We start from the raw sequence: 57,163 nt of genomic DNA, 5'->3' as shown, positions 1-57,163 counted from the left end.
GCTGCATCGCCGCCGTCAGTTCAGCGTGCAACATCAGTTACTGGCGAAGGTATTGCACTGGCCCGGATTGCCGCTGTCAAAACCGCGTTTGAACCAGGTGTAGCGCTGCTGTGAGGTGCCGTGAGTGAAGCTGTCCGGCACTACGCGCCCCTGACTTTGCTGCTGCAGACGATCGTCGCCAATCGCCTCGGCGGCGTTCAGCGCTTCCTGCAAATCGCCCACCTCAAGAATGTTCTCCTGCTGCATATAGTGCCCCCAGACGCCAGCAAAGCAGTCCGCCTGCAGCTCCATCTTCACCGACAGCTGATTCACCTGCGCCTGCGTAGCGCCCTGCTGCATCTGGCGCACTTTAGGTTCGATACCCAGCAGTTTCTGCACGTGATGCCCCACTTCGTGGGCGATGACGTAACCCTGGGCAAAATCCCCCCCTGCTCCGAGTTTGGTTTTCATGTCGTCATAGAAGGAGAGATCGATATACACCGTCTGATCGGCCGGGCAGTAGAACGGCCCCATTGCCGACTGGCCGGTACCGCAGTTAGTGCGCGTTGCACCGCGATACATCACCAGCTTTGGCGGCGCGTATTGTTTGCCCATCTGCTGGAACAGTTTGCCCCAGGTATCTTCGGTGGTGGCGAGGATCACCGAGGTGAATTTGGCCGCCTCGTTATCCTGCGCCGAATTGACCTGACGCTGCTGCTGTTGCGACACCGGCGCGCCGCCTTCCAGCAGCGCGGTGAGGTCGTAGCCGTAATAGCCAGCGACCGCGACCACAATCAGCAGAATAATGCCGCCCTTGCCGCGCGGCAGACGAATCTGGCGTCCGCCAGAACTAAAACCCGGCGAATCGCCGCGACGATCTTCCACATTGTCGCTTTCACGACGCCCTTGCCAGCGCATGGCCTGCTCCTGTTATCAATGACTTTTGCATGATTTTAGTTGGCGGCAGAGGTTAGTACCAGCAATGCGATGCCAGCGGAACGAGATTGCGTGCAGGGCGCAGCGTGAAGGCCGTAAACAGACAATAAAAAAGGCCGCCAGCCAGGGCGACCTTCATGCGCTGAAAGGTTTGCGTCTGTTATACCGTGACGCACACCGGCAGAAGCTTAGTCCAGTTTGACACCCAGACGGTGTGCCACTTCTTCGTACGCTTCGATCAGGCCGCCGAGGCTCTGGCGGAAACGGTCTTTGTCCATCTTGTCCATGGTCTCTTTGTCCCACAGACGCGCGCCGTCTGGCGAGAATTCGTCGCCCAGCGTTACTTCACCTTTGAACAGACCGAACTCCAGCTTGAAGTCCACCAGAATCAGACCGGCATCATCAAACAGTTTGCTCAGCACTTCGTTGGCTTTGAAGGTCAGTTCCTGCATGCGCGCCAGGTTAGCTTTGCTCACCCAGCCAAAGGTTTCGCAGTACGATTCGTTGACCATCGGGTCGTGTTTGGCGTCATCTTTCAGGAAGAGATCAAACAGCGGTGGATTGAGCAGCATGCCCTCTTCCACGCCCAGACGTTTCACCAGCGATCCGGCCGCCCGGTTGCGCACCACGCACTCTACCGGCACCATCTCCAGCTTTTTCACCAGCGCTTCGTTATCAGAAAGCAGCGCTTCCATCTGGGTCGGAATGCCCGCTTCCTGCAGTTTGGTCATGATGAAATGGTTGAACTTGTTGTTCACCATGCCTTTACGATCAAACTGCTCGATTCGTGCACCGTCTCCTGCTGACGTATCGTTGCGGAATTCAAGTACCAGCAGATCCGGATTGTCGGTGCTGTATACGGTTTTCGCTTTACCGCGATACAACTCAGCTCGCTTTTGCATCTTGTTAACTCCAAACATGAAAGAACCCGTGTTCAGCGGTGTTTCACCGCGCGATGACTGCCTGACGCAATCGTTTACCTCGCCGGGCGCTATTATGCCAAAACCAAAACAAAAAGGCCGGAGAATCTCCGGCCTTTATTGCATTTATTTGTTCAGTGCGCCCTGCAGGACCGCCACCAGCGCATCATTCTGCGCCTGGGTGAGTACGTGTCCTTTCGGATCGATGAACTGCAGGCTGCTGCGGTTATCGAGATCGCCCACCTGCAACTTGTAGTCGCCGTTTGGCAGTTCCGGATCTTTCGCGCCGATGGCGTCAAACGCGCTGCTGCCCGGCTGCTTGTAGGTCACTTTCAGACTGCCCTGCGAGCGGTTGTCATCGGTAACTTCCATGCCCATACGCTTCAGCGCCGCCGGCAGACGCTGCCAGGTGACGTTAAACGGTGAGCGCAGCACCAGCAGTGGCAGGCCGGTGTCGTCCGCGCCGCTCTGGACATCAATCTGTCCGCTGGCACGTCCGGCAGCCGCATCCTGGCTGGCGGTATCGATCTTATCCAGACCGGTGCTGATGTCATTCAGCATCTGACCGGTATAGCGCTGAACCTGGACCGGCGTGGTAACCGTCTGGCCCTGCTGCTGCAGTTCCAGCAGACGTACGGTCAGCACCTGCTGATAGCCCTGGTTCTGCACGCTGATCTGGTAACGGCCGCGATACTGGTTATCTTCGTCAGCACGGTTCCACTGCACCCAGTCGGTGGTGAGCTGCTGCGCCGCATCATCACGCTGGGCAACCGGGAATTTGTACGACTGCACCACGTTCACCACCTGCGACCAGATGGAGCCACGGCTGCTGTCAACCGCCAGCACGCCGGTGTTACCGGTGAACTGCGCGCGGGTGCCGTTCATCAGCGCCAGCGGCTGCGCCGGTGGACGGATGTCGAGCTCTTTACCCAGCGCGCCTTTCGCCACGCTGTGCGGCACATCGTAATCACCATTCTGCAGCGGCAGAATCATGCCCGCCGGGGCTTTTAAATCATGCAGTTCAGGCGCCTGCAGGTAAGATTCATCACCGCTGACCTGGCGCTTATAACGCTGATCGCTGGAACAAGCTGTTAGCAGCATCAGGGTGGAGAGGCCCACCACGGTTGCCAGCGTCGAGCGCTTAACTGAATAACTCATTGATTCTCCCTAAATTATCGCAGACCCGCCTGGATCAGCGCCTGCGCGGTTTTCGCCTGACCGGCTTCGGTCAGCGGCGTCATCGGCAAGCGCAGCGTGTCATCGGCGATTAATCCTAGCTGTTTCGCGGCCCATTTCACCGGGATAGGATTCGGTTCACAGAAAAGCGTCTGGTGCAGGTGCATCAGACGCTGATTCAGGCGACGCGCTTCGGCAAATTTGCCCTCTTGTGCCAGCGCACAGAGTTCAACCATTTCACGTGCTGCAATGTTAGCCGTGACCGAAATAACGCCTTTGCCGCCCAGTTGCATGGAGTCCAGCGCTGTCGCGTCATCACCGCTGACAATAATGAACTCATCTCCAACCAGCTGTTGGATCTGCGAAATACGCGATAAGTTCCCGGTGGCCTCTTTGATTCCGATAATATTTTTGATTTCAGCCAGGCGGGCAACGGTTTCCGGCAGCATGTCACAGCCGGTACGTGACGGGACGTTATACAGCATCTGTGGCAGATCGGTGCTTTCGGCGATCGCTTTGAAGTGCTGGTAGAGACCTTCCTGCGTCGGACGGTTGTAGTACGGGGTCACGGTGAGGCAGCCGACTACGCCGGTGCCGGTAAAGCGTTTTGTCAGAGAGATCCCTTCGGCGGTGGCATTCGCGCCGGTCCCGGCAATCACGGGAATGCGGCCATCGGCCAGCTCCAGGGTTTGCATCACCACATCGCCATGCTCTTCATGGCTTAGGGTCGCGGATTCGCCGGTGGTGCCAACAGAAACAATCGCCGCCGTACCGCTGGCGACATGATAATCAATCAGTTTTTTCAGACTTGCGCGGCAGACATCACCTTTTTCATTCAAAGGCGTAATGAGCGCAACAATACTTCCGGTGAACATGGGCTATCCCCTCGACAAACAAGTGCCTCATGTTACGTTTTCCGCCGAAAGAAAAGCAAGCGAGCCACGCCATTACCGCGCTTGTCAGCAGTTTTTTTTATGTTTACCTTATGGTTATTAGCGAACGTACAGGAAACGCCATTTTGCCGCAGTCACAGCCGCACCATCTGGTGATCACCGCTCTGGGCGTTGATCGTCCGGGTATCGTCAATACCATTACCCGCCACGTCAGCAGCTGCGGTTGCAATATTGAAGACAGCCGCCTGGCGATGCTGGGCGACGAGTTCACCTTTATTATGCTGCTCTCCGGCAGCTGGAACGCCATTACCCTGATTGAATCGACCCTGCCGATGAAGGGTGCCGAGCTGGAGCTGCTGATCGTGATGAAGCGCACCAATGCGCGCGTCACGCCGCCGATGCCCGCCACCGTCTGGGTACAGGTAGAAGTGCCGGACTCACCGCATATCATCGAACGCTTCACCGATCTGTTCGATAAACATCAGATGAACATCGCCGAGCTGGTGTCGCGCATTACGCCCGCCCAGGACGACGCGCCGCCGGTGCTCTATATTCAGATGACCGCGCACAGCCCGGCGAATCATGCCAGCGCACCGTTTGAGCAGGCTTTCCATCGGCTGTGCGAAGAACTGCATGCACAAGGTTCAATTCGCCTCTATAGTGTCACCGACGACGCGCACAGCGCCGTCTGAATCAGGCTCCGGGTTATTCCGCCACACACTCTGCCGCGCTGGCATACCGTGTAGTGAAATAACCCTGAGGTAAACTCCACCTGGCGCTTTTGCCGCTGATGGTGTATTACCCACAGCATGAAGAAAAAAATGGAGAGTTGTGATGAATCCACTGAAAGCCGGTGACACCGCACCGAAATTTAGCTTGCCCGATCAGGATGGCGAACAAGTAAATTTGGCCGACTTCCAGGGACAGCGCGTTCTGGTCTATTTCTACCCGAAAGCCATGACGCCGGGCTGCACCACGCAGGCCTGTGGTCTGCGCGATAACATGGATGATTTAAAGAAGGCGGGCGTGGAAGTGCTGGGCATCAGCACCGACAAGCCGGAAAAACTGTCTCGCTTTGTCGAGAAAGAATTGCTCAACTTCACCCTGCTGTCGGATGAAGATCATCAGGTTTGCGAGCAGTTTGGCGTCTGGGGTGAGAAAACCTTTATGGGGAAAACCTACGACGGCATTCACCGCATCAGCTTCCTGATTGGCGGCGATGGCAAAGTGGAGAAGGTGTTCGACGATTTTAAAACCTCGAACCACCACGATATCGTGCTCGATTACCTGAAATCAGCCTGATTACCAACGGGTGCCAGCCAGGCACCCGTTTTTTTATCCTGCTGTGACGCTGCGCGATTAATAACGCGAAACCGTGCTGGCCAGCGCCTCCTGCCCGGCGATCACCACGCAGTTACGTCCGGCGTTTTTCGCCTGATACAGCGCATCATCGGCCTGCTTCAGAATCTGTTCCTGACTGCCGTGCGTCGGCTGCCAGCTGGCGATACCAATCGAAATCGTGATCTGCCCGACCGGATCAATCCAGCCGCCGGCAATGCTGGTGCGCACGCGCTCGGCAATCACCCGCGCTTCATCAGGGGCGGTGGCGGGAAGCAGCATCAGAAACTCTTCGCCGCCGTTGCGGCACACCACGTCGGTCTGACGCGCGCTCTGGCGCAACGTGCGCGCCACCTGTTTGATCACCTCGTCGCCAACATCATGCCCGAAGTTATCATTCACCCGCTTGAAGTGGTCAATATCCAGCGCCAGCACGGCAAACGGCTGCTGCATGGTATCGAAATAGTCGAGCACCGCGCTCAGGCCGCGGCGATTGAGCAGGCTGGTCATGGGATCGCTCTGCACCTCTGACTTGAGCCGGCCGATTTTATCCTGCACCAGACCAATACCGGTGAGCAGCGCGCGCTTCACCTGTGCCGCTTCAAAGTACCAGGCGCGGATCACGCCAATTTCACCGGAAACGCCCTGGGTATCCATCTGGCTGGCTTTACGCGCCAGCTGCCACAGCGGCAAGGCAATCAGCCGGGCCAGAATCACCGCCACCAGCAGCGTCAGCAGCGCAAACGGCACCGAATTCTTCAGCACCTGGAGCAGCAGCCCGGAGAGCGGCGCCAGCGTGACATTTGTCGGCTTGAGCGCCACCACCATCCAGCCGGTGGTGGGCACCACAGCGTAGCCCGCCAGCTTCGCCGTGCCCTCTTCCGTCAGCTGAACTTCGCCATTGCTGTGCTCCTGGCGCTGACGATCGCTGACGATGCCCGGCACGTTTTTGCCAATCAGCTGATTGTTCTGGTGATACAGCACGCGGTTTTCGCGATCCAGCACATAAACATGGGTGCCGTCACGATAGTACTGCTCGCCGAGCAGCACGTTGAGAATGCTCTTTTTCTTCAGATAAATAGTGCCACCGACGTAGCCAAGATAGCGCCCATCGGTGCTCCACACCGGCCAGGAAACAAACACCAGCAGGTTATTGGTGGCAGAAATGGTGGGCCGGCTGACCATCGGCTGGCGCTGCGCCAGCGCTTCGCGCGAAGACTGGCTGGTGAGCTGCATGCCTTTCAGCATCAGCGATTCCGGCGAAATGGCTTTAATCACGCCGTTGCTGTCGACAATCGCCACCGAGTTGAAGCTGCTGGTCTGTTCGCGCAGTCGGTTCACTTCCTGCTGCAGCAGTTCGGGATTATCGAAATCTTTACCCAGCTGATTGGCGCTGTAGTGCAGCTGCGACTGCGCCAGCTGGAAAAACACTTCGGTGGTGGCCGCCAGTTTGGTGGCGTAAGCGCGATTGGCTTCGAGGGTGCTTTCGATCAGCACCATGCGCTGTACGCGCCAGGTGGCGTACAGCGTATTAGCCAGTGTGATGACGATACTGGTGATCGCCAGCAGCGCAATCAGCGTGCGCAGATCAGTTTTTGGCCGGATGCGCGTTAACATGGCGCAACCGCCCTGGTGAGTAGCTTCATAAGTTAGCGTGCCTGACTATCTTGTTATAATTGGAGGTGTTTACCCTGGTGAGGTAACAGACAATTGTACACCTCTGAGCCAAATTGACTACGACGCAGACCCTCAGGAACGCTTTTTTATTGTGCTATTACTGGTGCTAATCAATTAAACCCTGCGCATCGTAAAACGGCCACGGTCCTGGATAATCGCCGATCGCGCACAGATGCGTAGTCATCCCCTGCTGCGGCTGCCAGCGATGCAGCAGAAAACCGGGCGGTTCCAGCACAAAGTTCGCCGGACCGTGGTCACGCAAATCCAGTGCCACCTGATGCGACACACCGGGCGCCACGCAGGCCAGCGTGCCGGCAAAACGCGCCTGCACCGAGCGGTGCAGGTGACCGCTCAACACCCGTTCCACCTGGGGATGCTGACCAACGATGGCAGCCAGCGCCGCCGGATTGCGCAGCGGCTGCCGATCCATATGGCCAATGCCGCTCAGGAACGGCGGATGATGCAATAGCACCAGCGTCGGCAAATCCGGTTCACGCGCCAGCTGCTCTGCCAGCCATTGCAGCTGTGCGTCATCGACGTAGCCCCACGGCTGATGCGGTACGCTGGAGTCGAGCGCCAGCAGCTGCAGATGATTCACACGCATCTGCCAGTTGAGCGTTTCGCCGTGCTGCAGGTAGTGATGCTCCGGAAACGCGGCGCGCAGCTGCTGGCGATCGTCGTGATTGCCCGGCATCAGCAGGAACGGCAGCTGCAGATGGCGCAGCGCCTCGCGCAGCGTCTGGTACTCTTCCGCAGTGCCAAAATCCACCAGGTCGCCGGTAATCACCACCGTATCCGGTCGCGGCACCAGCTGATTCAGCGTGTCAATCACCCGCAGCAGCGCAGCGTGCGTATCCACTTTTTTATAGGAGAGACGGCCATGGGCCTTGATGTGTAAATCGCTGATTTGCGCAATCAGCGTCATTGCGTCAGTCACAACAGCTCCTTATCAGGCAGAAAAGTGCAGCGCGGCATCCTGCGCCAGCGTCCAGCTTACCGGCTGGCCGGCGTGCCAGGCTTCGCGCGCGTGGCGATCAACCTGGATCGGCGCCGCCAGCCCGATATCAATACTCAGCCGCTGCGCAGCGCCGAGAAAGGTGGTGCCGAGGATGAAACCGGGGCGTGCGTAGCGCTGGTCCGCCGCCAGCAGCACATCCTCCGGGCGGCAGAAATGCTGCGGATTGCCACGCGCATCGACCCCGACACAGTTAATCGCGCCGACAAAATCCGCGACAAACTGTGACGCCGGGCGCTGGTAAATATTTTGCGGCGTATCGATCTGCACCAGACGTCCCTGCTCCATCACCGCAATGCGATCGCCCAGCGCCATCGCTTCCTGCTGATCGTGCGTGACGTAGACGGCGGTGATCGCCAGCTGTTTCAGCAGCGCGCCAATCTCCAGCCGCAGCCGGTCGCGCAGGCGCGCATCCAGCGCCGCCAGCGGCTCATCAAACAGCAGCACCTTCGGACGCGCCGCTAGCGCACGAGCCAGCGCTACGCGCTGCTTTTGACCGCCCGACAGCTTGTCGATGCTGCGCTGCGCCAGCGCGCTGAGATCCACCAGGGCCAGCATCTCCTGCACGCGCGCGTCGCGTTCGGCGCGCCCCACGCCCTGCACTTTCAGGCCGTAAGCGACGTTCTGCGCCACGTTGAGATGGGGAAACAGCGCGTAGTTCTGGAACACCATGCCCACGTTGCGTTTCTCAATCGGCAGCGCTGTCACGTTACGATCGTCGAACCACACTTCGCCGCCGTCGTCACAGCGCTCCAGGCCACTGATGATGCGCAGCGTGGTGGTTTTGCCACAGCCGGACGGACCGAGCAGCACCAGGGTTTCGCCAGGCTGCACCGTCAGATCGAGCGGCTGCAGCGCCAGCTGGTGATTAAAGTGCCGAGCACAGTGGCGCAGCGTAACGGTTACGGCCGCAGGGTTCATGCCGCCTCCTTATTAGCACGCGTGAGCGTACGGTTGAGCCAGTGATTGACCGCGTTGAGCATCAGCAGCAGCGGCAGAATCAGCAGAATAAAGATCAGCGTGTAGGCCGATCCCACTTCCAGTCGCATTGAGGCATAGCTGTCTGCCAGCCCCACCGGCAGCGTCTTTGTCAGCGGCGTATGCAGCATCCAGGTGATGTTGAACTCACCCACCGACAGGGTGATCACCATAAACGCCCCGGCGAGGATGCCGTTGCGACAGTTGGGCACCACCACGGTAAAAAAGCGCTGCCACAGGCTGGCACCGAGACTAGCTGCCGCCTCTTCCAGCCGCGGCATCTCCACCGCCTGCATTACCGCCAGCACCGGGCGCAGCATAAACGGCAAGGTAAACAGCACGTGACCGATCAGAATGAACAGCCAGCTATCGCGCAGGCCGGAGAACTGGCCGTACAGCAGGATGATGCCCAGCGCGGTGGCGAGGCCCGGCAGCGCGACCGGCAGCATCAGGCACTCTTCGATGCGCGCCGCCCAGCGCCGCGGCGCTTTTAGCAATCCCCACGCTGCCGGCACGCCGATCAGCAGCGTGATCAGCAGGCAGGCCAGCGCAATCAGCAGTGACAGCCAGAAGGTGTCGGCGTAAAGCTGCCACACCTGGGTCACCCACTTCAGCGTCAGGCCGCTGCGCAGGCCGGTAAAATAGTTGTTGGTCACGCCGGCCAGCATCGACAGCATCACCGGCACGATCATGAACAGTGCGGTGAGTACGGTGACCAGCAGTTGCAGGCTGAACAGTCCGCGACGTCTCATGTCACCTCCTGATGCGCCAGTCGGCGCGCCAGCATCAGTGCCAGCCAGGCGACGCCGCCCATCACCACCGACAGCGCGGCGGCGGTGGCGAAATTGGCGTAGTTGGTGAATTCGCCATAAATGGTCAGCGGCAGCACCGCCAGATCGGTGCCCAGGGTAAACGCGGTACCGAAGGCACCCATGCTGGTGGCAAAACAGAGCGCGCCGGTGGAGAGCAGCGCCGGCTGCAGCCCCGGCACAATCACATCCCAGGTGATGCGCCACTGACTGGCACCCAGCGAACGCGCCGCCTCTTCGAGAGAGCGGTCGAGTTTTTCACTCGCCGCCACCAGCGTGATGATGGCGCGCGGCAGTGAAAAATAGAGATAGCCAATAAACAGGCCGGTAAACGAATAGGCCAGCATCCAGCGCTCGTGGAACAGCGCCAGGCTGATTTGCGCCAGCAGTCCCTGACGGCCCGCCAGCATCACCACCAGAAATCCCACCACCACGCCCGGAAAGGCCAGCGGAAACGTCAGCAGCGCCAGCAGCGTGCTGCGTCCGCTGAAGCGCTGGCGTGCCAGAAAGCAGCCGACTGTCGCGGCGATGGCCAGCGTCACCAGCGTGACGGCGAGCGACAGCAGCACGGTGTTCAGCAGGCTGAGCAGGTAGTGCGGCTGGGTCAATACCGTCCAGTAGCCGCTGTGCCGGGTGCTGCGGTCGTCCTGCATCGCCATCTGCAGCAGCCGGACAAACGGCAGCAGCCAGAAGGCGCAGAAGAACAGCAGCGCCGGCAGCGTCAGCCATAGCCAGCGGCTGCCGGCCAGGCGCGGTGTCCGGCGGCACGAAGCCGCCAGGGTATCGGTCATCGCCATCAGCGAATCTCACTCAGATAGCGCGCCGAGAAGGCTTTCTGCGCTGCCGCCATCTGCTGATAGTCAACGGTGTGCGCACGCGCATAGTCGCTGTCCGGCAGGAAATATTTCTTCGCTTCTGCGCTCATGGCGCCGGCGCGCACCGGGCGCAGGAACGCGCTGGCCCAGATAGCCTGCCCCTTGTCAGACAGCACATAGTCGATCACTTTTTTGCCGTTCGCCGCGTGCGGTGCATTCTTCACCAGGCTAATGACGTACGGCACCGTTACCGTGCCCTCTTTGGGAATAACAAAGGCGACGTTAGCGTGATCTTTGTAGCGGGCGCGGTAAGCATTGAAGTCATAGTCGAGCAGAATCGGGATCTCGCCGGAAATCAGGCGCGCATACGCGGTCTGCTTAGGCACGATAGGCTGATTCGCCTGCAGCTTTTTGAACCAGTTCAGCGCCGGCGTGAAGTCCTGCATGTTGCCGCCCTTCGCCTGGTTGACTGCCACCGCCGCCACGTAACCGACAAAGGCGCTGGCCGGATCGAGATAACCAATCATGCCTTTGTATTCCGGCTTCAGCAGGTCGTCCCAGGATTGCGGCACCGGCGCGCCGCCCAGCGCATCGACGTTGACCATAAAGCCCATGGTGCCCGAGTGCAGCGCCACCCATTTGCCGTTGCTGTCTTTCATGCCGGCAGGAATGTCATCCCAGTGCGCCGGTTTGTAACTGGCGACCACGCCGGCGCTGTCGGCCTGAATGCCAAAGCTGACGCCGTAATAGACCACGTCGGCCACCGGATTGCCCTGCTCCGCCACCAGCTGCGCCAGCGCCTGGCCGGAGTTTTTGTTGTCCTGCGGCACCTGAATGCCGGTGTCTCTGGCAATCGCTTTGAGCTGAGTGCCCCAGTCGGCCCACTCGGGCGGACAGTTGTAACAGATGGCGGTTTCCGCCGCCTGCGTCAGGCTGGTAAACAACGCGCTGGCGCTGAGCGCGATGGCGCCGGCGTAAATTTTTACTTTTTTATGCAGCATCATGAGGTTCCCTGGTGGTGGCAATAAACGCGGGGGCAGCAACACTCTCACCGCTCCGCAACTGATGTGGCAGCACGCGGGTGCCGCGGCTGACGTTATGCAACAACATATCGATGGCGCAGGCGCCGAGCCGTTCGGCGGGCTGCGCTACGCTGGCCAGCGACGGGGCCATTTGTGCCCCCATCGCAATCCCGTCAAAACCCATCACCGCGAGCTGCTGTGGCACAGGCACGCCCGCGCGCGCCGCCGCGCCAATCAGGCTGATGGCCAGCAGGTCGTTAGTGCAGATTACGGCGCTGAGCGGGGTGGCACCGCCGAGCATCGGGGCCAGCAGCGTAAAGTCGGATTGGGTGTGGCTGGCCATCTCAATCACCGGCAGCGCCGTCAGGCCCGCGTGCTGCATGGCATCGCAATAGCCCTGATAGCGCAGGCGTGCACGGTCTGACTGCAGCATCGGTCCGGCGACCATGGCAATGCGGCGATGACCAAGCGCCAGCAGCTGTGCGGTGGCTTCGCGCATCGCCTGGCGGTTATCCACGCACACCGCCGGCCAGTGGCTGTGCTGCGGCACGTTATGCGCCAGCACAAATGGCAGGCCAGCCGCCTGCAGCGTGCTGAGCACCGCGCTGTTATCCGCGTCGGCCACCGTCAGGACCAGGCCCGCCACGCGCTGGCGCAGCATATGTTCCACGATGGCGGCTTCGCGCTCGGGCTGGTAATCGCTGGTGGCCACCAGCAGGCCATAGCCGGCGTCGCGCGCCTGGCGTTCCATCGCCTGTAACTGGCAGGAGAAGATCGGGTTAAGCAGCGAGGGCAGCAGCACGCCGAAGGTGGTGGAGTGCTGCGTGCGCAGCTGGCGCGCGATGTGGTTAGGACGAAAGCCGAGCTGCTCCGACGCCGCCAGTACTCTCTCCAGCGTGTCGCGCCGCAGCAGATGGGGATCGGAAAAGGCGCGCGCGGCCGTGGCGCGTGAAACGCCTGCCAGCTTTGCCACCGTGAGTAAGTCGGACATGTTCGCCTCGTTAAGTGCCGATGAGATCGATCTCATTGGCGCCTAAACTAACGGCGAACTGTGACAGTGACATCGCGAAGGGATGACGAAAAGATGACAGCAGCCTGCACTGCTGTCGGCAGGATTACAGCATCAGGAAGGCGTACCCTTCATTTTGCAGCGACGCGACGGTGGTGCCGCTGGAGAGCGTATGGGTGACGCGGGTATCAATCCAGTCGCGCTCCAGCTGATGGAAGGCCACCGACTGGTCGCAAATGGTCACTTTCACCCCGGCTTTCTTCAGCTCATCAATCAGCTTCAGGTTAGGGTTATCGCTGCCGTACGCTTTACGGAACTGATCGTTATTGAGCGCGGCCGGCACCGCATCGCTGTTGATTGACACCACAAAGTTGAGCTGATTCAGCGGTACGCCAGCCGCGTAATAGAGGTTGGTGACGCGTGCCACGCGCTCAAGGCCGAGGTTTGGCTGATGGATATCCCCTTCGCTGCGGTTGATCTGAAACACAATTTTATTGCTCAGCCCGGGCGTGTTGGCCGGGTTGTAATCCGGCGTGTTAACAAAGTGAATTTTACCGTAACCGGCAATCGCCGGCGTGCTCCAGAAATCCGCCGGTTCGGTTTTCTGGTCAGCGAATTTCCCGCTGACTTTATCCACCAGTTCCGGCAGCTGCAGCACATTTCCGCCGACAAAGCCCGCCAGCGCGGCGATAACAATATAGGATGCTGGACGCATGACACTTCTCCTTAACCAAAGACGCGATTACATCTGTAAAAAGGCATAGCCCTGATTTTCCAGCGTCGACACCGTGGTCGGGCTGGATAATGCATGAATCACCGACCGGTCGATCCAGTCGCGCGGATAGTGATGGAACGCCACCGACTGATCACACACCGAGACTTTGACGCCCAGCTTGTTCAGCGCGCCAATCAGCGCGAGGTTGGGGTTATCGACGCCGTAAAACTGCTTAAAATGCGCGTTATCCAGCGTGGCGGGCGTGGCATCGCCGGTCATCGACACCACAAACTGCAGCTGTTCGGCCGGTACGCCAGCGGCGATGTACAGATTGACCACGCGCGCCACACGCTCCAGCCCGAGGTTAGGCCGTTTGATATCGCCTTCATTGCGGGTCAACTGGAACACCACTTTGTTGCTCAGCCCCACCGCCGGTTTAAACGCGGCGTCGGCTTCATAATGAATTTTGCCGTAGCCCGCGACCGCCGGCGTGCTCCAGAACCCGTCCGGATCGGCAGGTTCAGGGGAAAAATGGCCCGCGATGCGCTGATACAGGTCATCGCTTTTGATTACGGCGGCACCGACCATCCCACCCACGATGGCAATCAGGGCGTAGGAAACAACAGAACGCATAGAAACTCTCCGGCATGCACTGCGCGTTAATTCACAGTCCGTTTGAAAAAGTGCTTTATCTATACCACAGCGCGCGGCGGGCAAAACGCCTGTACTGGCGGGCTGTCCGGCGTTTGGCTGCCAGCAGAAATCATCGCGCCAGCTGATTGAATAAGGCTGTTGATTGAGCCGTGCGGGCGAGTTGAAAAATAGCTGGCCGGAAATACCGGCAGTCACCAGGGAGAGAGATGCACAGCAGAAGACAGCGCCTCATCGTGCGGGTTAATACTGTCATCGCGCGCCGCCAGTTGACCAGTGAGCAAAACCTGACCATTCATTTCTGGGCTGGTGACGCACGGCCAGAGCAGCACGATAAAAATCACTGATGGATAAAGCGGGCCAACCGGGGGATTTCGGGCGTGTTTTTCAGAGTAAACCTGGAAAAAACCATGCCAGATTCAATTATTTTGAGCAACTTTACGTAACTTTAATTTCATCAGGGCGCTGCGCCTTTTTCTTTTGCCTTTTCGCTATTCAATTTTTTGCTACAAATTTCGCGTCAGTCAGCCATTCTTTGCCATCACGTCAATGTGACGGCGGCATTTGCTTGTATCCTCACTGTGGTTAAGATAGAGCCGCGGCAGAAAAGGAAACGCCGCCACAGAACATTGGCATGACTTTCCTGTCCTATGGCAGGAGACTTTTACAGGATCAAGGCATGTTTAACCGGTTGAAAAAATCAGTGCTGGCGGCCCTTATTCCTGCGCTGCTGCTCACGCCTGCGGTCGGTGTCCGCGCCGATCTGAGCGACAATTTGCCCGACATGGGCACCACGGCAGGCTCCACGCTTTCCATTAATCAGGAGCTGCAGATTGGCGACTTCTACGTGCGCCAGCTGCGCGCCAGCGCGCCACTGATCAACGATCCGCTGCTTAATCAGTACATCAATGAACTCGGTCAGCGGCTGGTGGCACACGCCCATTCAGTGCGCACGCCGTTTCACTTTTTCCTGATTCAGAATGACGAGCTCAACGCTTTCGCCTTCTTTGGCGGCAATGTGGTGCTGCACTCGTCGCTGTTCCGCTATACCGATAACGAAAGCCAGCTGGCGTCGGTGATGGCGCACGAAATTTCGCACGTGACGCAGCGTCATCTGGCGCGCGCCATGGAAGAGCAAAAGCGCAGCGCCCCGCTCACCTGGGTCGGCGCGCTGGGTTCGATCCTGCTGGCGCTGGCCAGCCCGCAGGCCGGGATGGCGGCACTGACCGGTACGCTGGCCGGTACACAACAGGGTATCATCAGTTTCACCCAGGGCAACGAACAGGAAGCAGATCGCATCGGCATTCAGGTGCTGCAGCGCGCCGGTTTCGATCCGCAGGCGATGCCCGCGTTTCTGCAAAAGCTGGCCGATCAAAGCCGCTTCTCGTCAAAACCACCGGAAATTCTGCTGACGCACCCGCTGCCCGATAGCCGCCTGGCCGACGCGCGCAACCGCGCCAACCAGATGCGCCCGGTGGTGGTGCAGTCGTCGCAGGATTTCTATATGGCGAAGGTGCGCGCGCTGGGCATGTACGCCACCGGCCGCAATCAGCTGACTGACGATTTGCTGAATGAGTACGCCAAAGGCAACACGCGGGAACAGCAGGCGGCGCAGTACGGCAAAGCGGTGCAGTTCCTGCAGGCAAAAGATTTTGCCAACGCGAAAAAGGTCATCGCGCCGCTGCTGGCGAAGCAGCCGGATAACCTGTGGTTCCTTGATATCATGACCGATATCGACATCGGTCTGAACCAGCCGCAGCAGGCCATCAGCATGCTGAACGCCGCCCGCGGCAGCCAGACCAGTCCGGTGCTGCAGCTTAACCTGGCGAACGCCTACGTCGAGGCGAAGCAGCCGGCCAACGCCAGCCGCATCCTTAACCGCTACACCTTTGCGCACCCTGACGATCTCAACGCATGGGATTTACTGGCGCAGGCTTCAGCCGCGCAGGGGCTGCGCGATGAGGAGCTTTCGGCACGGGCTGAAAGTCTGGCGCTGAACGGCCAGCTCGATCAGGCCATCACCACTCTGAGTAGCGCCAGCGCCCAGGTACCGCTCGGCAGCCTGAAGCAGGCGCGTTACGATGCGCGTATCGACCAGTTCCGCGAGTTACAGCGGCGTTTTAAGCAGTATGCAAAAGGGTAAATAGCCGGTTACGCGGGTGGATGGCCGGCAGGATTTCGGTGCGCACCAATGGTTATTCGTAGGGTGCATATTGATGCGCACCAGCAGTTATTCGTAGGGTGCGCATTCATGCGCACCTGGCAACAATGGATTACCCAGGATAAAAAACATGGTCCGTATTTATCACAATCCGCGCTGCAGCAAGAGCCGCGAAACCCTCGCGCTACTGCAGCAACAGGGCATTGAACCGCAGGTGGTGCTGTATCTCGATACGCCGCCGGACATCGACACGCTGAAAACGCTGCTGCAACAGCTGGGCATGCACAGCGCGCGCGAGCTGATGCGCCGTGGCGAGGAAATCTATAAAACGCTGGGGTTGGCCAGTAACGATTTCAGCGAACAACAGCTGTTACAGGCGATGGTGGAGCATCCAAAACTGATCGAGCGGCCGATTGTGATTCAGGGCGACCGCGCCCGCATTGGTCGTCCGCCGGAAGCGGTGCTGGAGATTCTCTAAAGCCCCAGCGCCTCTTTCACGAAGGGAATGGTCAGCTTGCGCTGTGCGCTGATCGAGGCGCGATCAAGACGATCAAGCGTGTCAAACAGCGTGCGCATTTCGCGGTCGAGGCGTTTCAGCAGGAAACGCCCAACGTCTTCCGGCAGCTCAAAGCCGCGCAGGCCGGCACGCAGCTGCATCGCCTGCAGTTTGTCCTCGTCGGACAGCGGCTGTAAGCGGTAAATTTGTCCCCAGTCGAGACGTGACGCCAGATCCGGCAGGCCCAGATTGAGCTGACGCGGGGGACGATCGCCGGTGATCAGCAGGCGGGTTTTGCCGGTTTCCAGAATGCGGTTATAGAGATCGAAGATCGCCATCTCCCACTCGGCTTCGCCGGCGATGCACTCAATATTATCAATGCACACCAGCGCCAGATTTTCCATGCCTTCCAGCACTTCCGGCACGAACCAGGTGCGCTTATCGAGCGGCACATAACCCACCGCTTCGCCGCGCGCGGACATTTCGGCGCAGGCTGCGTGCAGCAAATGGCTGCGGCCGCCGCCTTCGCGTGACCAGAAGTAGAGATAGCTGCCGTGCTGTTGCGCCAGCGCGCCCTGCAGCGCCGCCAGCAGTGACGGATTTTCCCCCGGCCAGAAACTGGCAAAGGTTTCATCATCGGGTAGATAGAGTGGCAGTGAAAGCTGTGCCGGCGTGTTCAGAAGTACCTCAACGGATGAGCGGGCAGAAAACCGGGCAAGTTTATCACGATCCTCCGCAGAGATGAACCGGGCTTCCCTGCCCGCAGGATCCTTTAAAGCTCGCGTTTTTCTTCCGCGTCCAGCACCACTTCTTCCGGACGTAAAAGACTGATTACGCGGAAAATCAGCGCCAGGCCAACGCCGACGATGGTGGCCAGTGCCATGCCCTTCAGCTCGGCGGCGCCCACGTGCACTTTCGCGCCGCTGACGCCAATGATCAGGATGACCGAGGTGAGGATCAAATTCTGCGCTTTGTTGTAGTCGACTTTGGATTCAATCAGCACGCGAATACCGGAAGCGCCGATCACGCCATACAGCAGCAGCGACACCCCGCCCATCACCGGTACCGGGATCGCCTGAATCGCGGCCGCCAGTTTACCGACGCAGGAGAGCAGAATGGCGAAGATCGCCGCGCCGCCGATCACCCAGGTGCTGTAAACGCGGGTGATCGCCATGACGCCAATGTTTTCACCGTAGGTGGTATTCGGCGTGGAACCAAAGAAGCCGGAGATCATGGTCGACAGGCCGTTGGCGAACATCGAGCGATGCAGGCCCGGATCGCGAATCAGATCCTTCTTCACGATGTTGGCGGTCACCACCAAATGGCCCACGTGCTCGGCAATTACCACCAGCGCTGCGGGCAGGATGGTCAGCATCGCGGCCCATTCAAAGCGCGGCGTATAGAAGGTCGGCAGCGCAAACCACGGCGCGTTTTCCACTGCGCTCCAGTCAACGATACCCATTGCCGACGACAGCGCGTAGCCGACCAGCACGCCAATCAGGATTGGGATAATGGCGAAGAAACCACGGAACAGCACCGAGCCAAACACCGTCACCGCCAGCGTCACCAGCGAAATAATGATGGTTTTACTGTCCGCTGTGGTGCCGTCAGCGGGCAGCAGCCCGGCCATATTCGCCGCCACGCCAGCCAGTTCGAGACCGATAACCGCCACGATGGCACCCATCGCCGCCGGTGGAAACATGACATCGAGCCAGCCGGTGCCGGCCTTCTTCACAATCAGCGCCACAATGCAGAACAGCGCGCCGCACAGGATAAAGCCGCCGAGCGCCACTTCATAACCGAGCGGCAGCAGCAGCAACACCGGCGAGATAAAGGCAAAGCTGGAGCCAAGATAGGCCGGGATTTTGCCTTTACAGATAAATAGATACAGCAGCGTGCCGACGCCGTTGAACAGCAACACGGTCGCCGGGTTGATGTGGAACAGAATCGGCACCAGCACGGTGGCGCCGAACATGGCGAACAGGTGCTGCAGGCTGAGCGGAATGGTTTGCAACAGTGGCGGGCGTTCACTAACGCCAATGGCTCTGCGAGTCATCATTTATCCCCTATAAGTTTATTTTTATGCTCGTTCGTCAACACCGCACCTTATCGTAGTGGCGCAATTCATTGCGCCTTGTCCGGATGGGCACCATAGCTTGCCCGGCATCAGCGCGATAAATCGCGCCGCTACAAAATGTGCATCCTGTCGATACGGTGTCTGACTGAACGGTATTTTTGCCAAAAAAAAGCCGACTCTCTGGCCGGCTGGTTTATTTATTTGGTTCCGAAAATCTTGTCGCCGGCGTCGCCGAGGCCCGGGATAATGTACCCCTTCTCGTTCAGGCCCTGATCGATTGACGCGGTGTACAGCTCAACGTCCGGATGCGCTTTCTCCAGCGCGGCAATGCCTTCCGGCGCGGCCACCAGCACCAGCACTTTAATGCTGTTGCAGCCGGCTTTCTTCAGCAGATCGATGGTAGCGATCATCGAGCCGCCGGTTGCCAGCATCGGGTCAACCACCAGCGCCATACGCTCTTCGATGTTTGACACCAGCTTCTGGAAGTAAGGCACCGGCTCCAGCGTCTCTTCGTCACGGTAAACGCCCACCACGCTGATGCGCGCGCTCGGTACGTGTTCCAGCACACCTTCCATCATGCCAAGGCCAGCACGCAGAATCGGGACGACGGTAATTTTTTTGCCTTTGATTTGATCGACGTCGACCGGACCGTTCCAGCCTTCAATGGTCACGCGCTCGGTTTCGAGATCGGCGGTGGCTTCATAGGTCAGTAAGCTGCCCACTTCCGAGGCCAGCTCGCGGAAGCGCTTGGTGCTGATATCATGCTCACGCATCAGGCCCAGTTTATGTTTGACCAGCGGGTGTCTGACTTCCACGATCTTCATGATTATTCTCCCGGAATTGAGTTGAGCTAAAAAAAATCGCCGGATTATACCGCCTTTTTACCGCCGCGCCACCGGTGATTGGTCAGGTAACGTGCGCAAATCGCCTGAGAATAAGGATTAGCGAAAAATCAGCACGCTGCAAAGGTGCCCTGAGATGGGACTCGCAAACGTTTGCCTGCACTGGTAGAATTGCCGCGCTTAATTTTTGCCACCAACCGCAATCGCGTGGGGATTCCGCAGTGACCGACAAAACCTCTCTCAGCTACAAAGACGCCGGTGTTGATATTGATGCTGGTAACGATCTGGTTGACCGTATTAAAGGCGTAGTAAAGAAAACCCGCCGCCCGGAAGTGATGGGTGGACTGGGTGGCTTTGGCGCGCTGTGTGCGCTGCCGCAGAAATACCGCGAGCCGGTGCTGGTCTCCGGAACTGATGGCGTCGGCACCAAGCTGCGTCTGGCGATGGATCTCAAACGCCACGACAGCATCGGCATCGATCTGGTCGCGATGTGCGTGAACGATCTGGTGGTACAGGGCGCTGAGCCGCTGTTCTTCCTCGACTATTACGCCACCGGCAAGCTGGATGTGGATACCGCCTCCGCGGTGATCACCGGTATCGCCGAAGGCTGTCTGCAGTCGGGCTGTGCGCTGGTCGGCGGTGAAACCGCTGAGATGCCGGGCATGTATCACGGCGAAGATTACGACGTGGCCGGTTTCTGCGTCGGCGTGGTGGAAAAGTCCGAGATCATCGACGGCAGCAAAGTGCAGGATGGCGACGTGCTGATCGCGCTGGGCTCCAGCGGTCCGCACTCTAACGGCTACTCGCTGGTGCGTAAAATTCTTGAAGTCAGCCAGACCGATCCCACCACCAAACAGCTGGAAGGCAAACCGCTGGCCGATCACCTGCTGGCGCCGACCCGCATCTACGTGAAAAATATCCTTAGCCTGATTGAGCAGGTGGACGTGCACGCCATTGCCCACCTGACCGGCGGCGGCTTCTGGGAAAACATTCCGCGCGTCCTGCCGGATAACACCCAGGCGGTGATTGACGAGAAAAGCTGGCAGTGGCCGGCGGTATTCAGCTGGCTGCAGCAGGCCGGTAACGTCAGCCGTCACGAGATGTACCGCACCTTTAACTGCGGCGTGGGCATGGTGATTGCGCTGAGCCCGGCCGATGCCGACAAAGCGGTACAGCTGATGACCGCGGCTGGCGAGCAGGCGTGGAAAATTGGCGTGATTAACGCGTCAGATGCTGAAGAGCGTGTGGTTATTAACCCATGAAGAAACTGGTTGTACTGATCTCCGGCAACGGCAGCAATCTTCAGTCCATCCTCGACGCCTGCGAGAGCGGGCGTATCAACGGCAGCGTGGCTGCCGTTTTCAGTAATAAAGCCTCGGCCTATGGTCTGACGCGTGCGCAGCAGGCCAGCGTGCCTGCTCACGCGCTGTCCGCGCAGGATTTCGCCGATCGCGACGCCTTTGACCGCCAGTTGATGCAGCAGATCGACGCTTATGCACCTGATCTGGTGGTGCTGGCCGGTTATATGCGCATTCTGAGCCCGGCGTTTGTCGCGCACTATCACGATCGTCTGCTGAATATTCATCCGTCGCTGCTGCCGAAATATCCCGGTTTACATACGCATCGCCAGGCGCTGGCGAACGGGGACGCGGAACACGGTACCTCGGTGCATTTTGTGACTGACGAGCTGGACGGTGGACCGATCATTCTGCAGGCGCGCGTGCCGGTATTTGCTGACGATGACGAAGCTGAGATCAGCGCCCGCGTGCAGCATCAGGAGCACGCGATTTACCCGCTGGTGATCAGCTGGTTTGTCGAAGGACGCTTGCAGATGCGCGCGGGCAAAGCGTGGTTAGATGGCGAACCGCTGCCGCCGGAAGGTTATGCGCACGATTGATTGACCTTTACGCCGTGCGCTTGCAGGAATTGCGCAATAAATTGCGCCGCTACGGGGCTGTGCCGGGTTTTATTACTACATGATTTCTTTGCGCATTTCGTAGCGGCGCGATTCTTCGCGCTAACCTAACAATACTTACCCAAACCGGCCGGTAATGTAATCCTCGGTGCGCCGCGCCTGCGGTGCGGTGAAAATCCGGTCGGTTTCATCAAACTCCACCAGCTGCCCGTTATGCATAAACGCGGTGTAATCGGATACACGCGCTGCCTGCTGCATGTTGTGCGTCACCAGCACCAGCGTGAAATGCTGCTTCAGCGTGGTCATCAACTCTTCAATCACCAGCGTTGAGATCGGATCCAGCGCCGAGGTGGGTTCATCCAGCAGCAGCACTTCCGGCTCGATGGCGATGGCGCGCGCAATCACCAGACGCTGCTGCTGACCGCTCGACAGCGTCAGCGCATTCTGCCCCAGCTGATCTTTCACTTCGCCCCACAGCGCCGCCGCCCGCAGCGCGCGCTCGCAGGCCTCATTCAGCACGCGACGATCGCGCACGCCCTGCAAGCGCAGACCGTAAACCACATTCTCATAGATCGACTTGGGGAACGGATTGGGACGCTGAAACACCATGCCGATGCGCCGCCGCAGCGCCGGCAGATCCTGGTTCGACTGCATCACCGCGTGGCTATCGAGCAGAATCTCACCTTCGATGCGGCAGCCATCAATGACGTCGTTCATGCGATTGAAGCAGCGCAGCAGCGTCGATTTACCGCAGCCGGAGGGCCCAATCAGCGCCGTGATGCGATGCTTCGGGATCTGCAAATCAATGTTATTCAGCGCCTGGCGTTCGCCGTACCACAGCGACAGCTGATTAACGGTGAGCGCAATAGCGTAATCGGGCGTCATGTGTAAACCTTTTTAGTGCGTCATTAGCCGGTAGCGCTCGCGCAGGCGATGGCGCAGCACCATCGCCAGCAGATTGAGCGACAGAATGATCGCCACCAGCAGCAGTGCCGTGGCATACACCAGCGGTCGGTCGGCGTCGATGTTCGGGCTCTGGAAAGCCAGATCGTAAATCTGAAAACCGAGATGCATAAATTTACGGTCAAGATGCAGGTAAGGAAACACCGCATCGACCGGCAGCTCAGGCACCATTTTGACCACGCCCACCAGCATCAGCGGTGCGGTTTCGCCGGCGGCGCGCGCCACCGCCAGAATCAGGCCGGTGAGCATTGCCGGTACCGCCAGCGGCAGCACCACGCGCCACAGGGTTTCTGCCTGGGTTGCGCCCAGCGCCAGCGAGCCCTGACGCAGATTGTCCGGAATACGCGACAACCCCTCTTCGGTGGCGACGATCACTACCGGCAGCGTCAGCAGCGCCAGCGTCAGCGCCGCCCACAGCAGGCCGGGCGTGCCGAAGGTAGGATTGGGCAGCGAGCGGGAGAAGAACAGCTGATCGAGGGTGCCGCCAATCAGCCAGACAAAAAAGCCGAGGCCAAACACGCCATACACAATCGACGGCACGCCAGCCAGATTCACCACCGCAATGCGCACCAGCCGGGTGAGCGCGTTGCGCCCGGCGTATTCGTGCAGCCAGACGGCGGCCACCACGCCCAGCGGCATGACAATCACCGACATCAGCAGCACCATCAAAACGGTGCCGAAAATCGCCGGCAGCGCGCCATTTTCACTGCCGCCCGAAGTGGGCGAATCGCTGACAAACTGCCAGATCTGACTGAGGAAATGCCCGATTTTCTGCCCGAGGCTTAGGCTGTTTGGATACCAGGCGGCCACCACCTGCGCCAGCGGAATCAGATGATCGTCGCCCTGCACGTCGCGCAGTACCAGCGTATCGCGCTGGCTTTCATGCTGCAGATGCGCCAGCTGCTGCGCCAGCGCGCCGAAGCGTTTATGCAGTGCCGCGCTGTTGGCATCCAGTTCTGACTGATCCTGCAGGCTGAAGTGACCACCGCGCCGCTGCTCGTCAGCCTGCTGTTGCAGACTCTCCAGCTGGGCGTTAAGGCGCGCCATTTCGATACGCCGGATGTTGCTCGCCTGGCGCAGCTGCTCATGCACCTGCTTCAGCCGCTGCTGCAGCAGTGCATCGCGGTCGCGCGCGGTCAGCACCTCGTTGTCTTCACGCAGCTCCACCAGCCAGCCGTAGGCATTGCCGCCACTGCGTCGCTGTAGCACCAGCACTTCTGCCGGGCGTCGGGTTTGCGCTTCGCCCTGACTGACGATGACGCGAAAATCCGGCGCGGCAAAATCGCGGTTACCGGTTTTCACTACGTAGCGCCAGCGATCGCCCTGCTGCTGGCGATCCAGCGTTTCGCCCAGCACCATCAGCGGTGCCCCCTGCGGCGGCTGGAACTGATACTGATCGACCGGCTGCGGCCAGAACGCCCTGACGCCCTGCCAGCCCAGCAGGCCGATTAATAAGGTAAATGCCAGCAGGCAGACGGCGACCGCACCGGCAGTCAGCCAGCGCCAGCGATCGTTTTGACGCAGCGCGCTCATGCCTGCCCCTCATGCTGACTGTAGCGCTGGCGCAGCCGCTGACGAATCAGTTCCGCCACGGTGTTGATCGCCAGCGTGAATATCAGCAGCAGCAACGCACTGAGAAACAGGATGCGATAATGGGCGCTGCCCGCCGCGGCTTCCGGCATTTCAATGGCGATATTGGCTGACAGCGCGCGCAGCCCGGCAAACAGTCCGCCTTCGCTCACCGGCGTGTTGCCGGTGGCCATCAGCACAATCATGGTTTCGCCCACCGCACGACCAAAGCCGATCATCAGCGCAGCAAAAATGCCTGCCGACGCGCCCGGCAGCACCACGCGCGTCAGGGTTTGCCACGGTGTCGCGCCCAGCGCCAGCGAGCCCTGCCCCAGCGCCACCGGCACGCTAAACAACGCATCTTCCGCCAGGGTAAAGATCAGCGGCACCAGCGCGAAGCCCATCGCCAGCGCCGCCACCAGCAGGTTACGCTGCTCATAGTGCGCCAGCTGTTCGCCCATCTGCGTCCACCACAGTGTCGGCAGCCACAGCGTCAGTAACGTCACCAGTAACAGCAGCGGCATCAGCAGCAGCACTTCAAACCCGGGCCGCCGCCAGCGCGCCGGCAAACGCGGACTGAGCACGCCGCACAGCAGCAGCGTGGCGGCCAGCACCAGCGGCAGCAGCATCACGCCAGGCAGCGCGCGGCTGATGTGCGGCGCCAGCCACACGCCAGCGATCAGGCCAATCACCACGCTCGGCAGCGCGCCCATCATTTCAATGCTCGGCTTGACCCAGCGGCGCAGGCCCGGCGACATAAACCATGCGGTATACATCGCCGCCGCCAGCGCCAGCGGCGTAGCAAACAGCAGCGCCAGCGACGCTGCTTTCAGCGTGCCGATCACCAGCGGCATCAGGCTGAATTTGGCCTGATAGCTGTCGCCGGCGGCGGTGGACTGCCATACCCAGTCCGGCTGCGGATAGTTTTCATACCAGATTTTCTGCCACAGATTGCGCCAGCTGAAATCGGGCCACGGATTATCCAGCGCGAACTGCTGCCACTGTCCGGCACGTTCGACGATCAGGCTATCGCCGCGCGGAGACAACGCCAGCGCGCTGATGCCCGCGGCCAGCTGGCGCGTGACAATCGGGCCCGCCTGCTTGCTGGCGAACAGGCGCACCACGCCCTGCGCGTCAAAGCTGGCAAAAACGCGCCGCTGCGCCTCAGGCACGATGCCGAGCACACCCGCGCTGTGCGTGAAGGTGTGAATCTGCTGCAGCCGTGGCCCGTGGTCACCGGTGATGGCAAACCATTGCTGAATGCCACGCGCATCCTGAATCAGTAAGCTGCGCCCGCCTGCCAGCAGTTGCAGGCTGCGCGGTTGCTGAGACAGCGTCTGGGTTTCCCGCAGCTGCGCACCCTGCGGCGTAATCTGCCACACCCGCAACAGCCGTCCGGTACTGGTGTACAGCAGCGTGCCGTCCGGTGACAACCGCATCAGGTCGGCCTGCTCACCGGGCAATACAATCTGGTCGACGCGCTTCTGGCCGGCAAAGGTCAGCAGGCTGATACCGGCCGGCGTCTGTGCGGCGATGCGCCACTGGTGATCGCCCGGCACTGCCAGCGCCATCTGGCTGACCGCGCCCTGCGGCAGATGCAGCGGCCGATCGCCCAGCGGGAAATACCATTCACCGTGCTGGCCGTGGATGAGCGGTTGCATCAGCAACAGATCGCCCTGCATATTGAGCAATACGCTGCCGCCGTCGCTGCTGGTCACCGCCGCCTGCGGCTGGCCGTTCAGCGCCAGCGCGTCGCCCGCTGGCTGGCCGTCGAGCGGAATAAAGCGCGCTTCGTTGCGGCTGATGCGCCAGCCGAGCTGGCCTTCGCTGCCCAGCGCCAGCGCCGGGGCTTTGTCCCACAGCTGCTGACTGAGCGTCGGCTGCATGCCCGGCGCGCTGAACAGCGGCATCACCACCCAAATCAGCCAGAAGAACAGCAGCAGCATCAGCAGTAAAATTCCCACACCGCAGGCCGTGACGATGCGGCGCACGAACTGATCGATGGCGCGTCGACGACGGTCACTAAAGTGGACAGGAATACGATTTATGCTCATGCAGGCCAGAGTTACCCTTGAAGTTATGCCGCTATGTTGCCCGTAGCTGATTGATAAGACAACTGTTGAGGTTGGACAAGGCTGCCATACTCTCGCCATAATGGTGGAGGACACTGAGCGGAACCGCAATTTTGCGTTTATTCCGCCGGACATTCCGTCCAGCAACAGCATCACGGAGTCAGAATGGGTCAGGAAAAGCTGTATATAGAAAAAGAACTAAGCTGGTTAACCTTTAACGAACGCGTGCTGCAGGAAGCCGCTGATAAAAGCAATCCGCTCATTGAGCGCATGCGTTTTCTCGGCATCTATTCCAATAACCTGGAAGAGTTTTATAAAGTGCGCTTTGCCGATCTCAAGCGCCGCATTCTGATTGGCGAAGAACAGGGGACGCCCACCACCCTGCGCCATTTGCTGAAAAAGATTCAGCTGCGGGTACAGAAATCGGATCAGGAGTTCGATGCGCTGTATAACGACCTGCTGCTGGAAATGGCGCGCAACCAGATTTTCCTGATCAACGAGCGCCAGCTGTCACCCAATCAGCAGGAGTGGCTGCGCTACTACTTCAAGCATCAGCTGCGCCAGCACGTCACGCCAATTCTGATCAACCACGACACCGACCTGATTGAGTTCCTGAAAGACGACTACACCTATCTGGCGGTGGAGATTATCCGCGGCGAAGAAATCCGTTACGCCCTGCTGGAGATCCCGTCCGATAAAGTGCCGCGCTTTGTGAATCTGCCGGCAGAATCGCCGCGCCGTCGCAAGCCAATGATTCTGCTGGACAACATTCTGCGCTACTGCCTTGATGAGATTTTTAAAGGCTTCTTTGATTACGATGCGCTGAACGCCTATTCAATGAAAATGACGCGCGACGCCGAGTACGACCTGGTCACGGAGATGGAATCCAGCCTGCTGGAGCTGATGTCCTCCAGCCTGAAACAGCGCCTGACCGCTGAGCCGGTGCGCTTTGTCTATCAGCGCGATATGCCCGATGCGATGGTGGAAATGCTGCGCCATAAGCTGTCGATCTCCAGCTACGACTCGATTGTGCCGGGCGGCCGTTATCATAACTTCAAAGATTTCATCGGCTTCCCGAACGTGGGCAAAGCCAACCTGGAAAATCGCCCGCTGCCGCAGATTCGTCATATCGGTTTTGATGGCTTCCGCAACGGCTTTGATGCCATCCGCAACCGCGATGTGCTGCTTTACTATCCGTACCACACCTTTGAGCACGTGCTGGAGCTGCTGCGTCAGGCGTCGTTTGACCCGAACGTGCTGGCCATCAAGATCAACATTTACCGCGTGGCCAAGAATTCGCGCATTATGGATGCGATGATCCACGCCGCCTACAATGGTAAAAAGGTCACGGTGGTGGTCGAGCTACAGGCGCGCTTTGATGAAGAAGCCAACATTCGCTGGGCGAAGCGGCTGACCGAAGCGGGCGTGCACGTGATCTTCTCAGCGCCCGGCCTGAAGATTCACGCCAAGCTGTTCCTGATCTCCCGCCGCGAGGGCGAAGAAGTGGTGCGTTACGCCCACATCGGAACCGGCAATTTCAACGAAAAAACCGCGCGTATTTACACCGACTATTCGCTGCTGACCGCCGATGCGCGCATCACCAACGAAGTCCGGCGCGTATTTAACTTTATCGAAAACCCGTATCGCCCGGTAACGTTCGAACACCTGATGGTGTCGCCGCAAAACTCGCGCGCCATGCTGTATCAGCTGATTGATAACGAGATTGCCAACGCGCAGCAGGGCAATCCTTCCGGCATTACGCTGAAAATCAACAACCTGGTGGACAATGGTCTGGTGGATCGGCTGTATGCCGCCTCATCGGCCGGCGTGAAGATCAACCTGCTGGTGCGCGGCATGTGCTCGCTAATCCCCGATTTGCCGGGCATCAGTGAAAATATTCGCATCACCAGTATCGTTGACCGCTACCTTGAGCACGACCGCGTCTATATTTTTGAAAGCGGCGGCGATAAAAAAGTATTCCTGTCGTCGGCGGACTGGATGACGCGCAACATCGATTATCGTATCGAAGTGGCGGTGTCGGTGCTCGATCCGCGCCTGAAACAGCGCATACTGGATATCATTGCCATTCTGTTAAGTGATACGGTAAAAGCCCGCATCGTAGACAAAGAATTGAGTAACCGTTATGTTCCGCGCGGCAATCGCAAGAAGGTGCGCTCGCAGCTGGCGATTTACGATTACATCAAGAAACTGGAACAACCCGAATAACGCCTATGCCAATCTCCCATAAAAGTACGCCGAAACCACAGGAATTCGCCGCCATCGATCTCGGCTCGAACAGCTTCCACATGGTGATTGCCCGTGTGGTGGATGGCGCCATGCAGGTGCTGGGACGCCTGAAACAGCGCGTGCACCTCGCCGACGGGCTGGATGCGCAAAATCGCCTGAGCGAAGAAGCGATGGAGCGCGGGCTGAGCTGCCTGGCGCTGTTTGCCGAGCGCCTGCAGGGGTTCAGCGCCGCCAACGTCACCATCGTCGGTACGCACACGCTGCGCATCGCATCCAACGCGGAAGAGTTTCTGCAGCGCGCCGCGGAGGTCATCCCTTATCCGATTGAGGTGATTTCCGGCAATGAAGAAGCGCGCCTGATCTTTATGGGCGTTGAGCACACGCAGCCGGAGAAAGGCCGCAAGCTGGTGATTGATATCGGCGGCGGTTCAACCGAGCTGGTGATCGGCGAAGATTTTGAGCCGCAACTGGTGGAGAGTCGCCGCATGGGTTGCGTCAGCTTCGCCAACCTCTACTTCCCGAAAGGCGAGATTAGCCAGGAGAATTTCCGTCGCGCCCGGCTTGCCGCCGCGCAAAAGCTGGAAACGCTGGCGTGGCAGTATCGTCTGCAGGGCTGGCAATATGCGCTGGGCGCGTCCGGCAGTATCAAAGCGGCCTGTGAAGTGCTGCTGGCGATGGGCGAGAAAGAGAAGCGCGTGACGCCGGAAAACCTCGACATGCTGGTGAGCGAAGTGCTGAAGCACAAATCCTTTGCTGCCCTGAGCCTGCCGGGCCTGTCGGATGAGCGCAAGGCGGTGTTTGTGCCGGGGCTGGCGATTCTGTGTGGCGTGTTTGACGCGCTGGCCATTCGCGAGCTGCGCCTGTCGGATGGCGCGCTGCGTGAGGGCGTGCTGTATGAGATGGAGGGCCGCTTCCGTCATCAGGATATCCGCAGCCGTACCGCGCAGAGCCTGGCAAATCATTACGCCATCGACAGCGACCAGGCACGCCGCGTGCTGGAAACCACCGAACAGCTGTACAGCCAGTGGCTGGAGCAGAACCCGAAGCTGGCCAACCCCCAGCTGACGGCGCTGATGAAGTGGGCAGCGCTGCTGCATGAAGTCGGGCTGACCATCAACCACAGCGGTATGCAGCGTCATTCGGCCTACATCCTGCAAAACTCCAATATGCCGGGCTTTAATCAGGATCAACAGATGCTGCTGGCCACGCTGGTACGCTTCCACCGTAAAGCGGTGAAGCAGGATGAGATGCCGCGTTTCACCTTGTTTAAAAAGAAACAGTTCCTGCCGATGATCTTCCTGCTGCGGCTCGGCACCCTGCTGAACAATCAGCGTCAGGCCACCACGCGCCCCGACACGCTGAAGCTGAGCACCGACGATGGTCACTGGACGCTGACCTTCCCGGCCGGTTTCCTCAGCCAGAACACGCTGGTTCAGCTGGATCTGGAGCGGGAGCAGGCTTACTGGAATGACGTCACCGGCTGGAAACTGATGCTGGAAGAGGAGTAACGCGGGCTTCAGGCCCGCAATAGCACTATGACAACACGCCCCGATAACTATTTTGCGGAGAAATACGGCCTGACGCCGCCCCACTCCGAAGTGCTGGCCGCGCTGCCAAAACTGGAAGTGGGTAATGCGCTGGACCTCGGCTGCGGCCAGGGCCGCAACAGCCTGCTGCTTAATCAGCACGGTTTTACTGTTACCGCCTGGGACAACAATCCGCAGAGCCTGGAGCGCCTTAACAGCATCATCGCGGAAGAGCAGCTGCAACAGATACATACCGAACAGTGCGACCTGAATCAGGTGCGTTTCAACGGTGATTACCAGTTTGTGTTTTCTACCGTGGTGATGATGTTCCTGCAGCCGGCGACCATTCCGCAGCTGATCGCCGATATGCAGGCCAGCACGCGCAAGTACGGTTACAACCTGATTGTGGCGGCGATGAGCACCGACGATTATCCCAACACGCAAAACTTCCCGTTTACCTTTAAATCGGGCGAGCTGAGCCATTATTACCGTAACTGGCACATCGTGAAGTACAACGAAGAGGTCGGTGAACTGCATCGCCGCGATGAACACGGTCAGCGCATTAAGTATCGCTTCGCTACCCTGCTGGCGCAGAAAGCCAGCTACTGATGGCTGGCATCATGATGGTCCGGTCGCCATCAATGGCGTAATGCCGTTCGGTGACGAAAACGCAAGCCGCACCCTATCGTAGCGGCGAGATTCATCGCGCAATAAATTGCGCCGCTACGAAAAGTGCCTCGTTTTTGAACCAATTCAAAGGCTAACTGGCATGAGTTACATCATGCAGGTTCTGGTCGTCATCAATGGCGTAATGCCGTTCGGTGACGAAAACGCAAGCCGCACCCTATCGTAGCGGCGAGATTCATCGCGCAATAAATTGCGCCGCTACGAAAAGTGCCTCGTTTTTGAACCAATTCAAAGGCTAGGTCGTCATCAATGACACCCCTGCAGAGTCGATGACGCACGCTTCGCCCGGCGGCTGATATCGATCAAAGCAACCTTAACCTTTTCTGCTCATTTTTCACGCAGCTGTTGACCTCCCGGTCGGGTTGTGACTAAATGTTGCCACCGCCCAGCCGGGCTTTGACAGGAACCACCCCGCGTGAATAGCGCCATCTCTGCACGAAGACGTCCCAAAACCGGTACCATGACCCGCATCGTTTTGCTGATCAGTTTCTTTATTTTGGTTGGCCGTCTGATTTTCATTATTCCCGGTGCCATCGAGCATCATCAGCAAAAGAAAGCCGCACCTGAACCGGTCACACTGAGCACCAGCGAGACGCGCTAAGGAATTTGCGGGTCATCGTCGCTCTGCCATCACATTGTCCGCCGCGGCAATGCTGCTTGTTACGCCCACTTTACCCGCAACGCGCTACACTTTGACCTGACTTTACAGACACAAAGGACGCGTTATGTCTGCTTCGCACGCACAACAACTATCAGAAACCCGCCAGCGAATTCTGCACCTTCTGCTCAGCGAGCACGATTTAGTCGATGTGCTGCTGGATAAATCCGTCGACCTCAACGCCGCCGAACTGCGCAAAATCACCGGCTGGCGTCAGCAGCTGGAGCATGAACTGCCGCAGCTGCACGCGGCCGACCTGGCGGACATTCTCGAAGCGCTGCCGGAAGAGGAGCGTCTGGCACTGTGGCGGCTGGTGCCCTACGAGCAGCGCGGTCGCGTGCTGGTGGAGGCCTCCGAAACCGTGTGGGCCAGCCTGACGGAAGAGATGACCGACCGCGAAATCCTGCGCGCCATCGAGCCGCTGGATATTGACGATCAGGTCTATCTGGCGCGTTATCTGCCGCGCGATCTCACCGGCCGCCTGCTCACCACGCTCGATCCCAGCCTGCGCGCCCGGCTGCTGGATGTGATTGAGCTGGATCGCGATCGCGTCGGCCAGGTGATGGACTTCAATATCCTGACCGTGCGCTCAGACGTGACGCTGGCGACGGTGCAACGCTTTCTGCGCAAGCGCAAAAGCATGCCGGACGGCACCGATAAAATCTTCATCACCGACGAACACAATCAGCTGCTGGGTGAATTGGCGCTGACCGATATCCTGCTCAACAAACCTAAAACGCTGGTGGCTGAGGTGATGAACGCGCGCCCCACCACTTTCCAGCTGGATGACAAAGCGGAAGAGGCCGCCAGCGCCTTCGAACGCTATAACCTGATTTCTGCTGCGGTAACCGATGCCAAAGGCAAGCTGATTGGTCGTATCACCGTGGAAGATGTGATTGACCTGGTGAACGAAGAGAACGAAAGCAACATCCGTAAGATGGGCGGCATCAGCCAGGGCGAGGACGTGTTTGCACCGGTGCGCAAAGCGGTAAGAAAGCGCTGGACCTGGCTGGCCGTCAACCTGTGTACGGCGTTTATCGCCTCGCGCGTCATTGGTCTGTTTGAGGACACTATTTCGCAGCTGGTGGCGCTGGCCACGCTGATGCCGATTGTCGCCGGCATTGGCGGTAACACCGGCAATCAGACCATCACCATGATCGTACGCGCGCTGGCGCTGCATCAGGTTGAACCCGGCAACTTTTCGTTTCTGATTGCGCGTGAACTCGGCGTGGCGCTGCTTAACGGCCTGTTCTGGGGCGGCATCATGGGCGGCGTAACCTGGCTGATGTACGACAATCTGCAACTGGGCGGCGTGATGATGCTGGCGATGGTGCTGAATCTGCTGCTGGCGGCGCTGATGGGCGTGCTGATTCCGCTGATTATGACCAAACTCAAACGCGACCCGGCGGTCGGCTCCAGCGTGCTGATCACCGCCATCACCGATACCGGCGGCTTCTTTATCTTCCTCGGTCTGGCCACGCTGTTTCTGCTGCACGGCCACTGAAGCGCAGCTACAATCAGCGTTGATCCCTAATCAACTGGAGAGCAGTGATGTTTAACGTGGATGATTTTGTGCAGGCGAAAACCGGTGGTCCAAAAATGCAGGTGCTGCGCGTTGCGGGCGATACGCTGTGGTGCGCCCGCGTTGACGATCCGATCAAAAAAGAGATCGAGGTGAAGGCCGACAGCGTCAATCTCTATCATGAAGACGGGGATTTCGGCGTCTGTTAACGGCTGCGAGCCCGCGCCGCCCGCGAACCGATGCTGTCGCGGCGCGGCGCTGTCTCAGGGCTTATCCTTCTGTAAATTATCCTGCCCCACCCCGCCGATAAACGGCAGCCGCAGACGCAGCGGGGTGAAATCCAGCCCCAGATTCAGTCCCAGCAGATTCACCTCCACGCCCTCTTCCGCTCCCAGCGTGACGCCCAGCACGCCGAGCAGCGACAGCTGCACGCCGCGCCCGGATGGCGGCAGGCCTAGCGGATGCAGCAGCGAACGGAAATCCTTACCGATGGCATTGGCGGGCAAATCGAGCTTCAGCGCCGGCACTTCACGGCCAATGTGAGCGAGGAAGGTATTGCTGTTGGGGCCCGGCCACGCATGATAGGTGTTGGGCCACGGATAGGATTGAATCGCCGCTTCAATCTGCGGGATCATCGCCTGCGCAGCCGCACCGCGATGTGACACCAGCAAACGCGGACGCGCACCGTACCAGTAGCCGTCCGGCAGATTGCTGTTGCGCCGCACTTTATCGCCGCTGCCCCAGCTGATCACCTCATAACGGTTGTAGCGGGTTTCTCCGGCGCGCTTAAAGATAATCCACGGATGCACGGCCACCGCGCCTTTCCAGCCGTAGGTCGGCGCGGCATACACCTGCACAATCGCCTCACTGGCGAAGCGCTGCGGATCCGGTGCCAGCCCGGCCGAATCACGCCGCGCCGTCGCCCAGCCACCGCGTTCGGTGGTGAACTCACCGCTGCGCGTCGCCTGCGCCAGGCTGGCCGCCAGCGACAGTAACACCACACAGAGAAAAGAGAGTAAAACAGCTTTAACAGGCAACATGCATGAACATCCCGGTGGTGAAAAAACGCTCCCGCCATGATGCGCCGAAACGGCAGCGTCTGTATTCACCAACTATGCGGTGGACAAAAAATGCGTTGCGGTGCCCGGTCAGCTGATTTTTCCTTAGTCAGGCAGGGCGATACCACTGATATCGGCGCATATCGCCAGCAACTGCTGCTGTAGCCGTGGATTGCGCGCCTGCGGATTAGCCGCCAGCGCCTGACGGTGATAAAAATACTCCCCGCTGACCCGCGCCTCATCGGCGGTGGCTAACCACACCTGGGTACGATGCGCCTGATCAAGATCGTCGGGTGCCCCGGCACCGCCCATTTTGGTCGGCACCCAGCCTGGCTCCAGCGCGTTGCTGTATACCTGCGGCCAGCGCCGGGCGATGGCAAACGCCAGTATGGCATCATGCAGTTTACTCTCAGCATAGGCCTGCGAAGCGTGCCAGCGCCGCCGCTGCCACAAAATATCATCCAGGTTAGCTTCGGCATGATGATGCATGCCGGAGCTGAGGTAAATCAGCCGCTGCGGCCGTTCAATCAGCGCCGTAAGAATATAAGGTGCCAGCGTGTTGATGGCGAACAGATGCGGCAGGCCATCTGCGGTTAACTGATAAGGCTCGCGATAGCCAACCGCCACGTTGTGGATCACCGCATCAAATCTGCCGAGCGCATTAACCTGCTGCGCCACACTGCGGGCGCCGGCGATGGTTATCACGTCGCCGCTGACCACGGCTTCAGCCTGCGGTAGCGCCTCCTGCGCAGCGCGGGCACGCGCGGCGTTGCGTCCGTGCAGCACCACCTGATGGCCCTGCTCAACCAGCAGTTCAGCCGCCATCAGCCCGAGGCCGGTGGATGAACCGGAAATAAAAATACGTGACATGGAAAACTCCTTAAGCGTGAAGTGAAGCGGCGCGCGATGTCAGCGCCAGCAGCGCACCGAACAGCGCACAGGCCGCACCAAACAGATAGACGGCGGCATAGCTGAAGTGGCTGGCGATGGCACCGGCAATCGGTCCGGAAATACCATAAGCGATGTCGAGAAAAGCAACGAACGCGCCCATGGCGCTGCCGCGACTGGCCGGCGGCACGCGCTTCAGCGCTTCCACGCCGAGGGCGGGAAAGATCAGCGCACAGCCAAGACCGGTAATCAGAGCGCCGGTGAGTGCCAGCGTTTCGTCAGGCGCAAACCACAGCAGCATCTGCCCCAGCGCCTCCACCAGCAGTGAATAAGCCGCCACGCGGTAGCCACCAATGCGATCCGGCAGATGTCCCAGCACCAGGCGCACGGCGATAAAACCAACGCCAAACGCGGTCATCACCCAGCCGGCCAGCTGCCAGTGACGCGCGGCAAAATAGAGCGAGGCGAAGGCCGTCAGGCCGGCCAGTCCGACGCCCTGCAGCATCAGGCCACAGCCTTCACGCCAGATGCGGCCAATCACCCGATAGAACGGCAAACGAGCCCCTCCGACCGCGCGATACCCGCTGGCAGCCGTGGCGATGAGCGCCGCCAGCAGCGGAGCCGCGATGCAGGCCAGCATCGCCGCCGCTAAGCCGACGTGCTGATACAGCATCATACCGGCAGGGGCACCGAGCGACAGCGCGGCAAACATGGCGATGCCGGTCCAGGACATCGACAGACCGGCACGCTGTGGCCCGACCGAGGCGATTGACCAGGCCACGCAGCCGGTGACGAACTGGCTTTCGCCCATACCCGCCGCCAGCCGTCCGGCAATCACCAGCGCCAGACTGACCGCCGGTGAAAAGCCCGGCAGTGCGGCCAGCCAGTAAAGCACGCCAGCCAGCGCGCACACCGCCGCGCCCTGCAGCGCCGAGCGCTTACCGCCAACGCGATCGGTCAGTTGACCGGCGTAACCGCGCGTCAGCACGGTGGCAACAAACTGTATCCCGATCACCAGCCCGACCCACAGGTTGCTGAAACCGAGATGCTGATGGATAAACAGCGGGATTACCGGCAGCGGCAAGCCGACCGCCAGATAACCGCAAAACAGCGCGGCAATCACGCCGGTCGCCGGTCGCGACAAATGCGCAGCTTCAGCCTGCGCGCTTAATGCAGACATAACAGCCTCCATAAATGAACAGACAGCGCGGCAGGCCGCCGCGCTGCGGAAAATCAGGCAAACAAAGGATGGTGATAGCCGCTGGCATTCAGCAGATAGTCGCGCGAAGCGGTGATTTCCGCGTTCAGCTGTGCCACATCGACGTTGAGCAACTGACCATGACGTTTACGCAGTTCACCCGCCACCATCACGGTATCAACATCGGCGCGTTGCACCGCCTGCACCACCGTTGCCGTCACGCTGGTCAGCGGGAAAACGCCGATACCATCGGTGCGCAGCATAATAACGTCGGCCTGTTTACCTGGCGTCAGCGTGCCCGTTTGCTGCTCCAGCCCGGCCGCACGCGCGCCGTTAATCGTGGCCGACTGCAGTACGGCTTCCACGCTAATCGGTGCCGGTACGTCGCTTTCGCCCCGGAAGCGGCGATAGCGCATCGCTGAGCGCTGCTGGTTAAACAGCGCCTGCATTTCACCGAACAGATCGCTGCCGAAGGCGGTATCGAGATCGATACCGAGCGCCGGCGTCATTCCGCGATCGACCGCCTGCTGCCAGGCAAAGCTGTCGTCGTCGAAACCAAACAGCGCATCCGAACGCGGATTAACGGTAATGTTGACGCCCGCGTCCGCCAGCTGCTGCCAGGTGTGCGCCGGTACGCGCGTACAGTGGTTGAAAATGTTGTGCGGACCCAGCAAGCCGGCTTCGGCAAACTCCGCCGGCAGCTGCGCCAGGTCACCAATAAACTCAGTGAGAATGCGCATATCCAGCTCGCGCGCCACGCGCCACCACGCCAGGTTGAGCTGGCCAAACAGGCCAACCTGCACGCGACTGCCGGCGTGGTTCCAGCGGCTGGCGAGACGGGCCAGATCGCCCGGCAGATGATCGCTGGAAACCTGCTTATCCATTGCTGCGCCAACCATGTGCAGCGCACGAATCCCGCTCTCCTGCAGCGCGTCGAGCGCCGCATCGGTATGCGCCGGACTGCGTGAACTGTGGCAGGCATCAATCACCGTGGTGATGCCGGCATCCAGGCAAGCCAGCGCCGTCAGCCGGGTGCTGAGGTACATATCCAGCGGACGGTAGTGCGCGCCGAGCGTTTCTGCCACCACATCGATATAGGCAAACAGGTCGTCAACGTTGGGCATCAGGCGGCGCATCGCGCCCAGCCACATATGGTGATGCGCATCCACCAGACCCGGCATCACGATATGGCCGCGGGCATCAATCACCTGCGCATCGTCGGCGGAAAGGTTTTCCCCCACGGCGGCAATACGATCGTCCTCAATCAGCACATCGCCACAGACGAGGTCGGGCACGCTGGCGTCCAGCGTCAGGATAGTGCCGCCTTTAAAAAGGGTGCGCCGTACAGTCATAACATTCTCCTCAAAAGAGATCAGGAATCCGGCGGTCAGTGCCGGTCGCGTTTCGGGGCACACAATAAGTTGCAGCGCATATTTGATAAAGGTAGGCTCAGGCAAATGATCTTTGCTAAAAATCAAAGATGGAGAACAGGATGAGTTTTGATGGCCGACTATTATCCGGCATGAGCGTGCTGGCAGCCGTGGTTGAAGCCGGCAGCTTCAGCCGCGCCGGTGAGGTGCTAGGGTTGTCCGCCTCGGGCGTCAGCCGGGCGATTTCACGACTGGAACAGCGTCTCGGCGTGCGCCTGCTGGATCGCACCACCCGCACCCTGCATCTCACCAGCGAAGGTGCCAGCCTGTATGAGCGGGCGGCGCCGCATCTGGAAGGGATTGAAGAAGCAGCAAACTACGTTTCCGGCGCCGCCGTGACGGTGCGCGGTACGCTGCGCGTGAGCCTCAATCCGCTGTTTTCCCGCTATGTGCTGGCGGCAAAGCTGCCGCTGCTGCGTGCCCGTTATCCGCATCTGGAACTGACGATTTTGCAGCAGCCCGATGTGGGCGATTTGGTAGCAGAAGGTATTGATGTTGCGGTGCGTTTCGGGCCGCAGCCGCCGTCCACTATGACCTCACGCCTGCTGTTACAAACGCGCGTCCTGACGGTGGCCGCCCCGGACTATCTGGCACGCTGTGGCCGCCCGACGCAGCCGCAGCAGCTGACTGAGCACAATTGCCTGCAATACATCGATCCGCGCAGCAATAAGCCCTTTAGCTGGGAGTTTCATCGTGGCACGCAGCGGCTGACGGTCGCCACCCACGGCCATCTGACCACCACCGATCCGGATTTAATGGTACAGGCGTGCGTCGGCGGTGCCGGCGTAGCCCAGGTGCTGGCGCTGAGCGTGCAACATCTGATCGCCAGCGGTGAACTGGTCGAACTTTTCCCCGACTGGCCTGACGAAACCTATCCGCTGTTTATCACCCGGCCTTCGCGCCGTCTGGCCCCGGCGGCGGTGGAGGCATTTCTCGGTTTTTGCCTGGAGATTTGTGCGGAACAGAGCTGACGCAAATTACCGATTACCCTCAGCGCGTGTTTGCCGGTAATAGCCCACCAGCTGAACGATGAAGGTGAGCGTTGCGAGTAAAAACAGTATCCCACCCAGGGGAATGGTGCCGAGCAGGAACCAGCCCATGACGCCTAATTCATACAGCAACTGGCCGCGATCTTCTCCCAGGATGTAACAGGGATGCACGTTGCCTTCGTCCAGCTGGCAGCCTGCCAGACTGGCGACATATCCGGCGCCCATCGCGCAGATCAGCGGCAGAAACGCGAGAAAAGCCGTACCGCACAGCATCGCAAGATAGAGAATGATGATGGATGTCAGCGAGCGTTTGCCAGGTGGTGCGCGCCTGCCCGCGGCTCTGAAATTAAACAGCACGTTTCCTCCTGAAGCCTCTGCCGTTAACGCCAGATTATTAACACATCCTTATCCCCTGCGACAGACCGGTAAACAAACGCCCGCGGGGTAGCGGGCGCGTTTTTACTGCGACATGACGCCAGGCGTTAAGGGTTGGCGCGGATAATCACTTTGCCGCGCGCATGGCCGGTCGCCACCTTCTCCAGCGCGGAGCGTGCATCATCCAGCGAAAAGATAGCGTCGGTGATGACCTGTAACTGCCCGGCCTGGAACAGGCTGCTCGCCCGGGCAAGATACGGCGTCGCGCTGGCGAAGAAGACAAACTCGCCGTGCTGGCCGCCGACGGGCGTGATGCCAAACTCCACCAGCGTTGCAATGCGCCCGCCGGCGCGCAGCACGGACCAGGAGCGGCTCAGCGTTTCGCCGCCGACGCTGTCTATCACCAGGTCGATATCGCGCGTTGCTGCAAAGTCCTGCGTGCGGTAGTCAATCACCTCATCGGCGCCCAGACTGGTCACCAGCGCGTGATTTTTCGCCGACGCCGTAGCGATGACATAAGCGCCCGCCTGATGCGCCAGCTGGACGGCCATGCTGCCGACGCCACCCGCTGCGGCGTGAATCAGCACGCGCTCGCCGCGCTGCAGCTGGCCCACATCGAACAATGCCTGCTGCGCGGAGCCAAACGCGGTAGGCAGCGCTGCGGCCTGTTCGGCGCTCATCGCTGCCGGGACAAGGCATACGTCATCGGCGGCGATCACCAGGCTTTGGGCAAAAGCCCCGCCTGCGCCAGGTGGCGTGCGCCCGAATACGCGATCGCCCGGTTTTAAATGGCTAACGCGCTCGCCAGCTGCTGTAATCACGCCGCAGAAATCCATGCCCGGCACGTAAGGCAGGTCCACCGGGAAAACCTGCTGCATGTGCCCTGAGATGATTTTCACATCCAGCGGGTTAACGCTCGCCGCTTCAACCTGCACCGTCACCTCATCCGGACTGGCGGCGCGTAATTGACGTTCGCCAATCGTCAGCACATCGGCGGTGCCAAACGTATCAATCAATGCTGCTTTCATTATCAACTCTCCGGTCTGATTCAGGCTTGTGGCGGAAACTGGCCAAGCTGGAGGAACAGGCCAAACCAATCCTCCATGTGCCAGGTGGTGATCAGACGGCCGTCCTCCAGCGCATGGAACTCATGCAGACGGAAGCTCACTTTCTTACCAGTCGGCGCGATACCGAAAATTTCGCCGAGATGGGTGCCGCTGATTTCCGCCCGCGCCGCGATGCGGCCAGGTTCCTGAATCATGTCATGCACCACGATCTGCACGTCCGGAAAAGCCTGCGCCAGCATGCGAATGATCGGCTTGATGCCTTCCGGCCCGGGCGCCTGTCCCGGCGCCAGCGGAATGTCTTCCCATGACGGAGCCAGCACGCTATCGACCAGATCGGGGTTGTTGTCGCTGAAGGCCTGATAGAGCGTCTCTACCGCCTGTCGTTCAATTTTGAGCCGTTGTACGTATTCTGCTGCTGGATTCATCGTTATTCACTTTCAGGTGAGGGTTGGTTGTGGAATTTTGCGCAGCGCCCTACAATTCGTCCAACAAATATTAAATATGAGTGATTATTTGCCGTATGGATTTTCATGGCATCGATCTCAATCTGTTAGTGGCTTTTGACGCGCTGATGAACGAGCGCAACGTCACGCGGGCGGCAACCCATGTGGGCGTCAGCCAGCCGGCGATGAGCGCCGCTTTGTCGCGATTACGCACCCTGTTCGGTGACCCGCTGTTCATGCGCAGCGCGGAGGGTTTACTGCCAACCGCGCGTGCGCGCGATCTGTCCGGCCCCATCGCCGGGGCGTTGCGCCAGCTCGAAGCGACGCTGGTGGCAAAGCCCGTATTTGCAGCGGAAAAAGCGCAAATAAACTTCAAGCTGGGCGTGTCGGAGTATCCGGCTTTCGTGTTGCTGCCTTCGTTAATGCAGGCGCTACAGGACGCCGCCCCCGGCGTGTCATTGAATGTGCAGGCGTTTACCAACCGCGATCATGCGTAGATGCCGGCGCGATTGATGTCGCCATCGGCGTCATGCCTACGCACAGCGATAGCCGCATCATCTCCCGGCCGGTATTGCGCGACGAATTCGTCACCATCGTCGCCAGCAACCATCCGGCGGCCAGACGCGGCATGGACATGGAGAGCTACCTGGCTCTGCCGCATATTCTGGTCTCGCCGGAAGGTGAACTGTACGGCCTGGTTGATCAGGTGCTGGCGCAGCAGGGTAAAAAGCGCCGACTGGGGCTGACGGTCCAGCAGATGTTTACGGTGCCGTCTATCGTGGCGCAAACCCACATGACGGCGACCGTGATGAAGCGCGTGGCGCTGCATGCGCAGGCCAGTCGCCAGCTGGTGCTGTTCCCTCCACCGCTGTCGTTGCCCGAAATGGTGTTCAACCTGATCTGGCACCGGCGCAGCGACGCGCATCCCGCCCAGCAGTGGTTCAGGGAATTTATTGAACTACAGGCGGCGCGGTTGTAGGCGCTGTATCTGAATTCTGCGCTGATCGGGCGATGCGAAAGATGGCAGGATAAAAAAGCCCGCAGTTACGCGGGCTTTGAGGCTTCAGGTGCTGGCGGTTGCCAGTGCGGGCGTTACTCCCACTCAATCGTCGCAGGCGGTTTACCTGAAATGTCATAAACCACGCGTGAAATGCCGTTCACTTCGTTGATGATGCGGTTGGAGACGCGGCCGAGGAAGTCGTACGGCAGGTGCGCCCAGTGGGCCGTCATGAAGTCGATGGTTTCGACAGCACGCAGGGAAACCACCCAGTCGTATTTACGCCCATCGCCCATCACGCCGACGGAGCGCACCGGCAGGAACACGGTAAAGGCCTGGCTGACTTTGTTGTACAGATCGGCTTTACGCAGCTCTTCGATAAAGATGGCATCGGCACGGCGCAGCAGGTCGCAGTACTCTTTCTTAACTTCACCCAGTACGCGCACGCCCAGACCCGGGCCCGGGAAGGGATGGCGGTACAGCATGTCGTAAGGCAGGCCGAGTTCCAGACCGATTTTACGCACTTCATCTTTGAACAGCTCTTTCAGCGGCTCAACCAGGCCCATCTTCATCTCTTTCGGCAGACCGCCCACGTTGTGGTGCGATTTGATCACGTGCGCTTTACCGGTAGCTGAAGCCGCCGACTCAATCACGTCCGGATAGATGGTGCCCTGCGCCAGCCACTTCACGTCGGTCAGCTTCAGTGCTTCTTCGTCGAACACTTCCACGAACACGCGGCCGATGATTTTACGTTTGGCTTCCGGATCGTTCTCGCCCGCCAGCGCGTCGAGGAAGCGCCCTTCTGCCGCAACATGCACGATGTTCAGACCAAAGTGGTCGCCGAACATGTCCATCACCTGCTCAGCTTCATTCAGACGCAGCAGTCCGTTATCGACGAACACACAGGTCAGGCGCTCACCAATCGCGCGGTGCAGCAGCATCGCGGTCACGGACGAGTCCACGCCGCCGGACAGGCCGAGAATCACGCGGTCTTCACCTACCTGTTCACGGATGCGCTCTACCGCATCTTCGATGATTTTGGCTGGCGTCCACAGCGCTTCACAGCCGCAGATGTCGCGCACAAAACGCTCCAGCATGCGCAGGCCCTGACGGGTGTGCGTCACTTCCGGGTGGAACTGCACGCCGTAGAAACGCTTCTCTTCGTTGGCCATGATGGCAAACGGGCAGCTTTCGGTGCTGGCAACCGTCACGAAGTCTGCCGGGATCGCCGTGACTTTGTCACCGTGGCTCATCCACACGTCGAGCAGCGGTTTGCCCGCCGCGCTGATGGCATCTTCGATATCACGCACCAGCGCGCTCGGGGTTGTCACTTCAACCTGCGCATAACCAAATTCACGCTCGTTCGAGCCTTCAACCTTACCGCCCAGCTGCATCGCCATGGTCTGCATGCCATAGCACACGCCCAGCACCGGCACACCGGCGTTGAACACATATTCCGGCGCGCGCGGGCTGTTGTGCTCGGTGGTGCTTTCCGGGCCACCGGAGAGGATGATGCCGTTCGGGTTGAACTGGCGGATTTGCTCTTCGGTGACATCCCACGCCCAGAGTTCGCAGTAGACGCCCAGCTCACGCACGCGGCGCGCGACCAGCTGCGTATACTGAGAACCAAAATCGAGGATCAAAATACGATGTTTATGAATATTTTCAGTCGTCATTGAGGCGTTTCCATTGGGATGGACTTAATAATAAAAGCGCCCGGCTGGAGCCGGGCGGGAAATCTTACGGGATTATGAACCCATGCGGTAGTTCGGTGACTCTTTGGTAATGGTCACATCGTGCACGTGGCTTTCGTTGATGCCGGCGCCGCTGATGCGCACGAACTCGGCTTTGGTGCGCAGATCGTCGATGGTCGGGCAACCGGTCAGGCCCATGCAGGAGCGCAGGCCGCCCATCTGCTGGTGCACGATCTCTTTCAGGCGGCCTTTATAGGCAACGCGCCCTTCGATACCTTCCGGCACCAGTTTGTCGGCGGCGTTATCGCTCTGGAAGTAGCGGTCAGACGAGCCTTTGGACATCGCGCCCAGTGAACCCATACCGCGGTAGGATTTGAACGCACGGCCCTGGTAGAGCTCGATTTCGCCCGGCGACTCTTCGGTACCGGCCAGCATGGAGCCGACCATTACCGCCGACGCGCCCGCGGCGATAGCTTTGGCGATGTCGCCAGAGAAACGGATACCACCGTCAGCGATGACCGGAATACCGGTACCTTCCAGCGCTTCAACCGCGTCGGATACTGCCGTGATCTGCGGTACGCCAACACCGGTAACGATACGGGTAGTACAGATGGAGCCCGGGCCGATGCCCACTTTCACCGCGCTCACGCCCGCATTAGCCAGCGCCAGTGCGCCTGCACCGGTCGCCACGTTGCCGCCGATGATTTCGAGGTCTGGATATTTTGCGCGGGTTTCACGGATACGCTGCAGCACGCCTTCGGAGTGGCCGTGCGAGGAGTCGATCAGCAGCACGTCAACGCCCGCAGCGACCAGCGCATCAACGCGCTCTTCGTTGCCGGCACCGGCACCCACCGCGGCACCGACGCGCAGACGACCCTGCGCATCTTTACAGGCGTTGGGTTTACGCTCAGCTTTCTGGAAATCTTTAACGGTAATCATGCCCAGCAGGTGGAAGCTGTCGTCAACAACCAGCGCTTTCTCGACGCGTTTTTCGTGCATTTTCTGCAGCACGACTTCACGCGCTTCACCCTCTTTCACCGTCACCAGGCGCTCTTTCGGCGTCATGACCGCGGTCACCGGCAGCGTCATATCGGTCACGAAGCGCACGTCACGACCGGTAATGATGCCCACCAGCTCGTTGTCAGCGTTAACCACCGGGTAACCGGCGAAGCCGTTACGTTCGGTCAGCTCTTTCACCTCGGCCAGCGTGGTGGTTGGCAGCACGGTCTGTGGCTCCGTTACGACGCCGCTTTCGTGTTTTTTCACCTTGCGAACTTCATCCGCCTGGCGCTCAATCGACATGTTTTTGTGGATAAAGCCCAGACCGCCTTCCTGCGCCAGCGCAATCGCCAGACCGGCTTCGGTCACGGTGTCCATCGCTGCAGACAGCATAGGAATGTTGAGACGGATGTTTTTGGTCAGCTGGGTGCTGAGATCGGCCGTGTTGGGTAAAACAGTGGAGTGAGCGGGAACGAGCAGGACGTCGTCAAATGTGAGGGCTTCTTTCGCGATTCTTAACATTGCAATATCTCCACCTGGGGCGTTTAAAACAGATAAAATATTGCCGCGGCATTATACAGGCCGAAATCGGTTGCCTCCAGTGTTTTTTCGGAAAAAGTCTTGATCCTCCGGGGCAGGCATGTAGTATCGGTTAATTAACCCTCTGATTTGAAATTTGATCCTCATCACATGTCGCTACCGCCAACCGCCAATATTTTTACTGTCAGCCGCCTGAACACCACGGTGCGCCAACTGCTGGAAAATGAGATGGGCCTGGTGTGGCTCAGCGCTGAAATTTCCAATTTCACTCAGCCCGCTTCCGGTCACTGGTACTTCACCCTGAAGGACGATGGCGCGCAGGTGCGCTGTGCCATGTTCCGCAACAGCAATCGACGCGTCAGCTTTCGCCCGCAGCACGGTCAGCAGGTGCTGGTGCGTGCCAGCATCACGCTGTATGAGCCGCGCGGCGACTATCAGTTGATTATCGAAAGCATGCATCCGGCCGGTGAAGGGCTGCTGCAGCAACAGTTTGAGCAGCTGAAAGCCCGGCTGGCGGCGGAGGGGCTGTTCGACCAGCAGTTTAAACAGCCGCTGCCGGAGCCGGCGCGCCAGGTGGGTGTGATCACCTCCGCCACCGGCGCGGCATTGCACGATGTGCTGCGCGTACTGCATCGCCGCGATCCCTCGCTGCCGGTGGTGATCTATCCGACGGCAGTGCAAGGCGTTGATGCGCCCGCCGCCATCGTGCGCGCCATCGAGCTGGCCAACCAGCGTGACGAGTGCGACGTGCTGATTGTCGGGCGCGGCGGCGGTTCACTGGAAGATCTGTGGAGCTTCAACGACGAGCGCGTGGCGCGGGCCATCTTTGCCAGCCGCCTGCCGATCGTCAGCGCCGTTGGGCATGAAACCGATGTCACCATCGCCGACTTTGTTGCCGATCTGCGCGCGCCGACGCCTTCTGCCGCTGCCGAGCTGGTGAGCCGCAACCAGATCGAGCTGCTGCGCCGTTTGCAGTCTCAGCAGCAGCGCATGGAGATGGCGATGGACTATTACGTGGCGCAGCAGCAGCGCCGCTTCACCCGGCTGCAGCATCGTCTGCAACAGCAGCATCCGCAGCTGCGCCTGGCACGGCAGCAAACCACGCTGATTCAGCTGCAGCGTCGTCTGCAGGAAGCGGTCGACCAGCGGCTGCGCCTGGCGCATCGCCAGCAGGACCGCCTGCTGCAGCGCCTGCAATCCCAGCAGCCGCAGGGACGTATTCTGCGCGCTCAGCAGCAGTTACAGCAGTGGCACTACCGGCTGCAGCAGGGCATGGAAAAACAGCTCAATCACAGCCGGCAGCGTTTTGGTACGCTGGCAGCACAGCTGGAAGGCGTAAGTCCGCTGGCGACGCTGGCGCGTGGCTTTAGCGTCACCACTGATGCGCAGGGTCAGGTGGTGAAAAAGACCCGTCAGCTGCATGCCGGTGATTTGCTGCGTACCCGGCTGGATGATGGCTGGGTGGAGAGTCAGGTGACGACGTTACAGCCGCAAAAAACGCGCAGCCGTAAGGCGTGATAACCTTTTCAGCCGCATAAACGGTTGATAACAGCCCGTAAATCGCGCGCACCGCAGACGCAGCGGCGCGCGATTGATAAGCGGGTCTATACTTTCTGACATATCCATCCGTCAGGGAGTCCGACATGCCTTACAGCGTTATTCCTCCGTACATTCTGCGAAACATTATCGATAACTGTTCCGGCGCACAGCAGGATTACGCGCGGCGCACCCTCACCCACGTGCAACAACTGATGGCGGAACATCCCCATACCACCAGCGCAGCCAGCACCGCGCAGCCCGGCAGCGTACTGCGCGCCATTTACGATGCGGGCAACACACAAAATCTGCCCGGCACCTTAATCCGTGAAGAAGGCCAGCCCGGTAACGGTGACGTCGCCGCCGACGAAGCGTGGAACTATCTCGGCATCACCTATGATTTCTACTGGCAGATCTACCAGCGCAACTCGCTGGACAACAAAGGCCTGAAACTGGATGGCACCGTACATTACGGCAAGGAGTATCAGAACGCCTTCTGGAATGGCCAGCAAATGGTGTTTGGCGACGGCGACGGTGAGATCTTCAATCGCTTTACCATTGCCATTGATGTGGTCGCGCACGAGCTGACGCACGGCGTGACCGAAACCGAAGCCGGGCTGATTTACTTCCAGCAGGCGGGTGCGCTCAACGAATCGATGTCCGATGTGTTTGGCTCGCTGGTGAAGCAGTATCACCTCAGGCAAAGCGCCGATCAGGCCGACTGGATCATCGGCGAAGGGCTGCTGGCGGCGGGTATTAAGGGCAGCGGCCTGCGCTCGATGTCCGCGCCCGGTACCGCCTATGACGATCCGCTGCTCGGCAAAGATCCGCAGCCTGCCGATATGGATCACTATATCGACACGCGCGAAGACAACGGCGGCGTGCATCTTAACTCCGGCATTCCCAATCGCGCCTTCTATCTGGCAGCGACCGCGCTGGGCGGCTTTGCCTGGGAACGGGCCGGTCAGGCATGGTACGACACGCTGTGCGATAAGGAACTACCGCAGGATGCCGACTTCAGCACCTTTGCGCGCTTTACCGTACAGCATGCCGCAAAACGTTTTGATAATACGGTGGCACAGGCGATCCAGTCCGCGTGGCACGAGGTAGGTGTAAGGTGAATATTCAGCTGACCGATGACGCCATCATTGAGCTGGCGCGTGAAGGCGGCATTGCATTTATCCCCGGCCTGCGCAGCGAGCGGCGATTTGCGCTGGCGCAGCTGCCGGAACCGCAGAAGCAGCGCGTGTGCAACGTGCTGGAGCAGGCGCTGCCGCTCGGCGAGCCGGAGGAACAGGCCACCAGCATCGGGCGCGGCGACCAGCGCTATTTCCGCATCCAGATAAGCTACGCGACCCACCGCGAAGCCGGAACGATTGTGATCCTGATTCCGGAAAACGTTGCGCCTCCTGAATTGCAGGCGCTGTGGCGCGATGGCGAAGAATAACTTAGACAGTTCCCACAGCATCGCCGTAACTAACTGACTATACTGGATAACGTGGCTAGCTAGTCCACATCAAAGAAAACACCCTTAGATGAGGTCTCTGCTATGACACAAACCAAGCAACGAGGCGGTGCCGGGAACTTTGCAGAGGACCCGGAGCGCGCCAGGGAAGCCGGTAGCGCGGGCGGCAAAGTCAGTGGGGGCAATTTCAGGAACGATCCTGAGAGAGCCAGGGAAGCTGGAAGAAAAGGAGGTCAAAAAAGCCGTCGCCCCTCTAAGCAGAAGTAAGTAAGGATCCTTACAGGAAGGAGTACGCCACGGAAGGTTAATAAAAAAGGCCGACATCATGATGTCGGCCTTTCTTTTACTGCGGCTTACTTGCTGTCGGGCAGCGCGTAAGCAATCACGTAATCACCGCGATCCGGTGACTGACGCGCACCGCCTGCGGAGATCAGGATGTACTGTTTGCCGGTTTTCGGCGAAACATAGCTGATTGGTCCGCCCTGGCTGCCCACCGGCAGACGTGCTTTCCACACTTCTTTACCGGTTGAGCTGTCGAAGGCGCGCAGGTAGTAATCCTGGGTGCCGGCAATAAATACCAGACCGCCCTGCGTTGCCAGCGTACCGCCCAGCGTCGGCATACCGACCGGCATCTGCGCATGCATTTTGATACCAAACGGACCGGTATCCTGCACCGTACCCACCGGCACCTGCCACACAATCTGACGGGTCTTCATGTCGATGGCTGACAGCGTACCGAACGGCGGTGCCTGGCATGGAATGCCCAGCGGCGACATGAAGCGGTTTTTGTTTACTGCGTACGGCGTGCCTTTCAGCGGTACCGCACCCATACCGGTGTTGATGGCTTCACCGCCGTTGCTGGCAGCTGATTTGGTGGTGTCCTGCGGAATCATCTGCACCCACAGGCCGAGACGCATATCGTTAACGAACATGTACTGGTTGTTCGGATCGAACGAGATGCTGCCCCAGTTCATGCCACCGAGCGAGCCCGGGAAGCTGAGCGAAACATCGGTGTCCGGCACGGTGAACAAGCCGTCATAACGCATGCCTTTAAAGGCAATACGGCAAGCCAGCTGGTCAAACGGCGTAGCACCCCACATGTCTGACTCGGTCAGTTTCTGATTGCCAATGTTTGGCATTTCTACCGAGTGCGGCTGAGTTTTGGTGTACTGCTCGTTCGGGATATGGCCCTGCGGCATCGGCAGCTCTTCAACTTTGGTCAAAGGCTTGCCGGTCAGGCGATCCAGCACCCAGATCATGCCGGTTTTCCCGCCGATCACTACCGCAGGTTTGGTGGTGCCGTCCTTCATCGGGAAGTCCACCAGACTCGGCTGCATTGGCAGGTCGAAGTCCCACAGGTCATTGTGGACCGTCTGATACACCCACTTCTCTTTACCGGTGGTGGCATCCAGCGCCAGCACCGACGCGCCATATTTGTGATCCAGCGCGGTACGGTTGGCACCCCACAGGTCCACCGACGAGCTGCCCATCGGCAGGAACACGGTGTTCATCGCCGGATCGTAAGAGATTGGCGCCCATGAGTTTGGCGTGCTGCGGGTGTAGTCCTGACCTGGCATCAGTACGGCATTTGGATCTTCATTGCCCGGGTCAAACGCCCAGCGCATCTGGCCGGTGATGACGTCGAAGCCACGCAGAACGCCGCCAGGCATGTCTGTCTGTACGTTATCCGCGACGCGACCGCCCACCACAACCGTGGTGCCTGCCACCTGCGGCGGCGAGGTCAGCTGATACTGCGGGTCCGGCGCGCTGCCGAGACCTTGCTTCAGATCGACCACACCGTGGTTGCCGAAGTTTTCACACAGCTCGCCGTTATCGGCATTGATGGCAATCAGACGTGCATCGATGGTGTTCATCAGGATGCGACGCTGGCAGCTATCGCCCGCCGCCAGCGTTACCGCTGGCACCGGCGTGGAGCCCGGCTGCGTTGGCTGCTGTACCGGTTTGGTGGCATCAAAGTACGCCAGACCACGGCAGCGGTTCCACACCTGCGCCTGCGCATTGATTTCGCGCTTCCAGATCTGCTTACCGCTGTCGGCTTCCACCGCAATCACGTTGTTGTGCGGCGTACACAGATACAGGGTGTTACCCACCTGCAGTGGCGTTTCCTGATCTTCTGCACCGTTACCGGTCGGGCTGATCGGCGTGTCGCCGGTATGGAACGTCCAGGCAACCTGCAAGTCTTTCACGTTGTCGCGGGTAATCTGGTCGATAGCGGCAAAACGGTCACCCTGCGGCGTACGGCCGTAGCTGCTCCAGTCCTGCTGCGGTTTGCTTTTATCTACCGGGATCAGCGGCAGCTGCTTGCCGGTGAAAGCCACAGTCGGATGCGGCTGGAACATCTGGACAAAGGTGACCACCATACCAACGGCAATCACCGCTGACAGCGCATATGAAAGCTTCGCCAGCGAGGCCTTGCCTTCACGCTTACGCAGCGCCGGCCAGGTAATAAATGCCAGCACCATCAGGCCGGCCGGCACCATCAGGCGCGACACCAGCGGCCAGAACTGCCAGCCAGCATCGTACAGCGCCCAGATCAGCGTGCCGGCGAAGACCAGAATGAACAGCGTAACCGCCGAGGATTTACGGCGAAAGAACTGAATCGCCGACAGTAACATGACGATACCGGCAATGAGGAAGTACCAGCTGCCGCCCAGGGCCACCAGTTTACCGCCACCGATCGCGAAGAACAGGCCGATCGCCAGCAGGACCAGCCCGAATAACACGGACCAGAGACTCAACCCTTTACCGGGACGAGCGGAATTTTCTGCCATAACACAAACTCTCCTGAAAAAATAACGCGTGGCGGCCGGAATGCGGGAGCAGCCGATCAATGTCTTCCTGGCTGAGCAGGGACAGGAAGTTATCCGTTACGCTTTATTTTATATCTGTTGGTACGGGAGCTACGCCCGTTATGCAGCGCTTGTGAGCGAGGCCGCAGGATCAATATCCGCTGGCATTCGCGACAAGGCGGGCAGGATTGTACCATCCGGTACAATTAAAAGTGAACATCCATAACGCGGTAGTTACTGGGCAATAGCATTTTTGCTACAAACGCAGCGCGAAGCGAGCAGCCAGCGCCACTTCGCGCTATCGCAAACCCTCATTCCATGACGTCTTCCGGGCGATAATGCACGCGCCTGCTGGAGATCAGGCCGTGACCGTGGGTACAGAAATAATCTATGGCACCGCACGCCTTCAGCACCTGCAGCGGCTGCTGGCAGTCGGGACAGCAGGCCAGCGCGGGGAAATGACGCTGGCAGTGCGGGCAGTCGAAGCGTTGTTCGCTGTAAGTGAGCGGTTGCTGACAGTGAGGGCATGGGGTGAGCATGATGACTCCGGAATCGTGGCTGAGGATCGTGATAAACCGGATGTTACGCCAAAGAAAGAGGGCCCATCCGGGCCCTCATCATGTTTAGCGTTTGTTTTTCTTCAGATGCGATATCAGACGCTTACGCTTACGCTGCTGGGTTGGCGTCAGCAGGTTGCGTTTGCCCGCATACGGGTTATCGCCCTCTTTAAACTGGATGCGAATCGGCGTTCCCATCACGTTCAGCGAGCGGCGGAAGTAGTTCATCAGATAACGCTTGTAGGAATCCGGCAGATCCTTCACCTGATTACCGTGAATCACCACAATCGGCGGGTTATAACCACCGGCATGCGCGTATTTGAGTTTCACGCGGCGGCCACGCACCAGAGGCGGCTGATGGTCGTCAGCAGCCATGTTCATGATACGCGTCAGCATGGAGGTATTTACGCGCTTGGTCGAGCAGTCGTACGCTTCGGTCACGGATTCAAACAGGTTGCCCACACCGCTGCCGTGCAGTGCCGAAATAAAGTGCACGCGCGCGAAGTCGATAAAGCCGAGACGGAAGTCCAGCGTCTCTTTCACTTCATCTTTAATCTCCTGCGACAGGCCATCCCACTTGTTGACCACAATCACCAGTGAGCGCCCACTATTCAGGATAAAGCCGAGCAGCGACAGGTCCTGATCGGAAATGCCCGCACGCGCGTCAATCACCAGCATCACCACGTTGGCATCTTCAATCGCCTGCAGCGTTTTGATGACGGAGAATTTTTCCACCGTATCAGTGATTTTGCCGCGCTTACGCACGCCCGCGGTATCAATCAGAATGTACTCGCGGTCATCACGCTCCATCGGAATGTAGATGCTGTCGCGCGTGGTGCCCGGCATGTCGTACACCACCACACGATCTTCACCGAGGATACGGTTGGTGAGCGTTGACTTACCTACGTTGGGACGCCCGACAATCGCCAGTTTGATCGGCAGACCGGTCGGATCGAAGGCTTCTTCCTCTTCTTCCTCCAGCGCTTCACCGTTCTCCTCGGCGGCTAACGCGGCCCAGTAAGCTTCGTTTTCGTCCTCTTCGCTGACTTCCCGCGGCGCGATATCATCCATCCACGGCAGCAGCGCGGTTTCCAGCAGGCTGGTGACGCCACGACCGTGCGACGCGGCAATCGGGTGAATCTCACCCAGGCCGAGCGCGTAGAAGTCCAGCACCGCAGCGTCCGGATCGAGACCATCAGTTTTGTTGGCAACGAGGAACGTCGCTTTATCGCGCGAACGCAGATGATTGGCGATCTGCTGATCCGCCGGCATGACGCCAGCACGCGCATCAACTAAAAACAGCACCACATCGGCCTCTTCAATCGCCAGCAGCGACTGCTCCGCCATGCGGTTTTCCACGCCTTCCTCGGTGCCATCAATACCGCCGGTATCGATAACAATAAATTCGCGCCCTTCCACTTCGGCGCGACCATATTTGCGATCGCGAGTCAGTCCAGGGAAATCGGCCACTAACGCATCACGTGTGCGCGTTAAGCGGTTAAACAGCGTGGATTTCCCCACATTGGGACGCCCAACCAGCGCGACCACAGGTACCATAACACTTGCCTCAGTTTTAAAAATAAATCGCCCGAATGGCGTGATTATAACGGCATTTGCCGTCAGGTTCAGGCCGCAGGCGCCAAGAATATCATGCCTGACTAAAAACAGAACGGCCCCTGACGAATCAGGAGCCGTATCAATGCGTGCGAAACGCTGCCCGTCGGGCCATCGCCTTAACGGGTGATGGCGTAGACCTCACCGCCTTTTGCCTGGATCAGCAGCTTGTCACCGGCCACAACCGGCTCGGTCTGGAAGCCATCGCTGTCCAGTTTCTGCTGCGCCACAAAGCGGCCGTCCAGGGTGTTGATCCAGTGCACGTAGCCTTCGCTATCGGCGACCACCAGGTAACCGTTGAACAGCACCGGAGACGTCAGGTTACGGTGCAGCAGATCGCTCTGACGCCAGATCGCCACGCCGCCATCGGCGTTGAGCGCAATCACGCGGTCATCCTGATCCACCAGATAGATACGACCGGCATCGACGATCAGATCTTTGACGCCGCCGATTTCACGCTTCCACAGAATCTGACCGGAACGCAGATCCAGCGCCGTCAGGTTACCGTTGTAGGCCAGCGCATAGACCACGCCATTGACGATAACCGGCGTGGTGTCGACATCGTTAAGACGATCGATCTCGGTCGCGCCACTTGGCTGGGAGATACGCTGCTGCCAGATCAGCTGACCCTGGTTCATGATCACCGCGCTGACGCGACCGTTATCGCCGCCAACAATCGCGCCGCCGAACGCTACTGCCGGCGCCGATTCACCACGGAGCGACAGCGCTGGCATATCCAGATTCACGCTCCATTTCACCGCGCCGCTGCTCTGATCGAGCCCCTGCAGCATACCGTTGCTGGTGTGAATCAGCACCAGACCATCGCTGACCACCGGACGCGACAGTGCTTCACCGGCCACTTTGGTCTGCCAGGCAATGCTGCCGTCGCTGCTGTTCAGGGCAAATACCTGCCCCCGCTCGCTACCGATGTAGAGGCGATCGCCATTGGCCGTGATGCCGCCAGACAGCAGTGCCGAAATGTTTTTCGAAAAGAAGCCGGTCTTCTCAGAGAGGTTCACTTTCCACTTCTCTTTGCCGTTGCTGGCGTCGAGCGCTTTCACGATACCGAAGCGGTCGGCGGCATACACGGTGCCGTCCTGCCAGGCGGGATGCAGATTGGAGTAGAAATCACCCACGCCGTCACCGACCGAGGTGCTCCACGCGGTTTCCGGCGTGAACTGGTTTTCAACCTTCGGCAGCGGGGCCATTTTCACTACATCTTCTTCGCCGCTGAACAGCGAGCAACCGCTGAGCAGAGTGACTGACATCAGCCCTGGCAGCAGGTATTTACGTAATTCCATGTGCGCTCTCTTGACTGGCTTAACTTAAGTTATTCATCTTCATCTGCAGCATCTGCTTCAGCGCAGGAGAAGCCTGCGATTCCGCACCTTTACTCCAGGCATCGCGGGCGCCCTGCTTATCGCCTTTGCTCAGCAGTGCTTCGCCACGAATGTCCGCCACAATGGCTGTCCAGCCATCACCCTTCACATTGTTCAGGGTAGTAAGGGCGGCATCGGCCTGATTTTGCTGCAGTTGAATGCGTGCCAGACGCAGGTTGATCACCGCCTGCAGATTGGCATCTTTGGTGTCTTTCAGCCCGCTCTGTAACAGCGTGATGGCTTTGTCTAACTGGTTGGCGGCAACGTACTGTTTAGCCAGATCCAGCGCGGCCAGCGCACCGTAGGTGTTGTTGTTCTCGCTGGCGAAGCTGGCGACCGCTTCCAGCGTCTGCGGCTTGTCTGCCTGCATGGCGCTGGTCAGCTGCTGATACTGCGCCGACGCGGCTTTGTCCGCTCCTTCCTGATGGCTGCTCCAGAAACGCCAGCCACCCAGCGCAGCGATACCGACGATGACCCCGACCGCCAGCGCTTTGCCATTAGTGGCAAAGAAGCGACGCAGCGCATCAACCTGTTCGTTTTCGTTGCTGTAAACTTCCACGCAATCCCTCTCCTTAAAATGCCTGTTGCAGTGCTGCGCTTACTGCAGCAGCGTGTGCAGCGTCGCGGCGGCGTCGCTCTGCGCCAGCGTCTGCTGATCGCCGGTGCGCAGGTCTTTAATCACCACCTGGCCCGCTTTCACTTCGTCTTCGCCCAGCACCAGCGCAATGCGTGCGCCCCACTTGTCTGCACGGGCAAACTGCTTCTTGAAGTTACCGCCGCCGAAGTTGGTCATCAGCTTCAGCGCCGGGTCGGCATCACGCAGTTTTTCCGCCAGTTGCATCGCGGCGGACTGCACGCCCTGCCCCGAAGCGATAACATAGACATCAACAATGCGCGTCGGTTCAAATTCCGGATTCACCGCCTGCACCAGCAGCACCAGACGTTCGAGCCCCATGGCAAAACCGACCGCCGGCGTCGCGCGGCCGCCCAGTTGCTCCACCAGACCATCATAGCGACCGCCACCGCACACGGTGCCCTGCGAGCCGAGGCTGCTGGTCACCCATTCGAACACGGTGCGGTTGTAGTAGTCGAGGCCGCGCACCAGGCGCTGATTGATGCGATATTTGATGCCGGCATCGTCGAGCAGCGCGCACAGGCCGCTGAAGTGTTCACGTGACTCCTCGTCGAGGAATTCACCCAGCGTCGGCGCGTCGTTAAGCAGCGTCTGAATATCCGGATTTTTGCTGTCCAGCACGCGCAGCGGATTGGTATACATGCGGCGTTTGCAATCTTCGTCCAGCACCTCTTTATGCTGTTCGAGGAAGGCCACCAGCGCGCTGCGGTAGTTGGCGCGTGCTTCCAGTGAGCCGATGGAGTTCAGTTCCAGCTCAACGTGGTCAGCAATACCCAGCGCTTTCCACCAGCGATGGGTCAGCATGATCAGTTCGGCGTCCACGTCCGGCCCCTGCAGGCCAAACACTTCGACACCCATCTGGTGGAACTGGCGATAGCGCCCCTTCTGCGGACGCTCGTAGCGGAACATCGGACCGATGTACCACAGGCGCTGCTCCTGATTGTACAGCAGACCATGTTCGATACCGGCGCGCACGCAGCCTGCGGTGCCTTCCGGACGCAGCGTCAGGCTCTCGCCGTTGCGGTCTTCAAAGGTGTACATCTCTTTTTCAACCACGTCGGTGACTTCACCGATCGCGCGGCTGAACAGCGGGGTTTGCTCGACGATTGGCAGACGGATTTCACTGTAGCCGTAGCTGGCCAGCACCTGCTTCAGGGTGCCCTCAATACGCTGCCAGATGGCGGTATCTGCCGGCAGGTAATCGTTCATCCCGCGAATCGCTTGAATATTCTTCGCCACGTTAGAATCTCTTAATACAAAAAAACCTGTCCGGCATCATACCTTATGAGGATGAAACCGCACAGGTTCAATCACAACTGGCGTGCGCCGGGCGCACACCGTCCTTTATTTTTCCAGCTGCTGCACGTTGATGCGGCGGCTCTCGTCCAGCATGGTGGCTTTTGCACGGATGCGCGCTTCCAGCTGATCGATCATGTCATTGTTGTCGAGGCGATCGCGCTGACGCACGCCATCTTCGTAGAAACCGCTCTTCTTGTTGCCGCCGGTGACGCCGAGCGTCGAGACCGTGGCTTCACCGGGACCGTTCACCACGCAGCCAATGATCGAGACGTCCATCGGCGTGATGATATCTTCCAGCCGCTCTTCCAGCGCGTTCACCGTGCCAATGACGTCAAACTCCTGGCGCGAACAGGTCGGGCAGGCGATGAAGTTGATGCCGCGTGAGCGGATGCGCAGTGATTTCAGGATGTCGTAGCCGACTTTAACCTCTTCAACCGGGTCGGCGGCCAGTGAAATACGCAGCGTATCGCCAATCCCTTCCGCCAGCAGCAGACCAAGGCCGATCGCTGATTTCACCGCTCCCGCACGCGCGCCACCAGCTTCGGTGATGCCAAGGTGCAACGGCTGATCGATGGCTTTTGCCAGCAGACGGTAAGATTCCACCGCCAGGAACACATCGGAGGCTTTGACGCTCACTTTGAACTGGTCAAAGTTGAGGCGATCGAGGTGATCAACATGACGCATCGCAGATTCGAGCAGCGCCTGCGGCGTTGGCTCACCGTATTTTTCCTGCAGATCTTTTTCCAGCGAACCGGCATTAACGCCGATACGGATCGGAATATTGTGGTCACGGGCGCAATCCACTACCTGGCGAATACGCTCGTTGTTACCGATGTTGCCCGGGTTAATGCGCAGGCAATCGACGCCGTACTCGGCCACTTTCAGAGCGATGCGGTAGTCAAAGTGAATGTCCGCTACCAGCGGCACGTTGACCTGCTGCTTAATCAGTTTGAAGGCTTCCGCCGCATCCATGGTGGGCACGGACACACGCACGATATCCACGCCGACGCGCTCCAGCTGACGGATCTGATTCACCGTGGCTTCGACGTCCGTGGTACGGGTGTTGGTCATTGACTGAACGGCGATAGGCGCGCCATCGCCAACCGGCACCTTGCCGACGTAAATACGTGTAGATTTGCGACGGATAATGGGTGCTTCGTTATGCATATTCTCTCTCCACAATTACCCGGAAAGCGCGCTGCGCGTTATTGCGCACCCAGCGTCAGACGGGCAACCTGGTTATTACGGATAAAACGACTTAAATCAACGGGCTGATTCTGATATTGCACGTCAACCGCACCCGGAGCGCCAATTTTCAGACGATACGGAGCGGTGCCGGACAGGCTGAGTTTACCGCCGCTACGTTGCAATCCGCTGAACAGCTTCTTACCGGTCGCATCGGTGACTTCCAGCCAGCAGTCAGCTTTGAAGTTCATCACCACGGCGTTAGGATCGCCCGCGGGCTGGCTGACGGCAGCGGTACCGGTTGGCATTGAGCCTGCCGGCACGCTGTTGGCCGGCGC

The 57,163-nt window shown here is 59.4% G+C and carries 56 protein-coding genes (2 of these 56 cut by a window edge); 19 read left to right on the top strand and 37 right to left on the bottom strand.

The annotated features are described in order from the left end of the window. The 5 genes from AC6I7J_RS05445 to dapA form a co-directional block, all read right to left on the bottom strand. A protein-coding gene (locus AC6I7J_RS05445; RefSeq protein ID WP_498006945.1) for a tRNA(Met) cytidine acetyltransferase TmcA crosses the window boundary here: on the bottom strand, positions 1–34 show its start. The gene continues 1,943 nt to the left of window position 1, outside the view; only the first 34 of its 1,977 coding nucleotides appear in the window; its start codon is at positions 32–34; its stop codon lies beyond the left edge, outside the window. Next, positions 34–897 carry a KPN_02809 family neutral zinc metallopeptidase gene (ypfJ, locus tag AC6I7J_RS05440; protein ID WP_021506607.1) on the bottom strand — a complete coding sequence of 288 codons (864 nt, stop codon included), beginning with the start codon at positions 895–897 and terminating at the stop codon, positions 34–36. The genes AC6I7J_RS05445 and ypfJ overlap by 1 nt, the downstream gene beginning before the upstream one ends. A gap of 206 nt (positions 898–1,103) precedes the next feature. Continuing rightward, positions 1,104–1,817 (bottom strand): phosphoribosylaminoimidazolesuccinocarboxamide synthase, encoded by a 714-nt coding sequence (purC, locus tag AC6I7J_RS05435; protein ID WP_031279423.1) that lies wholly within the window; start codon positions 1,815–1,817, stop codon positions 1,104–1,106. A gap of 144 nt (positions 1,818–1,961) precedes the next feature. Further along, the gene (gene bamC / locus AC6I7J_RS05430) at positions 1,962–2,993 is read right to left on the bottom strand and encodes an outer membrane protein assembly factor BamC (protein WP_021506605.1); all 1,032 of its coding nucleotides are present in this window, start codon (positions 2,991–2,993) and stop codon (positions 1,962–1,964) included. Positions 2,994–3,007: 14 nt separating this feature from the next. Further along, positions 3,008–3,886 (bottom strand): 4-hydroxy-tetrahydrodipicolinate synthase, encoded by an 879-nt coding sequence (gene dapA / locus AC6I7J_RS05425; RefSeq protein ID WP_021506604.1) that lies wholly within the window; start codon positions 3,884–3,886, stop codon positions 3,008–3,010. Between the two features lie 143 nt (positions 3,887–4,029). Between dapA and AC6I7J_RS05420 the strand changes: the two genes are divergently transcribed. Further along, positions 4,030–4,596, top strand: a complete 567-nt coding sequence (locus tag AC6I7J_RS05420) for a glycine cleavage system transcriptional repressor (protein ID WP_059011708.1) — start codon at positions 4,030–4,032, stop codon at positions 4,594–4,596. A 142-nt stretch (positions 4,597–4,738) separates the two neighbouring features. Next, positions 4,739–5,206 (top strand): thioredoxin-dependent thiol peroxidase, encoded by a 468-nt coding sequence (gene bcp, locus AC6I7J_RS05415; RefSeq protein WP_021506602.1) that lies wholly within the window; start codon positions 4,739–4,741, stop codon positions 5,204–5,206. 57 nt (positions 5,207–5,263) lie between these two features. Here bcp and AC6I7J_RS05410 read toward each other — a convergent pair whose 3' ends face one another. The 9 genes from AC6I7J_RS05410 to AC6I7J_RS05370 form a co-directional block, all read right to left on the bottom strand. Further along, positions 5,264–6,859 (bottom strand): sensor domain-containing diguanylate cyclase, encoded by a 1,596-nt coding sequence (locus AC6I7J_RS05410; protein ID WP_021506601.1) that lies wholly within the window; start codon positions 6,857–6,859, stop codon positions 5,264–5,266. A gap of 166 nt (positions 6,860–7,025) precedes the next feature. Beyond that, positions 7,026–7,844 carry a phosphodiesterase gene (locus tag AC6I7J_RS05405; RefSeq protein ID WP_021506600.1) on the bottom strand — a complete coding sequence of 273 codons (819 nt, stop codon included), beginning with the start codon at positions 7,842–7,844 and terminating at the stop codon, positions 7,026–7,028. A 24-nt stretch (positions 7,845–7,868) separates the two neighbouring features. Then, positions 7,869–8,855 (bottom strand): ABC transporter ATP-binding protein, encoded by a 987-nt coding sequence (locus AC6I7J_RS05400; protein ID WP_058781756.1) that lies wholly within the window; start codon positions 8,853–8,855, stop codon positions 7,869–7,871. After that, positions 8,852–9,664: an ABC transporter permease gene (locus AC6I7J_RS05395; RefSeq protein WP_498006944.1), complete on the bottom strand. Its 813-nt coding sequence runs from the start codon at positions 9,662–9,664 to the stop codon at positions 8,852–8,854. The genes AC6I7J_RS05400 and AC6I7J_RS05395 overlap by 4 nt, the downstream gene beginning before the upstream one ends. Beyond that, the gene (locus tag AC6I7J_RS05390) at positions 9,661–10,518 is read right to left on the bottom strand and encodes an ABC transporter permease (RefSeq protein WP_021506597.1); all 858 of its coding nucleotides are present in this window, start codon (positions 10,516–10,518) and stop codon (positions 9,661–9,663) included. Before AC6I7J_RS05390 ends, AC6I7J_RS05395 begins: the two co-directional genes overlap by 4 nt. Beyond that, complete coding sequence (locus AC6I7J_RS05385) at positions 10,518–11,540, bottom strand: ABC transporter substrate-binding protein (RefSeq protein WP_498006943.1); 1,023 nt, start codon at positions 11,538–11,540, stop codon at positions 10,518–10,520. The genes AC6I7J_RS05390 and AC6I7J_RS05385 overlap by 1 nt, the downstream gene beginning before the upstream one ends. After that, entirely contained in the window at positions 11,527–12,549 is a 1,023-nt protein-coding gene (locus AC6I7J_RS05380) for a substrate-binding domain-containing protein (RefSeq protein ID WP_021506595.1), read from the bottom strand. Before AC6I7J_RS05380 ends, AC6I7J_RS05385 begins: the two co-directional genes overlap by 14 nt. Positions 12,550–12,673: 124 nt before the next feature. Further along, entirely contained in the window at positions 12,674–13,282 is a 609-nt protein-coding gene (locus AC6I7J_RS05375; protein WP_021506594.1) for a DsrE family protein, read from the bottom strand. Between the two features lie 27 nt (positions 13,283–13,309). After that, on the bottom strand, positions 13,310–13,915 hold the full coding sequence (locus AC6I7J_RS05370; protein WP_264251028.1) for a DsrE family protein: 606 nt from the start codon (positions 13,913–13,915) through the stop codon (positions 13,310–13,312). Positions 13,916–14,612: 697 nt separating this feature from the next. On the opposite strand from AC6I7J_RS05370, the gene bepA reads away from it, so the two are divergent. Next, positions 14,613–16,076 (top strand): beta-barrel assembly-enhancing protease, encoded by a 1,464-nt coding sequence (bepA, locus tag AC6I7J_RS05365; RefSeq protein WP_088517123.1) that lies wholly within the window; start codon positions 14,613–14,615, stop codon positions 16,074–16,076. 148 nt (positions 16,077–16,224) lie between these two features. Continuing rightward, positions 16,225–16,572 (top strand): arsenate reductase (glutaredoxin), encoded by a 348-nt coding sequence (gene arsC / locus AC6I7J_RS05360; protein ID WP_260640741.1) that lies wholly within the window; start codon positions 16,225–16,227, stop codon positions 16,570–16,572. On the opposite strand, the gene hda is transcribed toward arsC, so the two are convergent. From hda to upp, 3 genes are all read right to left on the bottom strand, one after another. After that, positions 16,569–17,270: a DnaA inactivator Hda gene (hda, locus tag AC6I7J_RS05355; RefSeq protein ID WP_031279417.1), complete on the bottom strand. Its 702-nt coding sequence runs from the start codon at positions 17,268–17,270 to the stop codon at positions 16,569–16,571. The two genes, arsC and hda, sit on opposite strands and share 4 nt — an antisense overlap. Positions 17,271–17,362: 92 nt before the next feature. Further along, on the bottom strand, positions 17,363–18,646 hold the full coding sequence (uraA, locus tag AC6I7J_RS05350; RefSeq protein WP_031279414.1) for a uracil permease: 1,284 nt from the start codon (positions 18,644–18,646) through the stop codon (positions 17,363–17,365). Positions 18,647–18,864: 218 nt separating this feature from the next. Beyond that, the gene (upp, locus tag AC6I7J_RS05345; protein ID WP_010617600.1) at positions 18,865–19,491 is read right to left on the bottom strand and encodes a uracil phosphoribosyltransferase; all 627 of its coding nucleotides are present in this window, start codon (positions 19,489–19,491) and stop codon (positions 18,865–18,867) included. Between the two features lie 239 nt (positions 19,492–19,730). Between upp and purM the strand changes: the two genes are divergently transcribed. Further along, positions 19,731–20,771 (top strand): phosphoribosylformylglycinamidine cyclo-ligase, encoded by a 1,041-nt coding sequence (gene purM, locus AC6I7J_RS05340; protein WP_021506588.1) that lies wholly within the window; start codon positions 19,731–19,733, stop codon positions 20,769–20,771. Continuing rightward, positions 20,768–21,406: a phosphoribosylglycinamide formyltransferase gene (gene purN, locus AC6I7J_RS05335; RefSeq protein WP_021506587.1), complete on the top strand. Its 639-nt coding sequence runs from the start codon at positions 20,768–20,770 to the stop codon at positions 21,404–21,406. Before purM ends, purN begins: the two co-directional genes overlap by 4 nt. Positions 21,407–21,541: 135 nt before the next feature. Here the strand turns inward: purN and pstB are convergent, their stop codons facing one another. From pstB to AC6I7J_RS05320, 3 genes are read right to left on the bottom strand one after another with little or no spacing between them, the layout of a single operon-like run. Continuing rightward, positions 21,542–22,309 (bottom strand): phosphate ABC transporter ATP-binding protein PstB, encoded by a 768-nt coding sequence (pstB, locus tag AC6I7J_RS05330; RefSeq protein WP_136547117.1) that lies wholly within the window; start codon positions 22,307–22,309, stop codon positions 21,542–21,544. A gap of 12 nt (positions 22,310–22,321) precedes the next feature. Further along, on the bottom strand, positions 22,322–23,920 hold the full coding sequence (pstA, locus tag AC6I7J_RS05325; RefSeq protein WP_058758318.1) for a phosphate ABC transporter permease PstA: 1,599 nt from the start codon (positions 23,918–23,920) through the stop codon (positions 22,322–22,324). After that, complete coding sequence (locus tag AC6I7J_RS05320) at positions 23,917–26,010, bottom strand: ABC transporter permease subunit (protein ID WP_498006942.1); 2,094 nt, start codon at positions 26,008–26,010, stop codon at positions 23,917–23,919. The genes pstA and AC6I7J_RS05320 overlap by 4 nt, the downstream gene beginning before the upstream one ends. A gap of 183 nt (positions 26,011–26,193) precedes the next feature. Between AC6I7J_RS05320 and ppk1 the strand changes: the two genes are divergently transcribed. From ppk1 to AC6I7J_RS05290, 6 genes are all read left to right on the top strand, one after another. Further along, positions 26,194–28,254: a polyphosphate kinase 1 gene (gene ppk1 / locus AC6I7J_RS05315; RefSeq protein WP_021506583.1), complete on the top strand. Its 2,061-nt coding sequence runs from the start codon at positions 26,194–26,196 to the stop codon at positions 28,252–28,254. A gap of 5 nt (positions 28,255–28,259) precedes the next feature. Beyond that, positions 28,260–29,783: an exopolyphosphatase gene (gene ppx, locus AC6I7J_RS05310; protein WP_021506582.1), complete on the top strand. Its 1,524-nt coding sequence runs from the start codon at positions 28,260–28,262 to the stop codon at positions 29,781–29,783. A gap of 27 nt (positions 29,784–29,810) precedes the next feature. Continuing rightward, positions 29,811–30,410 (top strand): tellurite resistance methyltransferase TehB, encoded by a 600-nt coding sequence (tehB, locus tag AC6I7J_RS05305; RefSeq protein WP_132464747.1) that lies wholly within the window; start codon positions 29,811–29,813, stop codon positions 30,408–30,410. A 493-nt stretch (positions 30,411–30,903) separates the two neighbouring features. Next, positions 30,904–31,089 carry a YfgG family protein gene (locus AC6I7J_RS05300; protein ID WP_022548292.1) on the top strand — a complete coding sequence of 62 codons (186 nt, stop codon included), beginning with the start codon at positions 30,904–30,906 and terminating at the stop codon, positions 31,087–31,089. A 124-nt stretch (positions 31,090–31,213) separates the two neighbouring features. Beyond that, positions 31,214–32,650: a magnesium transporter gene (gene mgtE / locus AC6I7J_RS05295; RefSeq protein WP_021506579.1), complete on the top strand. Its 1,437-nt coding sequence runs from the start codon at positions 31,214–31,216 to the stop codon at positions 32,648–32,650. Between the two features lie 47 nt (positions 32,651–32,697). Then, positions 32,698–32,877, top strand: coding sequence for a GDFGVC terminal motif YodC-like protein (locus AC6I7J_RS05290; RefSeq protein ID WP_010617609.1), 180 nt, complete (start codon positions 32,698–32,700; stop codon positions 32,875–32,877). A 54-nt stretch (positions 32,878–32,931) separates the two neighbouring features. Here the strand turns inward: AC6I7J_RS05290 and AC6I7J_RS05285 are convergent, their stop codons facing one another. From AC6I7J_RS05285 to AC6I7J_RS05270, 4 genes are all read right to left on the bottom strand, one after another. Further along, entirely contained in the window at positions 32,932–33,708 is a 777-nt protein-coding gene (locus tag AC6I7J_RS05285) for a DUF3750 domain-containing protein (protein WP_021506578.1), read from the bottom strand. 123 nt (positions 33,709–33,831) lie between these two features. After that, positions 33,832–34,596, bottom strand: coding sequence for an SDR family oxidoreductase (locus tag AC6I7J_RS05280; RefSeq protein WP_021506577.1), 765 nt, complete (start codon positions 34,594–34,596; stop codon positions 33,832–33,834). A gap of 10 nt (positions 34,597–34,606) precedes the next feature. Then, entirely contained in the window at positions 34,607–35,794 is a 1,188-nt protein-coding gene (locus AC6I7J_RS05275) for an arabinose transporter (RefSeq protein ID WP_498006941.1), read from the bottom strand. A gap of 53 nt (positions 35,795–35,847) precedes the next feature. Next, positions 35,848–37,164: an amidohydrolase family protein gene (locus tag AC6I7J_RS05270; protein ID WP_498006940.1), complete on the bottom strand. Its 1,317-nt coding sequence runs from the start codon at positions 37,162–37,164 to the stop codon at positions 35,848–35,850. 140 nt (positions 37,165–37,304) lie between these two features. Between AC6I7J_RS05270 and AC6I7J_RS05265 the strand changes: the two genes are divergently transcribed. Further along, complete coding sequence (locus AC6I7J_RS05265; protein ID WP_136546898.1) at positions 37,305–38,213, top strand: LysR family transcriptional regulator; 909 nt, start codon at positions 37,305–37,307, stop codon at positions 38,211–38,213. Positions 38,214–38,219: 6 nt separating this feature from the next. Here the strand turns inward: AC6I7J_RS05265 and AC6I7J_RS05260 are convergent, their stop codons facing one another. From AC6I7J_RS05260 to AC6I7J_RS05250, 3 genes are all read right to left on the bottom strand, one after another. Further along, entirely contained in the window at positions 38,220–38,588 is a 369-nt protein-coding gene (locus AC6I7J_RS05260; protein ID WP_498006939.1) for a hypothetical protein, read from the bottom strand. A 125-nt stretch (positions 38,589–38,713) separates the two neighbouring features. After that, the gene (locus AC6I7J_RS05255; RefSeq protein WP_059011388.1) at positions 38,714–39,634 is read right to left on the bottom strand and encodes an NADP-dependent oxidoreductase; all 921 of its coding nucleotides are present in this window, start codon (positions 39,632–39,634) and stop codon (positions 38,714–38,716) included. A 20-nt stretch (positions 39,635–39,654) separates the two neighbouring features. Next, positions 39,655–40,098, bottom strand: a complete 444-nt coding sequence (locus tag AC6I7J_RS05250) for an ester cyclase (protein ID WP_058770844.1) — start codon at positions 40,096–40,098, stop codon at positions 39,655–39,657. A 95-nt stretch (positions 40,099–40,193) separates the two neighbouring features. Here AC6I7J_RS05250 and AC6I7J_RS05245 point away from each other — a divergent pair, with 95 nt between their 5' ends. Both AC6I7J_RS05245 and AC6I7J_RS05240 read left to right on the top strand, forming a co-directional pair. After that, positions 40,194–40,613, top strand: a complete 420-nt coding sequence (locus tag AC6I7J_RS05245; RefSeq protein ID WP_498006938.1) for a LysR family transcriptional regulator — start codon at positions 40,194–40,196, stop codon at positions 40,611–40,613. A 32-nt stretch (positions 40,614–40,645) separates the two neighbouring features. Beyond that, entirely contained in the window at positions 40,646–41,095 is a 450-nt protein-coding gene (locus AC6I7J_RS05240; RefSeq protein WP_498006937.1) for a LysR substrate-binding domain-containing protein, read from the top strand. 113 nt (positions 41,096–41,208) lie between these two features. Here the strand turns inward: AC6I7J_RS05240 and guaA are convergent, their stop codons facing one another. Together guaA and guaB are read right to left on the bottom strand one after the other, a co-directional pair. Continuing rightward, on the bottom strand, positions 41,209–42,789 hold the full coding sequence (gene guaA / locus AC6I7J_RS05235; RefSeq protein WP_021506569.1) for a glutamine-hydrolyzing GMP synthase: 1,581 nt from the start codon (positions 42,787–42,789) through the stop codon (positions 41,209–41,211). Positions 42,790–42,861: 72 nt separating this feature from the next. Next, entirely contained in the window at positions 42,862–44,328 is a 1,467-nt protein-coding gene (guaB, locus tag AC6I7J_RS05230) for an IMP dehydrogenase (protein WP_021506568.1), read from the bottom strand. A gap of 168 nt (positions 44,329–44,496) precedes the next feature. Here guaB and xseA point away from each other — a divergent pair, with 168 nt between their 5' ends. From xseA to AC6I7J_RS05210, 4 genes are all read left to right on the top strand, one after another. Beyond that, a complete protein-coding gene (gene xseA / locus AC6I7J_RS05225; RefSeq protein ID WP_498006936.1) occupies positions 44,497–45,864 on the top strand; it encodes an exodeoxyribonuclease VII large subunit in 1,368 nt (455 codons plus the stop codon). A 125-nt stretch (positions 45,865–45,989) separates the two neighbouring features. Continuing rightward, positions 45,990–47,003, top strand: a complete 1,014-nt coding sequence (locus AC6I7J_RS05220) for a M4 family metallopeptidase (RefSeq protein ID WP_498006935.1) — start codon at positions 45,990–45,992, stop codon at positions 47,001–47,003. Next, complete coding sequence (locus tag AC6I7J_RS05215) at positions 47,000–47,329, top strand: protealysin inhibitor emfourin (RefSeq protein WP_498006934.1); 330 nt, start codon at positions 47,000–47,002, stop codon at positions 47,327–47,329. Before AC6I7J_RS05220 ends, AC6I7J_RS05215 begins: the two co-directional genes overlap by 4 nt. Positions 47,330–47,431: 102 nt before the next feature. Continuing rightward, positions 47,432–47,614, top strand: coding sequence for a con-10 family general stress protein (locus AC6I7J_RS05210; protein WP_071813581.1), 183 nt, complete (start codon positions 47,432–47,434; stop codon positions 47,612–47,614). An 86-nt stretch (positions 47,615–47,700) separates the two neighbouring features. Here AC6I7J_RS05210 and AC6I7J_RS05205 read toward each other — a convergent pair whose 3' ends face one another. The 8 genes from AC6I7J_RS05205 to rodZ all read right to left on the bottom strand — a co-directional run. After that, entirely contained in the window at positions 47,701–50,139 is a 2,439-nt protein-coding gene (locus AC6I7J_RS05205; protein ID WP_021506565.1) for a glucose/quinate/shikimate family membrane-bound PQQ-dependent dehydrogenase, read from the bottom strand. Between the two features lie 329 nt (positions 50,140–50,468). Beyond that, positions 50,469–50,696, bottom strand: coding sequence for a zinc ribbon domain-containing protein (locus AC6I7J_RS05200; protein ID WP_238561650.1), 228 nt, complete (start codon positions 50,694–50,696; stop codon positions 50,469–50,471). 84 nt (positions 50,697–50,780) lie between these two features. Further along, a complete protein-coding gene (gene der, locus AC6I7J_RS05195; protein ID WP_021506563.1) occupies positions 50,781–52,271 on the bottom strand; it encodes a ribosome biogenesis GTPase Der in 1,491 nt (496 codons plus the stop codon). A gap of 176 nt (positions 52,272–52,447) precedes the next feature. Further along, positions 52,448–53,629, bottom strand: coding sequence for an outer membrane protein assembly factor BamB (gene bamB / locus AC6I7J_RS05190; RefSeq protein WP_058758300.1), 1,182 nt, complete (start codon positions 53,627–53,629; stop codon positions 52,448–52,450). 19 nt (positions 53,630–53,648) lie between these two features. Continuing rightward, positions 53,649–54,266: a YfgM family protein gene (locus AC6I7J_RS05185; protein WP_498006933.1), complete on the bottom strand. Its 618-nt coding sequence runs from the start codon at positions 54,264–54,266 to the stop codon at positions 53,649–53,651. Between the two features lie 39 nt (positions 54,267–54,305). Further along, the gene (hisS, locus tag AC6I7J_RS05180; protein ID WP_058770848.1) at positions 54,306–55,580 is read right to left on the bottom strand and encodes a histidine--tRNA ligase; all 1,275 of its coding nucleotides are present in this window, start codon (positions 55,578–55,580) and stop codon (positions 54,306–54,308) included. Between the two features lie 105 nt (positions 55,581–55,685). Further along, entirely contained in the window at positions 55,686–56,807 is a 1,122-nt protein-coding gene (gene ispG / locus AC6I7J_RS05175) for a flavodoxin-dependent (E)-4-hydroxy-3-methylbut-2-enyl-diphosphate synthase (RefSeq protein ID WP_021506559.1), read from the bottom strand. Between the two features lie 38 nt (positions 56,808–56,845). Then, positions 56,846–57,163: the 3' portion of a cytoskeleton protein RodZ gene (rodZ, locus tag AC6I7J_RS05170; RefSeq protein WP_058758298.1), read on the bottom strand. The gene runs 705 nt beyond the window's last position; the window shows 318 of its 1,023 coding nt (coding positions 706–1,023); its start codon lies off the right edge, out of view; its stop codon occupies positions 56,846–56,848.

This window comes from Type-C symbiont of Plautia stali, from assembly GCF_059730935.1.
This window is presented reverse-complemented; position numbering and strand designations above follow the sequence as displayed.

Bases quoted from the DNA above. Each gene is read 5' to 3' on its own strand.
- guaA (WP_021506569.1), bottom strand. From the start codon at position 42,789: ATGACGACTGAAAATATTCATAAACATCGTATTTTGATCCTCGATTTT.
- AC6I7J_RS05395 (WP_498006944.1), bottom strand. From the start codon at position 9,664: ATGAGACGTCGCGGACTGTTCAGCCTGCAACTGCTGGTCACCGTACTC.
- uraA (WP_031279414.1), bottom strand. From the start codon at position 18,646: ATGACTCGCAGAGCCATTGGCGTTAGTGAACGCCCGCCACTGTTGCAA.
- AC6I7J_RS05410 (WP_021506601.1), bottom strand. From the start codon at position 6,859: ATGTTAACGCGCATCCGGCCAAAAACTGATCTGCGCACGCTGATTGCG.
- AC6I7J_RS05290 (WP_010617609.1), top strand. From the start codon at position 32,698: ATGTTTAACGTGGATGATTTTGTGCAGGCGAAAACCGGTGGTCCAAAA.
- der (WP_021506563.1), bottom strand. From the start codon at position 52,271: ATGGTACCTGTGGTCGCGCTGGTTGGGCGTCCCAATGTGGGGAAATCC.
- AC6I7J_RS05270 (WP_498006940.1), bottom strand. From the start codon at position 37,164: ATGACTGTACGGCGCACCCTTTTTAAAGGCGGCACTATCCTGACGCTG.
- AC6I7J_RS05280 (WP_021506577.1), bottom strand. From the start codon at position 34,596: ATGTCACGTATTTTTATTTCCGGTTCATCCACCGGCCTCGGGCTGATG.
- AC6I7J_RS05265 (WP_136546898.1), top strand. From the start codon at position 37,305: ATGAGTTTTGATGGCCGACTATTATCCGGCATGAGCGTGCTGGCAGCC.
- xseA (WP_498006936.1), top strand. From the start codon at position 44,497: ATGTCGCTACCGCCAACCGCCAATATTTTTACTGTCAGCCGCCTGAAC.
- AC6I7J_RS05390 (WP_021506597.1), bottom strand. From the start codon at position 10,518: ATGGCGATGACCGATACCCTGGCGGCTTCGTGCCGCCGGACACCGCGC.
- AC6I7J_RS05245 (WP_498006938.1), top strand. From the start codon at position 40,194: ATGGATTTTCATGGCATCGATCTCAATCTGTTAGTGGCTTTTGACGCG.
- AC6I7J_RS05255 (WP_059011388.1), bottom strand. From the start codon at position 39,634: ATGAAAGCAGCATTGATTGATACGTTTGGCACCGCCGATGTGCTGACG.
- purN (WP_021506587.1), top strand. From the start codon at position 20,768: ATGAAGAAACTGGTTGTACTGATCTCCGGCAACGGCAGCAATCTTCAG.
- dapA (WP_021506604.1), bottom strand. From the start codon at position 3,886: ATGTTCACCGGAAGTATTGTTGCGCTCATTACGCCTTTGAATGAAAAA.
- bepA (WP_088517123.1), top strand. From the start codon at position 14,613: ATGTTTAACCGGTTGAAAAAATCAGTGCTGGCGGCCCTTATTCCTGCG.
- AC6I7J_RS05370 (WP_264251028.1), bottom strand. From the start codon at position 13,915: ATGCGTTCTGTTGTTTCCTACGCCCTGATTGCCATCGTGGGTGGGATG.
- AC6I7J_RS05405 (WP_021506600.1), bottom strand. From the start codon at position 7,844: ATGACGCTGATTGCGCAAATCAGCGATTTACACATCAAGGCCCATGGC.
- AC6I7J_RS05400 (WP_058781756.1), bottom strand. From the start codon at position 8,855: ATGAACCCTGCGGCCGTAACCGTTACGCTGCGCCACTGTGCTCGGCAC.
- bamB (WP_058758300.1), bottom strand. From the start codon at position 53,629: ATGGAATTACGTAAATACCTGCTGCCAGGGCTGATGTCAGTCACTCTG.
- guaB (WP_021506568.1), bottom strand. From the start codon at position 44,328: ATGTTAAGAATCGCGAAAGAAGCCCTCACATTTGACGACGTCCTGCTC.
- upp (WP_010617600.1), bottom strand. From the start codon at position 19,491: ATGAAGATCGTGGAAGTCAGACACCCGCTGGTCAAACATAAACTGGGC.
- AC6I7J_RS05210 (WP_071813581.1), top strand. From the start codon at position 47,432: ATGACACAAACCAAGCAACGAGGCGGTGCCGGGAACTTTGCAGAGGAC.
- AC6I7J_RS05200 (WP_238561650.1), bottom strand. From the start codon at position 50,696: ATGCTCACCCCATGCCCTCACTGTCAGCAACCGCTCACTTACAGCGAA.
- AC6I7J_RS05240 (WP_498006937.1), top strand. From the start codon at position 40,646: ATGCCTACGCACAGCGATAGCCGCATCATCTCCCGGCCGGTATTGCGC.
- pstB (WP_136547117.1), bottom strand. From the start codon at position 22,309: ATGACGCCCGATTACGCTATTGCGCTCACCGTTAATCAGCTGTCGCTG.
- AC6I7J_RS05385 (WP_498006943.1), bottom strand. From the start codon at position 11,540: ATGATGCTGCATAAAAAAGTAAAAATTTACGCCGGCGCCATCGCGCTC.
- ispG (WP_021506559.1), bottom strand. From the start codon at position 56,807: ATGCATAACGAAGCACCCATTATCCGTCGCAAATCTACACGTATTTAC.
- AC6I7J_RS05205 (WP_021506565.1), bottom strand. From the start codon at position 50,139: ATGGCAGAAAATTCCGCTCGTCCCGGTAAAGGGTTGAGTCTCTGGTCC.
- arsC (WP_260640741.1), top strand. From the start codon at position 16,225: ATGGTCCGTATTTATCACAATCCGCGCTGCAGCAAGAGCCGCGAAACC.
- ypfJ (WP_021506607.1), bottom strand. From the start codon at position 897: ATGCGCTGGCAAGGGCGTCGTGAAAGCGACAATGTGGAAGATCGTCGC.
- bcp (WP_021506602.1), top strand. From the start codon at position 4,739: ATGAATCCACTGAAAGCCGGTGACACCGCACCGAAATTTAGCTTGCCC.
- bamC (WP_021506605.1), bottom strand. From the start codon at position 2,993: ATGAGTTATTCAGTTAAGCGCTCGACGCTGGCAACCGTGGTGGGCCTC.
- AC6I7J_RS05285 (WP_021506578.1), bottom strand. From the start codon at position 33,708: ATGTTGCCTGTTAAAGCTGTTTTACTCTCTTTTCTCTGTGTGGTGTTA.
- pstA (WP_058758318.1), bottom strand. From the start codon at position 23,920: ATGAGCGCGCTGCGTCAAAACGATCGCTGGCGCTGGCTGACTGCCGGT.
- mgtE (WP_021506579.1), top strand. From the start codon at position 31,214: ATGTCTGCTTCGCACGCACAACAACTATCAGAAACCCGCCAGCGAATT.
- AC6I7J_RS05375 (WP_021506594.1), bottom strand. From the start codon at position 13,282: ATGCGTCCAGCATCCTATATTGTTATCGCCGCGCTGGCGGGCTTTGTC.
- AC6I7J_RS05380 (WP_021506595.1), bottom strand. From the start codon at position 12,549: ATGTCCGACTTACTCACGGTGGCAAAGCTGGCAGGCGTTTCACGCGCC.
- AC6I7J_RS05250 (WP_058770844.1), bottom strand. From the start codon at position 40,098: ATGAATCCAGCAGCAGAATACGTACAACGGCTCAAAATTGAACGACAG.
- ppx (WP_021506582.1), top strand. From the start codon at position 28,260: ATGCCAATCTCCCATAAAAGTACGCCGAAACCACAGGAATTCGCCGCC.
- AC6I7J_RS05320 (WP_498006942.1), bottom strand. From the start codon at position 26,010: ATGAGCATAAATCGTATTCCTGTCCACTTTAGTGACCGTCGTCGACGC.
- ppk1 (WP_021506583.1), top strand. From the start codon at position 26,194: ATGGGTCAGGAAAAGCTGTATATAGAAAAAGAACTAAGCTGGTTAACC.
- AC6I7J_RS05275 (WP_498006941.1), bottom strand. From the start codon at position 35,794: ATGTCTGCATTAAGCGCGCAGGCTGAAGCTGCGCATTTGTCGCGACCG.
- purC (WP_031279423.1), bottom strand. From the start codon at position 1,817: ATGCAAAAGCGAGCTGAGTTGTATCGCGGTAAAGCGAAAACCGTATAC.
- tehB (WP_132464747.1), top strand. From the start codon at position 29,811: ATGACAACACGCCCCGATAACTATTTTGCGGAGAAATACGGCCTGACG.
- AC6I7J_RS05220 (WP_498006935.1), top strand. From the start codon at position 45,990: ATGCCTTACAGCGTTATTCCTCCGTACATTCTGCGAAACATTATCGAT.